The 54,629-nt window shown below is 64.0% G+C and carries 57 protein-coding genes and 1 pseudogene (1 of these 58 running past the window's edge); 20 read left to right on the top strand and 38 right to left on the bottom strand.

Annotated elements, in window-relative coordinates; translation table 11 throughout:
* From ACVJNE_RS14325 to ettA, 3 genes are all read right to left on the bottom strand, one after another.
* Positions 1-44, bottom strand: the start of a protein-coding gene (locus ACVJNE_RS14325) for an MOSC domain-containing protein (RefSeq protein ID WP_499566595.1). Its footprint begins 574 nt before the window's first position; the window shows 44 of its 618 coding nt (coding positions 1-44); it begins with the start codon at positions 42-44; the stop codon falls past the left edge of the window.
* Between the two features lie 94 nt (positions 45-138).
* A complete protein-coding gene (locus ACVJNE_RS14320) occupies positions 139-1,260 on the bottom strand; it encodes a beta-ketoacyl-ACP synthase III (RefSeq protein WP_499566593.1) in 1,122 nt (373 codons plus the stop codon).
* 184 nt (positions 1,261-1,444) lie between these two features.
* Entirely contained in the window at positions 1,445-3,094 is a 1,650-nt protein-coding gene (gene ettA / locus ACVJNE_RS14315) for an energy-dependent translational throttle protein EttA (protein WP_444728175.1), read from the bottom strand.
* Between ettA and ACVJNE_RS14310 the strand changes: the two genes are divergently transcribed.
* From ACVJNE_RS14310 to zigA, 5 genes are all read left to right on the top strand, one after another.
* Complete coding sequence (locus ACVJNE_RS14310; RefSeq protein ID WP_421925904.1) at positions 3,093-3,230, top strand: hypothetical protein; 138 nt, start codon at positions 3,093-3,095, stop codon at positions 3,228-3,230. The two genes, ettA and ACVJNE_RS14310, sit on opposite strands and share 2 nt — an antisense overlap.
* Before the next feature lie 88 nt (positions 3,231-3,318).
* Positions 3,319-3,753, top strand: a complete 435-nt coding sequence (locus ACVJNE_RS14305) for a curlin (protein WP_444728176.1) — start codon at positions 3,319-3,321, stop codon at positions 3,751-3,753.
* A 79-nt stretch (positions 3,754-3,832) separates the two neighbouring features.
* Positions 3,833-4,213: a curli-like amyloid fiber formation chaperone CsgH gene (gene csgH / locus ACVJNE_RS14300; RefSeq protein WP_499566590.1), complete on the top strand. Its 381-nt coding sequence runs from the start codon at positions 3,833-3,835 to the stop codon at positions 4,211-4,213.
* 184 nt (positions 4,214-4,397) lie between these two features.
* Complete coding sequence (locus tag ACVJNE_RS14295; protein ID WP_499566588.1) at positions 4,398-4,817, top strand: curlin; 420 nt, start codon at positions 4,398-4,400, stop codon at positions 4,815-4,817.
* 159 nt (positions 4,818-4,976) lie between these two features.
* Positions 4,977-6,200 (top strand): zinc metallochaperone GTPase ZigA, encoded by a 1,224-nt coding sequence (gene zigA / locus ACVJNE_RS14290; RefSeq protein ID WP_499566586.1) that lies wholly within the window; start codon positions 4,977-4,979, stop codon positions 6,198-6,200.
* A gap of 24 nt (positions 6,201-6,224) precedes the next feature.
* Here the strand turns inward: zigA and ACVJNE_RS14285 are convergent, their stop codons facing one another.
* The 3 genes from ACVJNE_RS14285 to ACVJNE_RS14275 form a co-directional block, all read right to left on the bottom strand.
* Complete coding sequence (locus ACVJNE_RS14285; protein ID WP_499566585.1) at positions 6,225-7,007, bottom strand: ABC transporter permease; 783 nt, start codon at positions 7,005-7,007, stop codon at positions 6,225-6,227.
* Positions 7,004-7,795, bottom strand: coding sequence for an ABC transporter ATP-binding protein (locus ACVJNE_RS14280; RefSeq protein ID WP_499566584.1), 792 nt, complete (start codon positions 7,793-7,795; stop codon positions 7,004-7,006). The genes ACVJNE_RS14285 and ACVJNE_RS14280 overlap by 4 nt, the downstream gene beginning before the upstream one ends.
* 67 nt (positions 7,796-7,862) lie before the next feature.
* Positions 7,863-8,897, bottom strand: coding sequence for an ABC transporter substrate-binding protein (locus ACVJNE_RS14275; RefSeq protein ID WP_499566582.1), 1,035 nt, complete (start codon positions 8,895-8,897; stop codon positions 7,863-7,865).
* A gap of 240 nt (positions 8,898-9,137) precedes the next feature.
* On the opposite strand from ACVJNE_RS14275, the gene ACVJNE_RS14270 reads away from it, so the two are divergent.
* From ACVJNE_RS14270 to ACVJNE_RS14245, 6 genes are all read left to right on the top strand, one after another.
* The gene (locus ACVJNE_RS14270; protein WP_499566580.1) at positions 9,138-10,082 is read left to right on the top strand and encodes an alpha/beta fold hydrolase; all 945 of its coding nucleotides are present in this window, start codon (positions 9,138-9,140) and stop codon (positions 10,080-10,082) included.
* Between the two features lie 135 nt (positions 10,083-10,217).
* Positions 10,218-11,393 carry a CaiB/BaiF CoA transferase family protein gene (locus ACVJNE_RS14265; protein ID WP_499566578.1) on the top strand — a complete coding sequence of 392 codons (1,176 nt, stop codon included), beginning with the start codon at positions 10,218-10,220 and terminating at the stop codon, positions 11,391-11,393.
* Positions 11,390-13,039 (top strand): thiamine pyrophosphate-binding protein, encoded by a 1,650-nt coding sequence (locus ACVJNE_RS14260; RefSeq protein ID WP_499566577.1) that lies wholly within the window; start codon positions 11,390-11,392, stop codon positions 13,037-13,039. Before ACVJNE_RS14265 ends, ACVJNE_RS14260 begins: the two co-directional genes overlap by 4 nt.
* A gap of 408 nt (positions 13,040-13,447) precedes the next feature.
* Positions 13,448-13,897 (top strand): HIT family protein, encoded by a 450-nt coding sequence (locus ACVJNE_RS14255; RefSeq protein WP_499566575.1) that lies wholly within the window; start codon positions 13,448-13,450, stop codon positions 13,895-13,897.
* A 70-nt stretch (positions 13,898-13,967) separates the two neighbouring features.
* Entirely contained in the window at positions 13,968-14,246 is a 279-nt protein-coding gene (locus tag ACVJNE_RS14250; RefSeq protein WP_499566573.1) for a type II toxin-antitoxin system ParD family antitoxin, read from the top strand.
* Positions 14,243-14,455, top strand: a complete 213-nt coding sequence (locus ACVJNE_RS14245; protein WP_499566571.1) for a type II toxin-antitoxin system RelE/ParE family toxin — start codon at positions 14,243-14,245, stop codon at positions 14,453-14,455. Before ACVJNE_RS14250 ends, ACVJNE_RS14245 begins: the two co-directional genes overlap by 4 nt.
* 105 nt (positions 14,456-14,560) lie before the next feature.
* On the opposite strand, the gene paaE is transcribed toward ACVJNE_RS14245, so the two are convergent.
* The 5 genes from paaE to paaA are packed head-to-tail and all read right to left on the bottom strand — an operon-like array spanning position 14,561 to position 18,207.
* On the bottom strand, positions 14,561-15,640 hold the full coding sequence (paaE, locus tag ACVJNE_RS14240) for a 1,2-phenylacetyl-CoA epoxidase subunit PaaE (RefSeq protein WP_499566569.1): 1,080 nt from the start codon (positions 15,638-15,640) through the stop codon (positions 14,561-14,563).
* An 8-nt stretch (positions 15,641-15,648) separates the two neighbouring features.
* Positions 15,649-16,152: a 1,2-phenylacetyl-CoA epoxidase subunit PaaD gene (paaD, locus tag ACVJNE_RS14235; RefSeq protein WP_499566987.1), complete on the bottom strand. Its 504-nt coding sequence runs from the start codon at positions 16,150-16,152 to the stop codon at positions 15,649-15,651.
* A gap of 5 nt (positions 16,153-16,157) precedes the next feature.
* Positions 16,158-16,919, bottom strand: coding sequence for a 1,2-phenylacetyl-CoA epoxidase subunit PaaC (gene paaC / locus ACVJNE_RS14230; protein WP_499566567.1), 762 nt, complete (start codon positions 16,917-16,919; stop codon positions 16,158-16,160).
* Positions 16,919-17,206, bottom strand: a complete 288-nt coding sequence (paaB, locus tag ACVJNE_RS14225) for a 1,2-phenylacetyl-CoA epoxidase subunit PaaB (RefSeq protein WP_499566566.1) — start codon at positions 17,204-17,206, stop codon at positions 16,919-16,921. Before paaB ends, paaC begins: the two co-directional genes overlap by 1 nt.
* Positions 17,207-17,211: 5 nt before the next feature.
* The gene (gene paaA / locus ACVJNE_RS14220; protein ID WP_499566564.1) at positions 17,212-18,207 is read right to left on the bottom strand and encodes a 1,2-phenylacetyl-CoA epoxidase subunit PaaA; all 996 of its coding nucleotides are present in this window, start codon (positions 18,205-18,207) and stop codon (positions 17,212-17,214) included.
* A gap of 102 nt (positions 18,208-18,309) precedes the next feature.
* Here paaA and ACVJNE_RS14215 point away from each other — a divergent pair, with 102 nt between their 5' ends.
* Positions 18,310-18,729, top strand: coding sequence for a PaaI family thioesterase (locus ACVJNE_RS14215; RefSeq protein WP_499566562.1), 420 nt, complete (start codon positions 18,310-18,312; stop codon positions 18,727-18,729).
* Here ACVJNE_RS14215 and ACVJNE_RS14210 read toward each other — a convergent pair.
* From ACVJNE_RS14210 to paaI, 4 genes are all read right to left on the bottom strand, one after another.
* Entirely contained in the window at positions 18,714-19,607 is an 894-nt protein-coding gene (locus tag ACVJNE_RS14210) for a PaaX family transcriptional regulator (protein ID WP_499566560.1), read from the bottom strand. The two genes, ACVJNE_RS14215 and ACVJNE_RS14210, sit on opposite strands and share 16 nt — an antisense overlap.
* Before the next feature lie 39 nt (positions 19,608-19,646).
* A complete protein-coding gene (locus tag ACVJNE_RS14205; RefSeq protein ID WP_499566558.1) occupies positions 19,647-20,246 on the bottom strand; it encodes a TetR/AcrR family transcriptional regulator in 600 nt (199 codons plus the stop codon).
* Positions 20,246-21,556 carry a phenylacetate--CoA ligase PaaK gene (gene paaK / locus ACVJNE_RS14200; protein ID WP_499566556.1) on the bottom strand — a complete coding sequence of 437 codons (1,311 nt, stop codon included), beginning with the start codon at positions 21,554-21,556 and terminating at the stop codon, positions 20,246-20,248. The genes ACVJNE_RS14205 and paaK overlap by 1 nt, the downstream gene beginning before the upstream one ends.
* A gap of 215 nt (positions 21,557-21,771) precedes the next feature.
* Positions 21,772-22,209 (bottom strand): hydroxyphenylacetyl-CoA thioesterase PaaI, encoded by a 438-nt coding sequence (gene paaI / locus ACVJNE_RS14195; RefSeq protein WP_499566555.1) that lies wholly within the window; start codon positions 22,207-22,209, stop codon positions 21,772-21,774.
* Positions 22,210-22,306: 97 nt separating this feature from the next.
* On the opposite strand from paaI, the gene ACVJNE_RS14190 reads away from it, so the two are divergent.
* Both ACVJNE_RS14190 and paaZ read left to right on the top strand, forming a co-directional pair.
* Positions 22,307-23,530 (top strand): cytochrome P450, encoded by a 1,224-nt coding sequence (locus ACVJNE_RS14190; RefSeq protein ID WP_499566553.1) that lies wholly within the window; start codon positions 22,307-22,309, stop codon positions 23,528-23,530.
* Positions 23,531-23,562: 32 nt separating this feature from the next.
* Entirely contained in the window at positions 23,563-25,593 is a 2,031-nt protein-coding gene (gene paaZ / locus ACVJNE_RS14185) for a phenylacetic acid degradation bifunctional protein PaaZ (RefSeq protein WP_499566551.1), read from the top strand.
* Positions 25,594-25,671: 78 nt separating this feature from the next.
* On the opposite strand, the gene ACVJNE_RS14180 is transcribed toward paaZ, so the two are convergent.
* From ACVJNE_RS14180 to pobA, 6 genes are all read right to left on the bottom strand, one after another.
* Positions 25,672-27,639, bottom strand: a complete 1,968-nt coding sequence (locus ACVJNE_RS14180) for a methyl-accepting chemotaxis protein (RefSeq protein WP_499566549.1) — start codon at positions 27,637-27,639, stop codon at positions 25,672-25,674.
* Positions 27,640-27,873: 234 nt separating this feature from the next.
* Positions 27,874-28,944: a 3-carboxy-cis,cis-muconate cycloisomerase gene (locus tag ACVJNE_RS14175; RefSeq protein WP_499566547.1), complete on the bottom strand. Its 1,071-nt coding sequence runs from the start codon at positions 28,942-28,944 to the stop codon at positions 27,874-27,876.
* A gap of 77 nt (positions 28,945-29,021) precedes the next feature.
* Positions 29,022-29,636 carry a protocatechuate 3,4-dioxygenase subunit alpha gene (gene pcaG / locus ACVJNE_RS14170; protein ID WP_499566546.1) on the bottom strand — a complete coding sequence of 205 codons (615 nt, stop codon included), beginning with the start codon at positions 29,634-29,636 and terminating at the stop codon, positions 29,022-29,024.
* Positions 29,637-29,638: 2 nt separating this feature from the next.
* Positions 29,639-30,394 (bottom strand): protocatechuate 3,4-dioxygenase subunit beta, encoded by a 756-nt coding sequence (pcaH, locus tag ACVJNE_RS14165; protein ID WP_499566544.1) that lies wholly within the window; start codon positions 30,392-30,394, stop codon positions 29,639-29,641.
* Positions 30,391-30,786, bottom strand: a complete 396-nt coding sequence (gene pcaC, locus ACVJNE_RS14160; protein WP_368804350.1) for a 4-carboxymuconolactone decarboxylase — start codon at positions 30,784-30,786, stop codon at positions 30,391-30,393. The genes pcaH and pcaC overlap by 4 nt, the downstream gene beginning before the upstream one ends.
* Before the next feature lie 10 nt (positions 30,787-30,796).
* Positions 30,797-31,966 (bottom strand): 4-hydroxybenzoate 3-monooxygenase, encoded by a 1,170-nt coding sequence (gene pobA / locus ACVJNE_RS14155; RefSeq protein ID WP_499566542.1) that lies wholly within the window; start codon positions 31,964-31,966, stop codon positions 30,797-30,799.
* Positions 31,967-32,089: 123 nt separating this feature from the next.
* Here pobA and ACVJNE_RS14150 point away from each other — a divergent pair, with 123 nt between their 5' ends.
* Positions 32,090-32,980, top strand: a complete 891-nt coding sequence (locus ACVJNE_RS14150; protein WP_499566540.1) for a helix-turn-helix domain-containing protein — start codon at positions 32,090-32,092, stop codon at positions 32,978-32,980.
* Between the two features lie 104 nt (positions 32,981-33,084).
* Positions 33,085-33,738 carry a glutathione S-transferase family protein gene (locus ACVJNE_RS14145; RefSeq protein ID WP_499566539.1) on the top strand — a complete coding sequence of 218 codons (654 nt, stop codon included), beginning with the start codon at positions 33,085-33,087 and terminating at the stop codon, positions 33,736-33,738.
* A 36-nt stretch (positions 33,739-33,774) separates the two neighbouring features.
* Here ACVJNE_RS14145 and ACVJNE_RS14140 read toward each other — a convergent pair whose 3' ends face one another.
* From ACVJNE_RS14140 to aptA, 9 genes and pseudogenes are all read right to left on the bottom strand, one after another.
* Complete coding sequence (locus ACVJNE_RS14140; protein WP_499566537.1) at positions 33,775-34,797, bottom strand: LLM class flavin-dependent oxidoreductase; 1,023 nt, start codon at positions 34,795-34,797, stop codon at positions 33,775-33,777.
* Positions 34,798-35,043: 246 nt separating this feature from the next.
* A complete protein-coding gene (locus ACVJNE_RS14135; RefSeq protein ID WP_499566535.1) occupies positions 35,044-36,009 on the bottom strand; it encodes an ABC transporter substrate-binding protein in 966 nt (321 codons plus the stop codon).
* Between the two features lie 22 nt (positions 36,010-36,031).
* Positions 36,032-36,868: pseudogene (locus ACVJNE_RS14130) on the bottom strand (ABC transporter permease); the annotation flags it as partial.
* Positions 36,869-37,011: 143 nt separating this feature from the next.
* The gene (locus ACVJNE_RS14125) at positions 37,012-37,890 is read right to left on the bottom strand and encodes an ABC transporter permease (RefSeq protein WP_499566533.1); all 879 of its coding nucleotides are present in this window, start codon (positions 37,888-37,890) and stop codon (positions 37,012-37,014) included.
* A gap of 178 nt (positions 37,891-38,068) precedes the next feature.
* On the bottom strand, positions 38,069-38,893 hold the full coding sequence (locus ACVJNE_RS14120; RefSeq protein ID WP_499566532.1) for an ABC transporter ATP-binding protein: 825 nt from the start codon (positions 38,891-38,893) through the stop codon (positions 38,069-38,071).
* A 229-nt stretch (positions 38,894-39,122) separates the two neighbouring features.
* Positions 39,123-40,574, bottom strand: coding sequence for a dihydropyrimidinase (gene hydA / locus ACVJNE_RS14115; RefSeq protein ID WP_499566530.1), 1,452 nt, complete (start codon positions 40,572-40,574; stop codon positions 39,123-39,125).
* 48 nt (positions 40,575-40,622) lie between these two features.
* Complete coding sequence (locus tag ACVJNE_RS14110) at positions 40,623-40,997, bottom strand: contact-dependent growth inhibition system immunity protein (protein WP_444727519.1); 375 nt, start codon at positions 40,995-40,997, stop codon at positions 40,623-40,625.
* A gap of 41 nt (positions 40,998-41,038) precedes the next feature.
* Complete coding sequence (locus ACVJNE_RS14105) at positions 41,039-42,289, bottom strand: Zn-dependent hydrolase (RefSeq protein WP_499566528.1); 1,251 nt, start codon at positions 42,287-42,289, stop codon at positions 41,039-41,041.
* A 78-nt stretch (positions 42,290-42,367) separates the two neighbouring features.
* Complete coding sequence (aptA, locus tag ACVJNE_RS14100) at positions 42,368-43,696, bottom strand: omega-aminotransferase AptA (RefSeq protein ID WP_379013068.1); 1,329 nt, start codon at positions 43,694-43,696, stop codon at positions 42,368-42,370.
* A gap of 241 nt (positions 43,697-43,937) precedes the next feature.
* On the opposite strand from aptA, the gene ACVJNE_RS14095 reads away from it, so the two are divergent.
* Entirely contained in the window at positions 43,938-44,570 is a 633-nt protein-coding gene (locus ACVJNE_RS14095) for a TetR family transcriptional regulator C-terminal domain-containing protein (protein WP_499566526.1), read from the top strand.
* 8 nt (positions 44,571-44,578) lie between these two features.
* Here the strand turns inward: ACVJNE_RS14095 and ACVJNE_RS14090 are convergent, their stop codons facing one another.
* The 5 genes from ACVJNE_RS14090 to ACVJNE_RS14070 all read right to left on the bottom strand — a co-directional run bounded on the left by ACVJNE_RS14090 (position 44,579) and on the right by ACVJNE_RS14070 (position 47,508).
* The gene (locus ACVJNE_RS14090; RefSeq protein ID WP_499566524.1) at positions 44,579-44,821 is read right to left on the bottom strand and encodes a hypothetical protein; all 243 of its coding nucleotides are present in this window, start codon (positions 44,819-44,821) and stop codon (positions 44,579-44,581) included.
* A gap of 87 nt (positions 44,822-44,908) precedes the next feature.
* Positions 44,909-45,856 carry a DMT family transporter gene (locus ACVJNE_RS14085; RefSeq protein WP_499566522.1) on the bottom strand — a complete coding sequence of 316 codons (948 nt, stop codon included), beginning with the start codon at positions 45,854-45,856 and terminating at the stop codon, positions 44,909-44,911.
* A 124-nt stretch (positions 45,857-45,980) separates the two neighbouring features.
* On the bottom strand, positions 45,981-46,439 hold the full coding sequence (locus ACVJNE_RS14080) for a carboxymuconolactone decarboxylase family protein (RefSeq protein WP_173192298.1): 459 nt from the start codon (positions 46,437-46,439) through the stop codon (positions 45,981-45,983).
* A complete protein-coding gene (locus ACVJNE_RS14075; RefSeq protein ID WP_499566520.1) occupies positions 46,436-46,969 on the bottom strand; it encodes an RrF2 family transcriptional regulator in 534 nt (177 codons plus the stop codon). The genes ACVJNE_RS14080 and ACVJNE_RS14075 overlap by 4 nt, the downstream gene beginning before the upstream one ends.
* A 95-nt stretch (positions 46,970-47,064) precedes the next feature.
* Entirely contained in the window at positions 47,065-47,508 is a 444-nt protein-coding gene (locus ACVJNE_RS14070) for a MarR family winged helix-turn-helix transcriptional regulator (protein ID WP_499566518.1), read from the bottom strand.
* 116 nt (positions 47,509-47,624) lie between these two features.
* Between ACVJNE_RS14070 and ACVJNE_RS14065 the strand changes: the two genes are divergently transcribed.
* Both ACVJNE_RS14065 and ACVJNE_RS14060 read left to right on the top strand, forming a co-directional pair.
* Positions 47,625-48,548, top strand: coding sequence for a DMT family transporter (locus ACVJNE_RS14065; RefSeq protein WP_499566516.1), 924 nt, complete (start codon positions 47,625-47,627; stop codon positions 48,546-48,548).
* Between the two features lie 58 nt (positions 48,549-48,606).
* The gene (locus ACVJNE_RS14060) at positions 48,607-49,266 is read left to right on the top strand and encodes a glutathione S-transferase family protein (RefSeq protein ID WP_499566514.1); all 660 of its coding nucleotides are present in this window, start codon (positions 48,607-48,609) and stop codon (positions 49,264-49,266) included.
* Between the two features lie 32 nt (positions 49,267-49,298).
* On the opposite strand, the gene ACVJNE_RS14055 is transcribed toward ACVJNE_RS14060, so the two are convergent.
* Positions 49,299-50,609, bottom strand: coding sequence for an aspartate aminotransferase family protein (locus ACVJNE_RS14055; protein WP_499566512.1), 1,311 nt, complete (start codon positions 50,607-50,609; stop codon positions 49,299-49,301).
* A gap of 101 nt (positions 50,610-50,710) precedes the next feature.
* Here ACVJNE_RS14055 and ACVJNE_RS14050 point away from each other — a divergent pair, with 101 nt between their 5' ends.
* A complete protein-coding gene (locus tag ACVJNE_RS14050; RefSeq protein ID WP_499566510.1) occupies positions 50,711-51,607 on the top strand; it encodes a LysR family transcriptional regulator in 897 nt (298 codons plus the stop codon).
* A 12-nt stretch (positions 51,608-51,619) separates the two neighbouring features.
* Here ACVJNE_RS14050 and preA read toward each other — a convergent pair whose 3' ends face one another.
* Together preA and ACVJNE_RS14040 are read right to left on the bottom strand one after the other, a co-directional pair.
* Complete coding sequence (preA, locus tag ACVJNE_RS14045; RefSeq protein ID WP_499566508.1) at positions 51,620-52,933, bottom strand: NAD-dependent dihydropyrimidine dehydrogenase subunit PreA; 1,314 nt, start codon at positions 52,931-52,933, stop codon at positions 51,620-51,622.
* A 2-nt stretch (positions 52,934-52,935) separates the two neighbouring features.
* Positions 52,936-54,303, bottom strand: coding sequence for an NAD(P)-dependent oxidoreductase (locus tag ACVJNE_RS14040; protein ID WP_499566506.1), 1,368 nt, complete (start codon positions 54,301-54,303; stop codon positions 52,936-52,938).
* Positions 54,304-54,629 lie beyond the last annotated feature (326 nt).

Genomic DNA, 54,629 nt, shown 5'->3' with positions numbered 1-54,629 from the left:
CGGATCACGATTTCACCGCTGTCCGCGTCAAACAGGTCGAGCATCGTCGTCGTCCCTCGTTTCGAGCGCGCGAAGTTGCCCGCGCCCGGGACGGCAGTCCAGACAAAATCGATGATGAACCTATTTGAAAACGTGATGCTACATCATGCGCAGCAGCGCGCCCCCGATGGAATAGCCAGCACCGTATGTGCACAGGAGCCCGTAGTCGCCGGCCTGCATGTCCTTGTGGTTCTCATGCAGCGCAACCACCGCACCGGCAGCGGCCGTGTTGCCGAGCCGGTCCAGCACCATCGGCGCGCGGTCGTGGCCGACCTCCTTGCCGAAGGCGAGCTTCAGGATCATCTGGTTCATCCGCGCATTGGCCTGATGCAGCCAGAAGCGCCGTACGGTGTCGGGCGTGCGTCCATGCTCCGCCAGGAAATCGACGATGAAGCGATGGCTGGCGATCGTCACGTCCTTGAAGACCTTGTTGCCCTGCTGCTTGATGAGGTTGCCCTCCATCTGCACGACATCGACACTTTCCTGCGCGGCGCGGTTCAGATAGCCGAAGTTTGAGCGGATGTTGTTGGAGAACTGCGTCCAGTTGCGCGTTTCGATCACCTCGAAGCGGCCCGGCACGACGTCATCGGGACCAGCAGCCTCCACCAGCATGGCGGTTGCCGCATCGCCGAAGATGAAATGCGTCTGCCGGTCGCGGAAGTTGAGATGCGCAGTGATCAGCTCTGGCGTCACCACCAGCGCCCGGCGATGGGCGCCGCTGCGCACCAGGTTGAAGGCAACATGCAGGCCGGCCGCCGCCGACGAACAGCCGAGGCTCAGATCAAAGGCGGCACCGCCGGCGCCGATCTCTTTCTGGATCTCGATGCCGATCGACGGGTAGAGTCGCTGGAGATGCGAGGAAGCGCAGACGATCAAATCGACGTCGGCCGCCTCGACTCTGGCGTCGGCCAACGCATTGCGCGCGGCCGCCGCGCCGAACTCGGCCAGCACCGACAGGGCGTCATCATCGCGCGCCGGAATGCGCGGTGCCATGCGCGAGGTGTCCAGAATGCCGTCACGCGTATGCACGTGCCGGTTGAGGATGCCGGAGGCATGCGCGATGAATGCGGCGCTCGATTTCTGCAGCGGCTCCAGCCCATCTGCCGCGCGGCCCACGTTCTCCAGGTCGACCCAGCCGTTGAAGCTCTCGACCAGTTCTTCGTTGGAGATGGAGGCTTTCGGTATTTCGACGCCGAGGCCGCTGATGATGACACGCTGCATTCTACTTGTCCCGGACATGCGGCCGCACGGCCACATCGCGGCCATTTCAGGTCACGTTATCAGATAGCCCAATCTACAGACGATTGCGTTTAAGCCAACTTAACTTAGCGGCACGGCCAGCAAGGTGCCAATCCAATCCGGTGCAAGCAATGAGGGCAGCCGGTGAAGCTGCCCTCAAGAAGCGTCAGCGCGTCAGCCGCTTGTAGGTCACCCGCTTCGGGTTGACCGAATCCGGACCGAGGCGACGGATCTTGTCCTGCTCGTAATCCTCGAAGTTGCCTTCGAACCACTCGACATGGCTGTCGCCCTCGAATGAGAGGATGTGGGTCGCGAGCCGGTCGAGGAACATGCGATCGTGCGAGATGATAACGGCGCAGCCTGCGAAATTCTCCAGCGCATCCTCTAGTGCGGCGAGCGTCTCGGTGTCGAGGTCGTTGGTCGGTTCGTCGAGCAGGATGACGTTGCCGCCCGACTTCAGCATCTTGGCCAGATGCACGCGGTTGCGCTGGCCGCCGGACAGATTGCCCACCTTCTGCTGCTGGTCGCCGCCCTTGAAGTTGAACGACGAGCAATAGGCGCGGCTGTTCACCTCGTGCTTGCCAAGCTTGATGATGTCGTTGCCGCCGGAGATTTCCTCCCAGACGGTCTTGTTGGCATCGAGGTGGTCGCGGCTCTGGTCGACATAGCCGAGATGCACCGTCTCGCCGACGCGGATTTCGCCTGCATCGGGCTTCTCCACGCCGGTGATCATCTTGAACAGCGTTGACTTGCCCGCACCGTTCGGTCCGATGACGCCGACGATACCGCCGGGCGGCAGCTTGAATTCGAGGTCGTCGATCAGCAGCCGGTCGCCGAAACCCTTGGAAAGGCCGTCGGCTTCGATGACGACCTGACCCAGCCGCTCGCCCACCGGAATGACGATCTGTGCGTCGCCGGGGCGGCGGTCGTTGGCGGCGTCCACCAGCTCGTCATAGGCCCTGATACGTGCCTTCGACTTGGCCTGCCGCGCCTTCGGAGAAGACGAAATCCACTCGCGCTCGCGCGCCAGCGCCTTCTGGCGGGCGCCCTCCTCGCGCTCTTCCTGCGCCATGCGCTTGGCCTTGGCTTCCAGATAGGCCGAATAATTGCCCTCGTAGGGAATGCCACGGCCACGGTCGAGCTCGAGAATCCAGCCGGTGACATTGTCGAGGAAGTAGCGATCGTGGGTGATGATCAGCACGGAGCCCGGATATTCGCGCAGGTGCTTTTCCAGCCACGCGGTGGTCTCGGCGTCGAGATGGTTGGTCGGCTCGTCGAGGAGCAGCAGGTCTGGCTGCTGCAGAAGCAGCTTGCAGAGCGCCACGCGGCGGCGCTCGCCGCCCGACAGCTTGGTCACGTCGGCATCGCCCGGAGGGCAGCGCAGCGCTTCCATCGCCATCTCGACCTGGCTGTCGAGGTCCCAAAGGTTCTGGCTGTCGATGACGTCCTGCAGCTTGGCCGCCTCGTCGGCGGTCTCGTCGCTGTAGTCCATCATCAATTCGTTATAGCGGTCGAGGATCGCCTTCTTCTTCGCAACCCCCTCCATGACGTTGCCCATCACGTCCTTGGATTCGTCGAGCTGCGGCTCCTGCGGCAGGTACCCGCAGGTCGCCCCGTCGGCCAACCACGCCTCACCGGTGAACTCCTTGTCGAGCCCGGCCATGATCTTGAGAATGGTCGACTTACCCGCCCCGTTGGGGCCGAGAATGCCGATCTTGGCGTCGGGATAGAAGGAAAGGTGGATGTTCTCCAGCACCTTCTTGGGGCCGTAGGCCTTGGTGAGGCCCGACATGTGATAGATGAACTGGCGTGCCATGGCGCGCGAAGACTCCGTTGTTCCTGTGCGGGAAGAAATGGTCGGCGCGTATGTAGGCGAAACGGCGCGCAAGGGCAATGACGCAGGCCAGCGCGGCGCATTCTCCGCTCCCCATTTTCCGGTGAACGCCGGCTGAACGCCCGGTTCAGGACCGGTTCTGACTGCCTCGGCGATAGTGGCATCGTTCTCGAAACGAACACCACACAAGACCCGGAGCAAACGCCATGAACACGAAACTCTTCATCACCGCCGCCGTCGCAGCCGTCATCGGTTTCACCTCGGCTCCCGCAATGGCCAACAGCGTCTGGCTGGACCAGTTCGGTCATCGCAATGAGGCAGGCGGCCGCCAGACCGGCTACAACAATGCCATCGGCATCCATCAGGACGGCTCGCGCAACAGCGCCATCGGCAACCAGCGCGGCGGCCGCAACACCATCGCCATCGGCCAGAACGGCTGGCGGAACACCGTTCGCGCAGAACAGCGCGGCCGCTTCAACGAGGCTGGTGCGGCCCAGTTCGGCACCAACCACAATTCGATCATCATCCAGGACGGACGCGGCAACATCGCTGCAGGCGTTCAGGTGGGTAACGGCTGCGATGCGGAAGTCAGGCAGAACGGCAGCGGCAACGTCGCAGCCTTCGTGCAGACCTGCCGCTGAAGCCGATGACCGCCACCGCATGGCCGGGAGGTGCGACGGACGCCCTCCCGGCATTCTTCCCGCAACAAGGAGCACGACCATGACCATCGGACGCAAGCATCTGCCTATCCTCGCCCTCGGCGTGGCGGCAACCATCGGTGCGGGCTTCGCGGCGGCCGGCAACGGCCAGGCCAGCGGCCCCCTTTCCTGCGAGATCGTCGCCACCCCCTCCGGCGGCATGACAGCCATCGAAGGCGTGGCGCACAGCAACGCGGCAGTGACCGGCAACTACCGGCTGCGCGTCAGCGGCCCCGGCACCAATATCAGCCAGGGCGGACCGTTCGACGCCGCCGCGGGCCGCCCGGCCACGCTGGGTTCCGTCATGCTTGGCGGTTCCGGCGGCAGCTACGACGTGCGGCTGGAAGTCGAGGCCGTCGGCGCCAGCGTTTCCTGCTCGGAACGCATCGGTAGCTGGCTCTGAACGACCATGCCACAGCCGACGAACGAAGCTCCGGCCCCGCCGGGGCTTTTTTCTTTGTCGGCCATGCCGGCGCGACTGCCCCAGGCTGTTAACGCCACATGAACGCGCGGTTCCGAACCGGTTCAGGCACCTGGCGGCATGATCGCTCCATAGAATGCAACGCAGCTTCAAGAGGAGAACGACCATGATCCGCACCACCCGCAAGACGCTCGCCGCAACCCTCGCCGCAGCAACCATCGCGACTGCAGCGCTGAGCGCTGTCCCTGCCCATGCCGGCGGCTCGCTCAGCGTCCATCTTCAGCCCCGCAATGCCCAGGAAGAACAGGCAATGCGCGCAGGCTTGACCATCTACTCCATCGCCAACGCGGTTAAGGGCGGTGCCAGCATCAAGCAGCTCGGCAACGGCAATGCCGGCGGCATCGCGCAGAATGGTTGGGGCAATCAGGGCATCGTCCACCAGGAAGGCAACGGTCACAATGGTTCGATCACCCAGAACGGCAACGGTAACGCCTACGGCCTGTTTCAGTTCGGTCGCAACACCAATGGCCATGTCGTGCAGAACGGCAATGGCGGCACCGGCGCGACCTTCCAGTTCGGTTGGTAAGCTCGCACTTTCATCCTCGGTTTCAGCAGGCCCGCCAAGCGCGGGCCTGTCGCTTTTTTTTGAGGACCGCTCCGCCACCCCGAGCAAGCGCGCTTGCCCCAGCCGAGCTATTAATGTAATAACATTACACTCCTTACTCACATAGCGCGAGAGCATCTTATGTCCGCCCAAATCAGCCCGCAGCCACGCCTTCCCGTCACCGTCCTCTCCGGCTTCCTGGGCGCAGGCAAGACCACGCTTCTCAACCACGTGCTCAACAATCGCGAGGGGCGCCGCGTCGCCGTCATCGTCAACGACATGAGCGAAGTGAACATCGATGCGGCACTGGTGCGAGAAGGCGGCGCGAACCTTTCCCGGACGGACGAGCAACTGGTCGAGATGACCAATGGCTGCATCTGCTGCACGCTGCGCGACGACCTGTTGCACGAGGTCCGGCGGTTGTCGCAGGAAGGCCGTTTCGATTACCTGCTCATCGAGGGCACGGGCATCGCAGAGCCCCTGCCCGTTGCGACCACGTTCGATTTCCGCGACGAGAAAGGCGAAAGCCTCTCGGACGTTGCCCGCCTCGACACGATGGTGACGGTGGTCGACGCCGCGAACCTGCTGAAGGATTACGCTTCTTCCGATTTCCTGCGCGACCGCGGCGAGACGGCAGGGGCGGCCGACGACCGCGCGCTGGTCGACCTGTTAGTCGAACAGATCGAGTTCGCCGATGTGATTGTGCTCAACAAGATCTCCGACACGTCCGCGCACGAGCTCGACCTCGCCCGCAAGATCGTTCGCGCGCTCAATCCCGAAGCCGAGCTGATCGAAACGGATTTCGCCCGCGTGCCGCTCACCCGGGTGCTCGATACCGGCCTCTTCGACTTTGAAAAGGCGCAGAGCAACCCGCTCTGGTTCAAGGAGTTGAACGGCTTCCGGGACCACGTTCCCGAGACCGAGGAATACGGCATTCGCTCGTTCGTCTACCGCGAGAGGCGGCCCTTCGACCCTCAAAAGCTGCAGGCCTTCGTCAACCGCTCGTGGCCGGGCGTGGTGCGCGCCAAGGGGTTCTTCTGGCTGGCGACGAGACCGCATCACGTCGGCGAACTCAGCCAGGCCGGCGCGCTGGTGCGCACCGGCAAGCGTGGCCTGTGGTGGGCATCCGTTCCCAAACACCAGTGGCCGGACCATCCCGAATGGCGGGCGGCCATGCGGCCCTACCTCGACCCCATCTGGGGTGACCGCCGTCAGGAACTCGTCTTCATCGGCTGCGACCCCATGGACGAAGACAGGATTCGCGCCGAACTCGACGCATGCCTCGTGCCGGAACGCGATTTCATGCCCGGCCGCTGGCGCGATCTCGCCGACCCCTTCCCCAGCTGGGACCGGCAAGCCGCTTGACGTGAGGCGTCATGCGTCGACGGGTTACACCTGAGCCATCTGGCTGCGATGCGCCCAGCCGGTCATCCGCATCTCCACCCAGGCCATCACCGCGTACATGATGATGCCTTCGATGGCGAGCATGATGAGGCCGGCCCATACCAGCGGCACGTTGAACTGGCTCTGGGCGGCCAGCATCATGTGACCGAGACCGGAATTTGCAGCGACCGTCTCGGCAATCACCGAGCCGACGAAGGCGAGCGTGATCGCGATCTTCAGCGAGCCGAAGAAATAGGGCATCGAGCGCGGAATGCCGACCTTCAGCATGATGTCCATCTTCTTCGCGCCGAGCGCGCGCAGCACATCCTCCATCTCCGGCTCGATCGTCGCGAGCCCGGTTGCGACGTTCACGACGATCGGGAAGAACGCAATCAGAAAGGCCGTCAGTATCGCGGGGATCGTGCCGATGCCGAACCAGATGACGAGGATCGGCACCACCGCCACCTTGGGGATGGCGTTGAAGCCGACCATCAAAGGGTAAAGCCCGGCATAGATGAACCGCGACCAGCCGACGAGGATGCCGAGCGCCAGCCCGCCGACGACAGCCAGTATAAAGCCGACCGTGGTCGTGTAGAGCGTCTGCAGCGAGTTCTTCCAGATCGCCGGCCAGTACTGCCAGATCGCCCCGGCAATGTTGGTTGGCGCGGGCAGCAGATAAGGCGGCAGGTTGAAGACCCGCACAGCCAGTTCCCACACGATGAAGAGCCCGCCCGTGTAGAGCCATGGCGCGGCCTTCACCCAGTCGAACCCCTTCGATTGCGCACTCATGCCGCTTTCCTCGCATCCGCGATGTCGCCGCGCAGCTCGTGCACGATGTCGTTGAAATCGGACTGGTAGAGAATTTCCAGGTCGCGCGGGCGCGCGAACGGGACGGTCTGGTTCTTGATGATGCGGCCCGGCCTCGCGCTCATGACGAAGATGCGGTCGGCAAGGAACACCGCTTCGCGCAGATCATGCGTCACGAGAACGATTGTCACGCCTTGAGCTGCATGCAGGTCGCGGATCACGCACCAGAGTTCCTCGCGGGTGAAGGAATCGAGCGCACCGAACGGCTCGTCGAGCATCAGCAGGTCAGGCTCGTGTATCAGCGCGCGGCACAGATTGGCGCGCTGCTGCATGCCGCCGGAAAGCTGCCAGGGATATTTCTGGCCGAAGCCCTTCAGGCCGACGGTCTCCAGCAGCTTCTCGGCCTTTTCGACATATTCGGCCTTGTGACGACGCAGTCGGTGGCGGTGACGGTCGACCACCTCCAGCGGCAGCAGGATATTGTCGAGCGTGGTCCGCCAGGGCAGCATTGTCGGGTTCTGGAAGGCCATGCCGACGATGTTGACCGGTTTCGTCACCCGCGCGCCGGCAACGGTCACCGCCCCCTTTTGCGGGATGTAGAGCCCGGTGACGAGCTTCATCAATGTCGACTTGCCGCAGCCCGACGGCCCGACAACAGCGGCGAACTCGCCGGTTGCGACTTCAAGTGACAGGCCCTCAACCGCCAGCAGGCCCTGCGGGCCGCCATAACGCATGTCGACGTCCTGAATGGTGACGAGTGGTTCGCTCATCTGCCCTCTGCTGCCCTGGAGATAAACATGCGGGAGCCGACGGCTCCCGCATCAGCGCCTGATCTGGTCAGGGCAGCATCCGCTCTTCCTTGGGCGGCAGGTACGAAGCATCGAACACGTCGCCGGGACCGACGGCTCCTTTGAGCCCCATCGAGACCTTCAGATACTCGATCGACTGGGCGAGCTTGGCCTCATCGATGCCGCCGAAGCCGTTCTCCACCACGTAGGGCGTCTTGATGTTGAGCGCATTGGCCATGTCGAGGCGTTCGCGCTCGATGTCGGCGTTGAGCACTTCGTTGCGCTTCATCACGGCCGCAACACCCGCGTCTGGATCGGCAACCGCGTCGGCGAAGCCCTTGGCGAGCGCCTTGAGGAAGCCCTTGACCGCTTCGGGGTTGGCCTCGGCGAAGTCGGTGTTGATGAGGATCGAATTTCCGTAGAGGTCGAGGCCATTCTCCGCCATCAGGATCATCGAGATGTCATCGGCCGGCACGCCCTGCGCCTTGAGGTTGAGCACCGAGGAGAACGCGAAGCCGAAAATGCCAGCGACCTGCCCCTGCGCCAGCATTGGTTCGCGCACCGGGAAGCCGACGCTCTCGATCGTCACCTTGGATTCGTCGATGCCGGCGGCCTGGACGAAGGCCGCCCATTGCGCAAACGCTCCATCCGGCGGCGGCGCCCCCAGCTTCTTTCCTTCCACGGACTTCGGATCCTCGGTGACCCCGAGCGACTTGCGGCCGATGATGGAGAAAGGCGGGCGCTCGTAGACGACCATCGCGGCACGAATCTTTTGCGACGGGTCCTCGTCGAGGAACTTGATCAGCGAATTGATGTCGCCGAAGCCCATCTGGTAGGCACCGGTCGCAACACGCGGGATCGCCTCGACCGACCCGTTGCCGGAATCGATCGTGACGTTGAGGCCCTCGGCCTCGAAATGCCCGTTGTCGATGGCGAGGAAGAAGCCGGCCGCCGGTCCCTCGAACTTCCAGTCGAGCGTGAACTTGATGTCGGTCTGCGCGGCGGCCGGCGCGGCAATCGCGCCCATGGCGATACCGCCGGCCAACAAGGTCGCGGCCAGCGAAAACGATCTGCGTGTGAACATTGGAACCCCATCCGGATAGACGTTTATTTTTATGCCGGCATGAAACAGCCTGCCGGCACGCTTGGCAAGCCCTTCGCCTAACCGTTAAGCACCATCAGGCGATGCCCATTTCTCGCGCATTTCTGAGCGAAGGATCATGATTTCCGCCGATTTGCCGGCTTCGTCGGCGCGCAGGGATAGCCTGACGATAGACTTCGCGCTACGGCTTGAAAGTCTTTCGCACAAAATACGAATACCGCTATGACCTTCGACACGCAGAGAACCGTGGAATCGCCGACAGGCGCAACGCTCAATCTCTACACCGCCGCCCCAAAGGGGCCGCGCGCAGTGGTGCAGCTCAACCACGGCCTTTCCGAGCATGCCGCCCGCTATGTGAGTTTCGCGGCGTTCCTGAAGGCTCGTGGCGTCGCGCTCTACGCGCACGATCATCGCGGTCATGGCCATACGAAGGCTCCCGATGCGCCCCTCGGCCACTTCGGTAAGGAACCCGCCGCCCATAAGGTGGTCGCCGACGTCGCCGCCGTGCATGACGCCATCGCCCGCGACCATCCCGACGTGCCGGTCATCGTCTTCGGCCATTCGATGGGCTCGCTGATCGCCATGAACTTCATGCTGAAACACGCGGACCGGGCAGCCGGAGCAGCGATCTGGAACTGCAATTTCTCCGCAGGCGCTCTCGGCAGGCTCGCGCAACTCGTGCTCGCATGGGAAACCTTCCGGCTAGGTTCGGACGTGCCCTCGCGCATCCTCCCGAAACTGACGTTCGGGGCATGGGCCAAGGAGGCGAGCGATGGCCGCACGCCTTTCGATTGGCTGTCGCGCGACCAGGCGGAAGTAGACATCTATATCGCCGATCCCCTGTGCGGGTGGGATCCGTCCGTCGGCATGTGGAAGGCCGTATTCGACTTCGTCTTCGCCGGCGCGGACGACCGCAATTTCGCGGACATCCCGAGGAACATGCCATTTCACTTGATTGGCGGTAGCGGTGACCCCGAATCCCGCTTCGGCAAGACCGTCACGCATCTTGCCGAGCGCATGCGGCGGATGGGCTTTTCGAATCTCGTTTCAACGATTTACCCGGAAACCCGCCACGAATCTCTCAACGAGTTGAATCGCGACGTCATCATGGCCGACTTCGGCAGGTGGATCGACGATGCAGTGCTGGGCACCGGCGGGACACGCTAGCCGCCCGTGGAGTGGAGGCTGCAGCGGCGCCACGCGGATCATGCATAAACGGCATTATCCTATTCGGAGTTTTCGGTTAACCGATCCCGGCCGATCTGCTAGGCACGCGGGACTGCAAAGGGAGCCTGCAAAGCCATGGCCGAACCGCCGCTCAAGGGCGTACGCGTGATCGAACTCGCCCGCATCCTCGCCGGGCCTTGGGCGGGTCAGGTGTTGGCCGACCTTGGCGCGGACGTCATCAAGGTGGAAAATCCCGACGGCGGCGACGATACCCGCAAATGGGGGCCGCCCTTCGTCATGGGCCATGACGGCGAGAACCTGTCGGCCGCCTACTACCACTCCACAAATCGCGGCAAGCGCTCCATCGCCATCGATTTCTCGACGCCCGAGGGCGCCGAAACCATCCGCAAGCTCGTCAAGACGGCGGATGTGCTGATCGAGAACTTCAAGATGGGTGGGCTCAGGAAATACGGGCTCGACTACGACAGCCTCAAGGCGATCAACCCGCGCCTCGTCTACTGCTCGATCACCGGCTTTGGACAGGACGGCCCGTATGCCCCGCGCGCGGGCTACGACTTCATCATCCAGGGCATCGGCGGCCTGATGTCGATCACCGGCGAGCCGGGCCGCGAGCCGCAAAAGGTTGGCGTCGCCGTCTCCGACATCTTCACGGGCCTCTATTCGGTGATCGCGATCCAGGCCGCCCTGCGCCATGTGGAGGCCACCGGCGAAGGGCAATACATCGACATGGCGCTGCTCGACACGCAGGTATCGGTGCTGGGCAACCAGAACCTCAACTATCTCGTTTCCGGCAATGCGCCGGTTCAGATGGGCAATGCCCATATGAACATCTCGCCATACGAAGTGCTGCCAGTGAAGGACGGCTTCTTCATTCTCGCCGTCGGCAATGACGGCCAGTTCCAGCGCTTCTGCAAGGTGGTAGGCCTCGACCATCTGACGACCGATCCGGACTTCGCCACCAATCCGGCGCGCGTAGCCAATCGTGCCCGGCTGCGCGAGCAACTCGTCGCTACGCTGGCAGACTGGGAACGCGAGGCGCTGCTGCCGCTGCTGGACAAGGCGGCGGTGCCGGCAAGCCCCATCAACAACATCGCCGAGATGTTTGCCGACCCGCAGGTGATCGCGCGCGGTATGCGCGTGGACCTCGACGACGGCCAGGGCAATACCCTGCCCTCGGTACGCGCGCCGATGGTGATGAGCGGCACACCTCTGAAATACGAGCGCCCCTCCCCGCGACTGGGGCAGCACACGCACGAAATCCTCGCAGAACTGGAGAAACGCGGAAAATGAGAACCGGCGGACAACTCATCGTCGACACGCTCGAGGCCAATGGCGTCGAACGCATCTATTCCGTGCCGGGCGAAAGCTATCTCGCCGTTCTCGACGCGCTGCACGATTCCAGTATCGAGAATATCGTCTGCCGGCAGGAAGGTGGTGCGGCGATGATGGCCGATTGCGAGGGACGGCTGACGGGCAGGCCCGGCATCTGCTTCGTCACCCGCGGCCCCGGCGCTACCAACGCGTCGGCGGGCATCCACATCGCCCAGCAGGATTCCAACCCGCTGATCATCTTCGTCGGCCAGATCGCGCGCGGCATCAAGGAGCGCGAGGCCTTCCAGGAGGTCGACTACAAGGCTTTCTACGGCTCGATGGCCAAGTGGGTGGTGGAGATCGACGACGCCCGCCGCGTTCCCGAACTCGTCACCCGCGCCTTCGCGGTCGCGACCTCTGGAAGGCCCGGTCCGGTGGTGGTCTCGCTGCCGGAGGACATGTTGCGCGACGAGGTCGAGGCGCCCGCGCCCCTGCCCTTCGTGCCGGTGGAAACCCGTCCTGGCGAACCTGAGATGAACCGCCTCGTCGAGCTGCTCAGCGCAGCGGAACGTCCGTTCATGGTGCTTGGCGGCACGCGCTGGACCGAGGAGGCCGTAAAACAGGTGTGCGCCGGCATCAGCAGGTGGAAGCTGCCGGTGGGTTGCTCCTTCCGTCGCCAGACGCTCTGCGACCAGCTCCACGATTGCTATGCCGGAGACATCGGCATCGGCGCCAATCCGAAGCTTGCGCAATACATCAAGGACGCCGATCTCGTTCTGCTGGTGGGTTGCCGCTTCGGCGAGATGCCGTCGGCGGACTATACCCTGCTGAAAAGCCCCTACCCCGACCAGAAGCTTGTGCATGTGTTCCCCGAACCGGAGGAACTGGGCCGCGTCTACCGGCCCGAACTGCCGATCAACGCGTCCAACACCGCCTTCGCAGAGGCGTTCGCGCGCACCGCGCCTGAGACAACGCCGCGCTGGGCAAACCGGACCGAGGAGCTGCACCAGAGCTATCTCGAATGGTCGACGCCGCCGCAGGACGGCGCCGGCGAGGTCAAGATGGGCCGCGTGATGGCGTGGCTGGAAGAGAACCTGCCCGAAGACGTCATCGTCACCAACGGGGCCGGCAACTTCGCAACCTGGATGCACCGTTTTCACCGCTACCGCCGCTTCAACGGGCAGGCTGCCCCCACGTCGGGGTCGATGGGCTACGGCGTGCCGGCCGGCGTTGCTGCCAAGGGCATCTTCCCGGACCGCGAAGTGGTGATCTGGGCTGGCGACGGCGATTTCATGATGCACGGGCAGGAGTTCGCGACCGCCGTGCAACATGGCCGGAACGTCATCGTGGTGATCCTCAACAACGGCATCTATGGCACGATCCGCATGCATCAGGAGCGCGATTATCCTGGCCGCGTTTCGGGCACGACACTGAAGAACCCGGACTTCGCAGCCTATGCCCGCGCCTTCGGCGGCCACGGCGAGACGGTGACGAAAACGGAAGAGTTCGCTCCGGCTTTCGAACGGGCGCGGGCCAGCGGCATGCCGGCGATCATAGAGGTGAAGCTGGACCCGGAAGCGATCACGCCGACACGCACGCTGACGCAGATCCGCGAAGGCAGCTGACAATCAGGCCGGTCCGCAGCATCAGGCAACGAACCGGCATGCGGCGCGTTGACCTCATGCTTCGGGCCGCGTCAACCGGGCGTGGCGGTAAGGCGAACGAAGGGATTTTCCCGGTTTCTTCCTTCGGCCAACGAAACGGCAGACGAGCGCCTGTCCCGCCCGGCCCGAAGCTGCTCTTTCGAGATTAGTCCCCGGCACAGACGGTGAAAACGCTGCACCGCTTGCGCAGCGGCCCGCAGTTGGTATAGCTGCGACCATGAACGCCGACCCGCGCCACGACAAGCGAATGCAGGGCCCCGACCGTCACTTCAACGTGCGGGGCTGCGGGAGCGCGTGCTCTTGAATTGAAACGCTGCTGGCCCCGGCGGACGGTCGGGGTTGCATCGCAGCGTGTTCACGGAGAGAGCCATGAAAACCCTTGCTTCGAACTGCCTGTTCTGCGCTATCGGCAAGCGCGACATCCCATCCAGCATCGTCTGGGAAGATGACGACATCGTCGCCTTCCTCGACATTAGCCCGATCCGTCCCGGCCACATCCAGATCATCCCGCGCGCGCACTATCCGTATTTCGACGACCTGCCGGCGGCACTCGCGTCCCGCATCCTGGAGACCGGGCAGCGCCTCGCGCCGGTTCTGAAGGAGACTTATGCGGTCGAGCGCGTCGCGTTCCTGTTTACCGGCGGCGACATTCCCCACGCCCACGCGCATCTGGTGCCGATGGTTGCCGGCGACGACATCACCTCGCGGCGCTACATCACGGAGGAAATAGTGACCTATCGCGCCACGCCGCGCGTTCCCGATCAGGAATTACGGGAGACGGCCGCGCGCCTGCGTGCCCTCCTCTGGGCGCGAGACTGACGGCGGGAGCGTTGGCGTCTTTCGAAAGCCATGGTATGAATCCTTCATACCATGGCGAAAGGACACGACCATGAACAAGATCGACCGTCGCACCGTGAGCCTGCCTGTCGAGCAGGCCGACTACATCGACAAGCTCGTTGAGTCTGGCGAGTACGGCTCCGCCAGCGAGGTCGTGCGCGCGGGCATCCGCGCATTGCAACAGCACGACCGCGCAATCGAACACTGGCTGCGGACGGAAGTGGCGGAGACGTATGACCGGGTCAAAGCGGGTAAGGAACGCATGATCCCGATCGCAGACGTGATGGCGGAGCTGCGCCGACGTCGGGCTGATCGCGATAGTCAATCATGAAATCGCGAAAGGTGTCATTGTCCGAGAGTGCACAGCAAGACCTTTTCGATATCGAAGTCTGGCTGGAGGCGCGGACAAGCAAGAGCTTCGCGCGCAGCTATACTGATCGTCTTGTCGACTACTGCATGAGGCTGGACATCGCGTCACGACGAGACACCCCTCGCGACGATGTGTTGCCCGGCCTGCGCATCGTCGGCTTCGAGCGGTGACTGACGATCGCATTCGCCGTTCACGACGACCGCGTCGAAATTCTCCGTATCTTTCGGGGCGGCCGCGACTGGGAAGCGGACCTGTCCGAGGACTGACGTCGCCGCTCACGCCGCGTCGAAATCGAGCACCAGTCTTTTCGAGGTCGGGCGCGTCTGGCAGGCGAGCGTGAAGCCGGCCTCGATTTCCCATGGCTGCAGGGAGTAGTTGACCGCCATTTCGGCCTCGCCCTCGGCGACCCGACAGCGACAGGTGCAGCACATGCCGCCGGCGCAGGAATAGGGAATTTCCAGCCCCGCCCGATGCGCCGCGTCGAGCACGGTTGCATCCGTCTCGGCCATCGGGAACGCGCGACGTACGCCGTCGAGCACGACCTCGATCTCGACGCCGGCTTCCGCCGCATCCTGCGCCCTGGCCGAGCGCGGGCGCGGTGCCGGCGCATCGCCAGAGGGCGTGAACCGTTCGAAACGGATGCGATCCCCCTCGACACCCAACCCCTTCAGCGCGGTCGAGACCTCGTCGATCATCTCCCCCGGCCCGCACAGGAAGATGCCGTCGGCCGCGGCCACGTCGGTCAGGCCGCGATTTGCCAGTTCGGTGATGCGGGCGCCGTCGATGCGGCCATTGAAAAGCTCGACATCCTGCGCCTCGCGCGAAAGCAGATGCACGACCGAGAAACGGCGCATGTGCCGGTCCTTCAGGTCATCCAGTTCCTCGCGGAACATGATCGTGTCGGTCGAGCGGTTGCCGTAGATCAGCGTGATCGTGCTGTCGGGCTCGTGGCCGAGAACGGTCTTGGCGATCGACAGCATCGGAGTGATGCCGGACCCCGCCGCGATTAGGATGTAGTCGTGCCGCTCGCCGGCCAGCGAGGTGAAACGGCCCTCCGGCGGCATCACCCGGATCGTGTCGCCCACGGAAAGGCGCTCGTTGACGAAGCTGGAGAACCGACCGTCTGCCACCCGCTTGACGCCGACGCGCAGGGTCGGCTCGCCGGGCGCGGAGCAGATCGAGTAGGAACGCCGGGCCTCCTTTCCGTCGATGTCGGTAGCAAGCGTGAGGTACTGGCCGGGGCGGAAGGCGAAGGTTTCCCTCAGCGCGTCCGGTATCTCGAAGGCGACGGCAACCGCCTCGGGCGTTTCGCGCGCAATCGCAGCAACTTTGAGGTCGTGAAATCTGGGTGCCATGACGGTTCCTAGATGCACTTGAAATAGTCGAACGGTTCCCGGCACGCCGTGCAGCGGTACAACGCCTTGCAGGCCGTGGAGCCGAATTCGGAGACACGCTCGGTGTGCGGTGAGCCGCACTGTGGGCAATCCACCTGCGTCTCGCCGAACAGCGCACGGATCGAGTTGGAAGCCTTCACTGGCGGCGCAATGCCGTAGGCGCGCAGCTTCTGGCGGCCGTCCTCGGTGATCCAGTCGGTCGTCCAGGCGGGCGAGATGACACGCTCGACGCGCGCGTCGAAGCCCGCTTCGCGCAGCGCCGTCTCGACGGCCAGCTCGATCGCCAGCACCGCCGGACAGCCCGAATAGGTCGGCGTCACCCGGGCGACCGCGACGCCGTCAAGGATTTCAACCGAGCGCAGAATACCGAGATCGGCCACCGTGACGCAGGGCACCTCCGGGTCGGGCACGGATGCGGCGGCCGCGTAGGCACGGGCGGCGCCGCCATCCTTACGGGCCGACAGGACAGCCAGTGCGCTCACCAAACCGCCCCCGGATAAGTTCGCTGGATGTGCTGCAATTCGGCAAGCAGGTAGCCCATCGCCTCGCCGTGGCGACCCTGCCGTCCGCCGGTCTGCGGCCAGGCGGTCTCCGGCATGTCAAGAAAGGCTTCGGCGAACACGCGCTGGACCGTAGAGTCGAAGCTCGACCGCAAGGAGGCCGGCGCCGGCGCGATGCCCGCCTGTGAAACGGCTTCGCTTACCGCGTCCGTCTCGAACAGCTCGTCGACATAGGGCGCCAGCGCCTCGACGGCCGCCTTCATGCGGGCGGCGCTTTCCTCGGTGCCGTCGCCCAGCCGGATGACCCACTCCCCGCAATGGCGGATATGATACGCGACTTCCTTGACTGCCTTGGCGGCGATGCCGGCCAGCGTCTCGTCGGTGGAGGCGGACACCTTCTCCCAGAACGGGTACATGAAAGCCGCGAAATAGAACTGGCGCAGCATGGTGTGCGCGAAATCGCCGTTGGGCCGCTCGACCAACAGGCAGTTCAAATAGTCGCGCTCGCGGCGCAGGTAGGCAAGATCGTCCTCGCTGCGCCCCTTGCCCTCGACTTCGCCCGCATACTGGTAGAGCGCCCGTGCCTGGCCGATCAGGTCGAGCGCGATATTGGGCATCGCAAGGTCTTCCTCGAGCATCGGCGCATGGCCGCACCATTCCGACAGGCGATGGCCGAGGATCAGGTGATCGTCGGCGAGCCTGAGCAGGAAGGTGACGAGATGGTCGCGCGAAACGTCCATCACATATGCCCCACATCGTCGGGAATCTTGTAGAAGGTCGGGTGCCGGTAGACTTTCGACAGCGCCGGCTCGAAATTTTCGTCCTTGTGGTCGGGATCGGAAGCGACGATCGCGGCCGAAGGCACGACCCAGATCGAAACGCCCTCGCCGCGCCGCGTATAGACGTCGCGTGCCGCCTGCAGCGCCATCACCTCGTCGGCTGCGTGCACCGAGCCGCAATGCTTGTGCGCAAGCCCGTTGCGCGGCCGGATGAAGACTTCCCACAGCGGGATTTCGTTGCTTGCCATGTCTCTCACTCCGCCGCCATCTTCGCCGCCTCGCGGCGTATCTTGCGCTTCTCTGCATGTGCAAGGGCCGCCTCGCGCACCCAGGCGCCTTCGTCCCAAGCCTTCTGCCGGGCAGCCAGCCGTTCCTTGTTCATCGGACCGCCGCCCTTGACCACGCGCCAGAACTCGTCCCAGTCGATCGCACCGAAATCGTAGTGGCCGCGCTCCTCGTTCCAGTTCAGGTCCGGGTCGGGAAAGGTCAGGCCGAGGAATTCGCCCTGCGGCACGGTGGAATCCACGAATTGCTGGCGCAGCTCGTCATTGGTGAAGCGCTTGATCTTCCAGCGCATCGACTGGTCGCCGTGCTGGCTGTCGGAATCGTGCGGGCCGAACATCATCAGCGACGGCCACCACCAGCGGTTCAGCGCGTCCTGCGCCATCTCCTTCTGTTCCGGCGTGCCGTTCGCCAGCGTCATCATGATCTCGTAGCCCTGGCGCTGGTGGAAGCTCTCTTCCTTGCACACCCGGATCATGGCGCGGGCGTAGGGCCCGTAAGAGCAGCGGCAGAGCGGGATCTGGTTCATGATCGCCGCCCCGTCGACCAGCCAGCCGATGGCGCCGATGTCAGCCCAGGTGAGCGTCGGATAGTTGAAGATGGACGAATACTTCGCCTTGCCCGCCAGCAGCTCCTCGGTCATCCCCTCGCGCGAAACGCCCAGCGTCTCGGCAGCGGAATAGAGGTAGAGCCCATGGCCGCCCTCGTCCTGCACCTTGGCCAGAAGAGCCGCCTTGCGGCGGAGCGAAGGCGCCCGCGTTATCCAGTTGCCCTCCGGCAGCATGCCGACGATCTCCGAGTGAGCGTGCTGGCCGATCTGGCGGACCAGCGTGCGGCGATAGCCCTCCGGCATGGGGTCGTTCGGTTCGATCTTTTCTTCTGCGTCGATGCGCTTCTGGAAAGCGTCGAGAAAGGCCTGGTCCTCAGCCGAATCCGTCTTCGCGCCGATCAATCCCTGGCTATACATGGCAGTTCCTCCATGGTCGGATGATAGCATATCCGTCCGCTATCCATATGTAACGAAATTTTCGATAGATTGCAACAATTCGTAACACGTTAGAGGGGCAGCATGCCGCAATTCGGAATGGAGCAGGCGCAGAAGACACTGGAGACCGTGTTCGCGCCGTGGATCGTCGAGCTGGGATTGAGGCCGGTTTCGTTCGATGAGAGCGGCGGCAGTTTCGTGCTGCCGCATAACGACCGGCTGGTCCATGTCGGCGGTGTGGTCTGCGGTCAGGCGACCGCGTCGGCGGCGGATACGGCCTGCGTGGTGACGCTGGCAGCGCTGAACGGGCGATTCCGCATCTGCACGACCGTGGACCTGACCACCCATTTCATCCGGCCGCTAAAGCCGGGGGACATCGAAATCCGTGTCGAGGTACTGTCGAACGGCAAGCGCATGGCCTACGCGCGCGTCGAGATGAAAGCGAAGGGCGACACGCGCGTCGCCGTCACCGCGACTTCGGCTTTTGCCTATCTGGAGGACTGACGCGGGTCGCGCCAGCGCCGCGCCAGCGCGGACTGATCGACGGGCTCCGGGAGACCGGCCATATCGAGCCACACCTCGCTAGTCTCTGCCAACACTTCGTGGATGTCGCGCGCGATCGAACGCGCCTGCGCCCCCGGCCATGATGGCGGCAGCAGCGCACCCGGCAGGCCGGGATCGCGCAGAACGATCCGCCGCCAGTCGTGGACGAGAAGCGTGCGCGCGGCGATGGCATCGATCGGCACTAGCACGGAGCCGTTCCGCAATGCCTCGTGAAGCGGGCGGAACGCTGCAATGAAGGTATGGTAAGCCTCGGCTATCTCCTGCGAGGGCCATAATTCACGAAACGCCTCGGGGTGTTCCGCGCTTTCACCGTGGATGACGAGCATGCCGGCAAGCGCCTCGGTCGCATCGGGCGCGTCGTCGGTTTCCGGCCGCATATGGACCCCGCCATTGATCCGCACGAAACCGAGTGCCGGCAGTTCGCTGCCTTGCGCGTTCGCGCCCGGCGCAGCTACGGCAACAGTCCACTTGCCCGCCCATCCCGGCGGGCCGGCCGCATAGATGCGCCGTGTGGCGAGGTCAAAGGCGTGGCGACCGTGTTCGTCCAGGCTGAAGAACGAATGCCGCCCACGCCGATCGCGCGTTACCCACTTGTCCCCGGCCAGCCGCGACAGCGCGGTGCGCAGGGCGCCCGGCTCGATGCGCAGCCGCGCCATGATGTCCTGCAGCACGGTGAGCGGCACGCGCCCGCCGCGAGGCACCACAGCATCGCCGAAAATCGTGATGACCAGCGACCAGACGCGTGGACGCCCGCGTTCATGCAGGTTCGCAATCAGGGTTTCGAGGGCGGCAACGGCCGGATCGGCGGACTTTGGCATAAGGCCATCAGATGGCACGACGGCGCGCGTGGTGGCAAGTCAGGAGCGCAGCGCCCTCACCCCACCCACCAGCAGGCGCGCCGCCAGCCGCGCATAGTCCTGCCGCCCGACAGGCCCGCCGTCCCGGAACCACATATACGCCCAGTTGACCATGCCGAAGAGGCTCATGGTCACCGGTTTGAGCAGCGGCGTCCCGTCGAACGTCGCCGGGTCGAGAGCATGGACGGCCCGAGCCACGATCTCCACGAGCCGCCGCTCCAGCGCCTTCAGCTGATCCTGCTCCGGGTTGGGCAGCAGGCGCAGGGCGTCGACCTGCACCTTGTGCTCGGCATCGGCGTCGCGATAGGCCTCCAGCAGCGCGCCAACCAGCGCCTCGAGCCTTGCCTCTGGCGGCAGCGCGGGATCGTCCGCCTCCTGCACCGCTTCAACCAGCGCGCTCAAGTGATTCTGCAATATGTCGAAAAGCAGCGCCTCCTTCGAGGCATAGTAGTGATAGAGCAGCGCCTTGGAGACCCCGCACTCGCTGGCCAACCGCGCCATCGAGGCACGGTCGTAGCCGTCGCGCGCGAAGACGATCGCGGCGCGGTGCAGGATCGCGCCACGCTTCTCGTCATGGTCCTTGGCGCGGCTCCGCGCCATCAGCTCTTCGGCCGGTTGTCGACGATCCGCACCGCCTTGCCCTGGCTGCGCGCCACCTTGTCGGGCTCGGTGACGTTGACCTTGACCGACACGCCGACAACCTCCTTGATGCGCATGACGAGATCGGTTGCGCAGGCCGAGCGCGCCTCGCCGGCGGCATGGCTGGCAATGGCCTCCACATGCACGACCATCTCGTCCATCCGCCCCTCGCGCAGGAGCTCGATCTGGAAGTGCGGTGCGAGGCCCGCCACCTTCAGGATCTGCTCCTCGATCTGCGTCGGGAACACGTTCACCCCGCGCAGGATCATCATGTCGTCGGAGCGGCCGGTGATCTTCTCCATGCGCCGCATGGTCCGCGCGGTGCCGGGAAGCAGCCGCGTCAGGTCGCGGGTGCGATAGCGGATGATCGGGAACGCTTCCTTGCTGAGCGATGTGAAGACCAGTTCGCCCTGTGCGCCATCCGGCAGCACCTCGCCGGTCTGCGGATCGATCACCTCCGGATAGAAGTGATCCTCCCAGATGTGCAGTCCATCCTTGGTTTCCACGCATTCGTTGGCGACACCTGGCCCCATCACCTCGGACAGGCCATAGATGTCCACGGCATGCATGTCGAACGCATCCTCGATCTCGGTGCGCATGGCGTTTGTCCACGGCTCGGCGCCGAAGATGCCCACCTGCAGCGGGCTCTTGCGCGGGTCGAGCCCCTGGGCGCGATATTCGTCGAGGATGGAGAGCATGTAGGACGGCGTGACCATGATGGTCGAAGCCTGGAAGTCCTCGATCAGCGTGACCTGTCTCTGCGTCATCCCGCCCGATACCGGCACCACGGTGCAGCCGAGCTTCTCCGCGCCGTAATGCGCACCGAGACCGCCGGTGAACAAGCCGTAGCCATAGGCGATATGGACGATGTCCCCCGGCCGCGTGCCCGAGGCCCGCATCGAACGGGCGACGCATTCGGCCCAGACGTCGATGTCGTTCTTCGTGTAACCGACGACGGTAGGCTTGCCCGTCGTGCCTGACGAGGCATGGATGCGCGCCACCTTCTCGCGCGGAACGGCGAACATGCCGAAGGGGTAGTTGGCCCGCAGGTCGGCCTTCACGGTGAAGGGAAACTTGCCGAGGTCCGATAGCGTCGTGAGGTCGTCGGGATGAACGCCGGCCTCGTCGAAGCTTTTCCGGTAATGCGGCACGTTATCGTAGGCATGACGCAGCGACCACTTCAGCCGATGAAGCTGCAGGGCTGCAATCTCGTCGCGCGAGGAAATCTCGATCGGATCGAGATCTTCCTTTCGTGGCGTCAAATCCTTCATCGTCTCCTCCCGGCGCAACTCATCGCCTGCCTTGCATCGCGCTGCCAACAAAGTGCGTCCTTCGAGGCTCGCTGCGCTCGCACCTCAGGATGAGGACTGTTATGCATCGAGCCCACCGCGAGCGGGTTCGATCAACCCACCTCCCTCATCCTGAGGTGCGAGCAAAGCGAGCCTCGAAGGACGCACCAATTCCTGAAAACGCACGATCCTAAAGGTCATGCCTCTTCCTCGAAATGCCTGCCGTCGATCACGCGCGACGCCCCACGAAATTCGGCGATCACCTTGCCGGCTGCATCGCTCACCGTCACGTCGTAGAGCCCCGAGCGGCCGGCCCGCGTCACTTCCCGCGCAACCGCGGTCAGCCGCTCCCCCAGCTTGCCTGGCCGCAGGAAACTGATCGTGTTGTGCTGTGCCACCGCGAGCTGATTGTAGGAATTGCAGGCGAACGCAAAGGCGCTGTCGGCCAGCGTGAAGATGTAGCCGCCGTGGCAAATGTCGTGGCCGTTGGTATGGTGCTTCTCGACGGTGAACGAGGCGGTCGCCGTGCCCGGCCCGACCGCATCGAGGCTCATGCCAAGCCATTTCGACGCATCGTCCCGCGCCCACATGGCCTGCGCGCTGCGTTGCGCGATTTCCTCTGCCGAAAGCCCCATGCGATCCTCCCTTCGCAGACTGGCGAGGAGACTTGCATAAACCGACCGGCCGGTCAATAATACTAGGGATTGCATCGCGGAGGAGAATTCGGTGCAGATGGACGCAGCAACATCCGACGCCGCGCTGGCGGCGCGTTTCGACATCAACGCTCTGCCACTAGGCTTCGCGGACGACCCCTTCCCTACCTATCGCGCGCTGCTCGAGCACGCGCCGGTCAAGCGTTTCGCCGACGGCTCTGTGATGCTCTCACGCTACGCCGATCTCGACCGCGTCTATCGCGACACCAAGGCGTTCTCGTCCGACAAGAAGGTCGAGTTCCTGCCGAAATTCGGCCAGACACCGCTCTACGAGCATCACACCACCAGCCTGGTCTTCAACGACCCGCCGCTGCATACGCGCGTGCGCAAGATCATGATGGGGGCGCTGACACCGCGCGCCATCTCGGCGATGGAACCGGGCCTGATCGCGCTGGTCGACGGCCTGCTCGACCGCATGGCCCGGAAGAACGACGTCGACCTGATCGAGGATTTCGCCGCAGCCATTCCGATCGAGGTGATCGGCAATCTGTTCGTGATGCCGCACGAGGAGCGTGGGCCTCTGCGCGATTGGTCGCTGGCGATCCTGGGCGCGCTTGAACCCACCTTGACGCCGCAGCAGCAGGAAGCGGGCAATCGCGCCGTCACCGACTTCAAGGCCTATCTGGCCGACCTTGCCGCACGCCGCAGGAAGGAGCCCGGCGATCCGGCGACCGATGTGCTGACCAGGCTCATCAACGGCAATGAAGGCGAGCAGCTTTCCGATGTCGAGCTTCTGCAGAACTGCATCTTCATCCTCAATGCCGGCCACGAGACGACCACGAATCTGATCGGCAACGCGCTGTTCGAGCTGTTGGAATGGCCGGGCGAAAGGCGCCGTCTCGAGGCCGATCCCGGCCTGATCGACACCGCCGTGGACGAGTTCCTGCGCTTCCAGTCGCCGAACCAGCTCGGCAACCGGATGACCACGGAGCCCGTCGAGTTCCACGGCGAGGAGATTGCTGCCGGCACCCGCATCCATCTGTGCATCGGTGCTGCCAATCGCGACCCACGCCAGTATGACGAGCCGGACCGCCTCGACCTCACTCGCAAGCCGAACCGGCACCTTGCCTTCGCGCAGGGGCCGCACCTTTGCGCGGGCTTCTCGCTGGCGCGGATGGAGGGCCGCATCGCAATCTCGCGCTTCCTGCAACGGTTCCCGAACTACAGGCTGGCCGGCAGCCCACAGCGCACCGGCCGCGTCCGCTTCAGGGGCTTTTCGCACCTGCCGGCAGAGGTTGTGTGAATGGAAAGCCGCGTCTCGACAAGGAGTGACAGATGACCATCATCCCCCTTCACAGCTATGCCACGGGCCGCTGGATCGGGCCGGCCGGCAACATCTTGACGCTGCGGAGCGCCGTCACGGGCGAGGCGGTGGCTGAGATCGGTAGCGGCGGGCTCGACTATGCCGGCATGGCCGAACATGCCCGGCGGACAGGCGGCCCCGCCCTGCGGGCCATGACCTTCCACCAGCGCGCAGCGATGCTGAAGGCGCTCGCGCAATATCTGAACGAGCGCCGCGACCCGCTCTACGAGCTCTCCTACGAGACGGGCGCGACCAAGGCAGACTCGATGATCGACATCGACGGCGGCATCGGCACGCTGTTCGTCTATGCCTCCAAGGGCAAGCGCGAGCTGCCGGACGACACGATCTATGTCGATGGCGCGCTTGAGCAGCTTTCGCGCGGCGGCAACTTCCTCGGCCAGCATGTCGCAACCTCGCTGCAGGGCGTCGCCGTCCACATCAACGCCTTCAATTTTCCCGTCTGGGGCATGCTGGAAAAACTGGCGCCCACCCTGCTTGCTGGTGTGCCGGCCATCGTCAAGCCAGCCTCGGCCACTGCCTGGCTCACCGAGGCAGCGTTCCGCATGATGATCGAATCCGCCCTACTGCCGGAAGGTGCCGTGCAACTCATTGCCGGCCCGACCGGCGACCTGCTCGACCGGCTCGGCTGCCAGGACGTGGTGTCCTTCACCGGCTCGGCGGCAACAGCCGGCATGCTGCGCGCCAATCCTCATCTGATCCGAAATTCCGTGCGCTTCATCGCCGAGCAGGATTCGTTGAACGCCTCAATCCTTGGGCCCGATGCGTCCCCCGGCACGCCGGAATTCGACGCCTTCGTCAAGGAAGTGCATCGCGAGATGACGGCCAAGGCCGGCCAGAAATGCACGGCCATGCGCCGGCTTATCGTGCCGGACGAGCACCGCGACGCTGTGATCGAGGCGGTCGCCGACAGGCTGGCGAAAACCGTGATCGGTAACCCGCGCGACGAGGCAACGCGCATGGGCGCATTGGCAAGCCTCGCCCAGCGCGCCGATGTCCGCGAAAAGGTCGAAGCAATCGCCCGCGAGGCGCGCCTCGTGCATGGCGATCCGCGAAAGGTCGACGTCAGCGGAGCCGACGCCGAGAAAGGCGCTTTCATCTCGCCGTTGCTGTTTGCCTGCGACGACCCGGACGGTGCCGAGGGCATCCATGCCGTTGAGGCGTTCGGCCCGGTCTCGATCGTGATGGGCTATCGCGACATCGCTCACGCGGCAGCACTTGCCAATCGCGGCGGCGGCTCGCTTGTGGCCTCGGTGTTCACGCGCGATCCAGCGGTCGCGCGGCAGGTCGTGGAAGTCGCCGGGGCGTTCCACGGCCGGCTCTATTTCGCAAACCGCGACACCGGCAAGGAGGCGACCGGCCACGGCTCCCCCCTGCCCCACATGGTTCATGGCGGGCCGGGACGCGCGGGCGGCGGCGAGGAGATGGGCGGCATTCGTGGCGTCATGCACTACATGCAGCGCACCGCGATCCAGGCGAGTCCTGACCTGATGACCGGCATCACCGGGGGATGGGTGGCAGGCGCGCAGACGCTGGAGAAGGATCGCCATCCGTTCCGGATGCGTTTTCCGGAGCTGGAAATCGGCCATACGCTGTGGACAAAGGGCCGGCAGGTCACGCTTGAGGACATCGAGCATTTTGCCGAGTTCACCGGCGACACCTTCTACGCCCATATGGACGAGGAAGCGGCGAAGGCCAATCCGTTCTTCCCCGGCCGCGTCGCGCACGGCTACCTGATCCTGTCCTTCGCCGCCGGGCTTTTCGTCGATCCCGCGCCCGGACCTGTGCTGGCCAACTACGGCCTAGACAATTTGCGCTTCATGAAGCCGGTTTCGCCCGGCGACAGCCTCAAGGTACGGCTGACGGCGAAGACGAAAACGCGGCGCAACGATGAATATGGCGAAGTGCGCTGGGACGTTACGGTGGTCAATCAGGACGGAGAACAGGTCGCCGGCTACGAACTCCTGACCATGAACGCGATGTAGCCGCACCACGACGAGCAACGTCAATGAAAAAGGGCGGCCCTGGAGCCGCCCTCATTCTTCCCGTATATGCCGTGACCGCTATTCCGCAGCCACCACGCCGCCGAACGCGCCCGCGACGCGCTGGCCGAGCACTCTGGCAGGCGAAGGGACGGAAGCGCTGTAATCGTCCGCCTCGCGCACGCTGGCCCCTCCCTCGACCTTGAAGTGCGAAATGAGCTGGGTAAGGCTGGCGGACTCGCTCGACAGGCGATGCGTTGCCGCCGTCGTCTCTTCCACCATCGCCGCATTGCGCTGGGTGACCTGATCCATCTGGTTCATGGCGGTGTTGATTTCGGAGAGCCCCGTCGACTGCTCGCCGGCGGCGCTCGCAATCGAATGGACATGCTCGTTGATATGCACGACATGCGCCTGGATCGTGTCGAGCGCTTCGCCGGTAGCCGTGACCAGCCGCACGCCGGTGGAGACTTCTTCACCGGACTTGGTGATGAGGTCCTTGATGTCCTTGGCGGCCGTTGCCGAACGCTGGGCGAGCTCACGCACTTCCTGCGCCACCACGGCAAAGCCCCTGCCCGCCTCGCCGGCCCGCGCCGCCTCGACACCCGCATTGAGAGCCAGAAGATTGGTCTGGAAGGCAATCTCATCAATCAGGCTGATGATCTGCCCAATCTCGCCCGATGCCTGCTCAATGCGGCTCATCGCGCTGACGGCCTCGGCCACCACCTTCGTGGACTGCTCGGTAGAGCGACGGGCCTCGTCGACCATCCGGCTTGCCTCCTGCGCACGATCGGTCGACTCGCGCACCGTTGCGGTGATCTCGTCGAGCGCGGCGGAGGTCTCCTCCAGGGAAGCCGCTTGCTGTTCGGTGCGCCGCGACAAGTCGTCGGCAGCCGAGCGCAACTCGACGGTATTGGAACCGATCGTGTCCGAGGTGATCCGAACGTCGCGCAACACACTACGCAGCGTCTGCATGGTGGAATTGACGTTGTGCTGCAGTTCCTCGAACGCGCCCTGGAAATTGCCGGTCATGCTCTGGGTCAGGTCGCCCTCGGCAAGGCTGGCCACCACGCGGCGAACCTCGGCGATGCCCGTGTCGACGCTGGTCACCAGTTCGTTGACGCTTGCAGCGAAACGGTTGAGGTCCGCGTCCTGATAGTCCTTCGTGATGCGTCGATCGAAATTGCCCTGCACGGCGCTGGCAACCACTTCCGCAATGCTGGTCTGCAGGTCGGCGCTCTTGGCCTGAAGGGCTGCTTCCTGGGCATTCAGCTCGCGCACCTTGAGCGCGTTTTGCTTGAATACCTCGACCGCCTTGGCCATCTCGCCGATCTCGTCCTTGCGACCGGCAAACGGAATATCCGCTTCGAGATTGCCTTCGGCGAGCATTTTCATGGTTCCCGTCAGGCCGCGGATCGGGCGGCTGAGCTGTGCGGTGCCGATATAGGCCGCAGCACCCGCGCCGGCGGCAAGCCCCACCAGAACAACGGACCCGATGAGGATCGCCATGCGCGTCTGGAACGAAGCCAGGTCGACCTTCATGTCCGCCAGGATCTGCTGGTCGCGATTGACGACCGCGTCGATTTCGGCCTGAAACGCCTTGCGGTTCGCCCTGTTCTGCTCGTTGTTGCCCTGAATGTTGGCTTCCGCCGGACTCACCTCGGTGCCGAGGCGTGCGGTTTCGGCCCGGAAGGCGCGAAACTCGGCTGAGCGATCCACGACCGCGTTGAAATCCGCAAGCCCTTCGGCGTCGACCAGCGGCCGCCACTGCGCCAGCAGCGCATCCATCTGGTCAAGCCAGCGATGGATGCCCTTGCCGAACTGCTCCGCCTGCTCCGTTGTCTGCGATGCATAGATGCCTCGCGCATCCATCACCACGGCGGTGACCGTGCGGTTGAGGCGTTCGCCGAGATAGGCGCGCTCCGACACGTTTTCCAGCGCGGCCAGGCGCGCATTGTATTCGTTGAGCGTGTAGACGGCCATGCCGCCAATCGCCACCGCGACCAGGCCCATCAGGCCGACGATCGCATAAATCTTGCTACCAATCTTCATGGCAGAACCCCCAATTTCCGGGTCCGTATGGACCCCTGTCGCCCTACCCCGTCATCTGACAGGGAGACACGCATACCCGAGGCCGCGCCATCGGCAAGCGCGCCGACGGCGAGCCGATTTGCCCGTCCGCGCACCACTAATGAGCGCTTTGGTTAAGCTTGATTTAAATTGGAGGAGCCACGCGTGGATTATGCGGCAAAAGCCTGATGACGCTGCGGAATCCCCTTGCAGGGTCTAGCCTCGGGCGCCGGTTTCGCGGAACGCCATGGACATGGCCAGCGCTTCTGCCTTGCGCAGTGCAGAAGCTGTCGCCACCACCATTTGCGGCAGCGTCAGCCACTCCAGCGTCCAGGCCGCACCCGAGCGCTCGTTTTCATGCACCATCGCATGGTGCATGCCGGCAACCAGCGTTGCATTGAACCGGGCGAGCGCCACCAGCGTCTCTGCATCGACAGGATTGACCTTGTGCGGCATGGCGGACGAGCCGCCGCCGGAGGAAAGCTTGACCTCGCCCACCTCCGATTGCGCCATCAGAGCCACATCCTGTCCCATCTTGCCGAGGCTTCCGGTCACGAGCGAAAGCCAGGAGGCAAATGCAACGATCCCGTCGCGTTCACTGTGGCGCGCGCGGGACAGTGCCCGCAGCCCGAGCTTTTCGGCCAGCCGTCGGGTGACGGCTGGTGCCGCGTCGCCAAGCTTCTCCAACGTCCCCGCCGCGCCACCGAAATGCAGGACGCAGACATCGTCGCGAACCGCCGCGAGCCTTTCGCGATGCCGTTCCAGCGGCTCGCGCCAGCTTGCGATCTTGCGCGAGGCGGGCACGGGAATGGCCGACTGCATGCGGGTATGCGCCATCGTCTCGATGGCGCCGTCCCGCGCTTCCAGCCGCATGAGCTGATCGACCACCGCTGCCAGCCGCGCATCGATAATGTCTATCGCATCCTTGAGTCTTATGGCCAGGCTGGTGTCGATAACGTCCTGGCTCGTAGCCCCGAAGTGAATCCGGCTGGCATGGGGCTCCCCCACCACCGCGCGAAGCTGGCGCACCAGTTCCGGCACCACCACGCCATCGCGCGCCACCCCTGCCCGCAGCCCGTCCATTTCGGGTTCGAATGTGTCGAGGGTCGCTGCAATTACGGCTGCCGCATCGCTGTCTATCAGCCCTTCTTCTACCTCGGCTGCAGCAAGTGCCGTCTCGAATGCCAGCATCGCCGCGACATCGGCCTCGACAGAAAAGCATGAGCCGACCTCCTCGTCACCGAGCAGCCCCGAAAGGAATGGATGGTCGAAAGGCGAAACGGTCACGGGTTCTTACCAGCTGGAATGAGATGAATGGGAATGACGGTGCCCCGGCCGGTGTCAACCAACGGCGCTCGAAGCCATCAGATGTCGAAGAAGACGGTTTCCTTGTCGCCCTGCAGATGGATGTCGAAGCGATAGCCGCCTTCGACAGGCTCGGCCACCAGCGTCGGCACCCGCACGCGGTGCTCGATGCGTGCGAGGACCGGGTCCTCGGCATTGGCCGCATCCTCGTCGCCGAAATACATGCGCGTGTGCAGGCCGATATTGATGCCCCGCGCGACGATCCAGAAGGTGACGTGTGGGGCCATCAGCCTGCCATCGGTGAAGGGCACGCGGCCGGGCTTGACCGTCTCGAAACGGAATTCGCCCGACACCATGTCGGTAGCGCAGCGCCCCCAGCCGGTGAAGTTGGGATCCGCCGTACCACGCATCTCCGAGGGCGAGTTGTGGAGCCCTTCGGCGTCGGCCTGCCAGATCTCGACGAGCGCATCCCTCAGCGGGGTCGCGGTGCCGTCGAGCACGCGCCCGGTGATGGCAATGCGTTTCCCGCGCGTCTTGTCGTTGACCATGCTGGAGCCGAGGTCGTGCGGATAGACACCGCTGATTTCGGAAAAGTTCGGCGTCAGCCCGATATGAACGTAGGGACCGGCGGTCTGCGACGCGCTTTCCTTGAAGCGATTGAGCGGCTGGGCCATGGTCAGTTCCCCTCCAGGCGATTTTCGAAGAGCGTGGAGCGGCGACCGCGCAGGACGATGTCGAACTTGTAGGCGCGGCTGTCCATCGGCGTCGTCGCGCTCATGTCGAGTGCTGCCGTCAGATCGGAGATCGCCGCGGGATCGTTGATCGTCTTGACGATCGGGCACAGCGGGATCATCGGGTCGCCCTCGAAATACATCTGGGTGATGAGCCGCTGCGCGAACCCATGCCCGAAGATCGAGAAGTGGATATGCGCCGGGCGCCAGTCGTTGGGACCATTCGGCCATGGATATGGCCCCGGCTGCACGGTCCGCAGGACATAGCCGCCGTCCTCGTCGGTGATCGTGCGTCCGCAGCCGCCGAAATTCGGATCGAGCGGCGCGATATAGCCCTCCTTCTTGTGGCGATAGCGCCCGCCGGCATTGGCCTGCCAGAATTCCAGCAGCGCGCCTGGCACGCCCCTGCCCCGCTCGTCGAGAACGCGGCCATAGACGATGATGCGCGGACCGATGGCGCTCTCACCGGGCTTCGCGAAATTATGGATGAGGTCGTTGTCGAGCGCACCGAGGATATTGTGGCCGAAGACCGGACCCGTGATTTCCGACAGCGTGTTGTCGAGCGACAGCAGCGCCTTCTGCGGCGAACGCAGCACGGAGGTCTTGTACCAGGGCGTATAGGCTTGCGGATGCCACTCGCGGTCGCGCTGGAAGAATGCGCCCGTTTCCGGCTTGCGGTTCGAGAGCATGCCCTCGCTCATTTGCCCTTCTCCTTGTCCATCTCGTCCAGCACGTGCTTGACGACCTTGATCGCGTGGTTGGCGCGCGGCACGCCGGCATAGATCGCAACGTGCAGCATGACTTCCAGGATGTCGTCACGCGTGGCGCCGGTGTTGGCCGTGGCGCGCGTGTGCAGCGCCAGTTCCTCGAAATTGCCGAGGCCGGCCAGAAGCGCCAGCGTCATCATCGAGCGCTCGCGCCGGGTGATCGTGTCGCGCGACCACACATGCCCCCACGCGGCCTCGGTGATGAGTTCCTGGAACGGCGCATCAAACGCCGTCTTTGCGGCCTCTGCGCGGTCGACGTGGGCGTCGCCCAGCACCGCCCGGCGTGTCGCCATGCCCTGTTCGTGCCGTTTCGATTTTTCGTTCATTGGTTGATCCTCAATAAGGCAGGCCGACATAGTTCTCGGCAAGCGACGTGGACGCGGCGCGCGAACCTGTCAGATATTCCAGTTCGGCCTCCTGTATGCGCTGCCCAAACGCCCCCATATCCGGAAAGCGGTGGAGCGTGTTCGTCATCCACCAGGAAAAGCGCTCAGCTTTCCAGACCCTCGCCAGCGCCCGGGCCGAATATCCATCGATCCCGGCGGCGGACTGCTCTGCATAGTACTCCTGCAATGCGTCGAACAGGTAGCGCACGTCGCTTGCGGCGAGGTTGAGCCCCTTGGCGCCCGTCGGCGGCACGATATGCCCGGCATCGCCGACCAGGAACAGGCGCCCGAACCGCAGCGGCTCAGCTACGAAGGAGCGCAACGGCGCGATGGATTTCTCGATCGACGGGCCGGTCGTCATCGCTTCGGCGGTCTCCGCCGGCAGCCGCGAACGGATTTCGTCCCAGAAGCGGTCGTCGGACCAAGCCTCGACCCTGTCGTCCAGCGCACACTGGACGTAATAGCGGCTGCGCGTGGCCGAGCGCATTGAGCACAGCGCGAAGCCACGCCGGTGGTTGGAATAGATCAACTCGTGGCTGACGGGCGGCACATCGGCCACGATGCCCAGCCAGCCGAACGGATAGACACGCTCGAACGTCTCCAGCCCCTCGCCTTCAACCGCCTTGCGGGAAGGGCCGTGATAGCCGTCGCAGCCCGCGATGAAATCGCAGCCGAGCCGGTGCTCGACGCCATCCTTGCTGTACGTGACATAGGGCCGTTCGCCATCGAAATCGTGCGGCTGCACATCGGCCGCCTCATAGATGCTGATGCCGCCAGCCGCCGCGCGCCTGTCCATCAGGTCGCGCGTCACCTCGGTCTGGCCGTAGACGATAACGTGCTTGCCGGTCAGTCCGTGCAGGTCGATCCGGTGATGCTTCCCGGAAAATGTGAGATCGAAACCGTCATGCGGCAGGCCTTCGCGACGCATCCGCTCACCCGCGCCTGCCTCGTCGAGCAGGCCGGCCATGCCTTCTTCCAGCACGCCGGCCCGGATACGGCCGAGAACGTAGTCCTTACTCACCCGCTCCAGAATGACGTTGTCGATACCTGCATTGGTGAGAAGCTGCCCGAGCAACAGCCCGGCCGGGCCGGAGCCGATGATGACAACCTGCGTGCGCATGCTGGCGTTCCTCCCCGGCTGGCTCCGCTTGCAGCCTGTATACTGCCCGACCGCCGGACCTCCCAACAATGGACAATTCGGGCAATCGATTGCACTATCCGAACATCACTGCCGGAGCGAGATATGACCAACGCGGTCCCCTCATATCGCCTTTATCGTGAGAAATCAGGAGAATCGGGAGACTTCTGGATTCACAGCGAAACGATCCCTGAGCGTACGCACCTGCACAATTGGGAGATTTCCCGGCATCGGCACGACTCCTTCTTCCAGATATTCCTGCTGACGGCCGGCAGCGGCGAGATCGTGGGTGCAAATGACCTGCGGCATTTCGAGGCTCCCTGCGTTTTGTTCATCCCCGCGGGGGCGGTGCACGGTTTCCGCTTTTCCCGCGAGATCGACGGGCTGGTCCTGACCGCGCTCGGCGACCGGCTCGCCTCCCTTGCCGCGGCGGACCGGCGGATCGCGGCGTTCGCGACGACGAGCCAGGTGGTTTCGCTGCGACCTAAGGACGACAACGCCGGCCTGCTGATCGAAAGCGTGCGCCGGCTTCACGCCGAGCTTCACGGACGCGCAGCCGGGCGGCTCCTGCTTCTCGAGCCGCTCATGACGACGGCGATCGTCGCGCTGGTTCGCGCCGGTACGCTATCGACGGTACAGGGTGACGCTTCCGCTACCGAAGACCGGATCGAGACGCTGACAACGCTGATCGCCGCGCACTGCCGCGAGCACCGGCCTGTGACGTTCTATGCGCAATCCATCGGCGTCTCGGCAGCCCATCTCAACCGGCTTGCGCGCGCCGCCACCGGGCTTTCGGTGCAGGAACTGGCGGCTCGCCAGTTGATGGAAGCGGCCCGGCGCGACCTGATCTTCACGCCGACCCCAGTGCAGGCAATTGCCTATTCGCTCGGCTTTGCAGACCCCGCCTATTTCAATCGCTTCTTTCGACGTCACGCAGGCCAAACCCCGGGAGCGTTTCGCGAGGTTGAGAGACGAAAGCTCCTCGTCGCGGCGTGATCGCCGACGACTTGGAATGTAGATGGAAAAATCGCCGACGATGTCGGATGACGAACCTCGTCTGCGTCCTTCGGTCTCAAGATGCAAAGAGCTGGAGATTAACGATGAAGCCCATCATCACTGCATTCGAGCGGTCGCCAGATCGCGGCAAGGGTCTGGCGCGCGACATGCGCGTTCGCTGGGCGCTGGAAGAGGTCGGCCAGCCCTATGACGTCCGCCTCGTGTCGTTCGCGGAGATGAAGCAACCCGCGCATCTCGCGCTTCATCCTTTCGGGCAGATTCCAACCTACGAGCAGGGCGAGCTTGCCCTGTTCGAGTCGGGAGCGATCGTATTCCATATAGCGGAGCAACACGCTGGTCTGCTGCCGAGAGACCCCGACGCCCGGGCGCGCGCGGTTACCTGGATGTTCGCCGCGCTCAATACGGTGGAGCCGCCGATCTTTGACCGCAGCCTCGCAATGATCCTCGAACGCGACGAACCCTGGTACGAGCAGCGCCTGCGCTCTCTGGATAGCGGTATCCGCAAGCGTTTGGATGGGCTTTCCGCACGCCTTGGCGATTCCGACTGGCTCGACGGTGCGTTCAGCGCCGGCGACCTGCTGATGGTGACGGTGCTGCTGAGGCTGAAGGCATCGTCGGATATGCTGGACGACTATCCCAACCTTGCCGCCTATGTCGTGCGCGGCGAAGCCAGGCCTGCCTACAAACGCGCTTTCGCCGACCAGCTTGCCGTCTTCACCGCCGCGTCGGCCGGCTGACCTTCAAGCCGGCCGGCGACGCGACGGATCGCTTGGCTAGCGCCAGCCAAGGCCCGGCGCGACGTGCTTGACGATCGCTTCGATCACATGCGCGTTGTAGTCGACGCCGAGCTGGTTCGGCACCGTCAGCAGCAGCGTGTCAGCCTCGGCGATCGCGTCGTCCTCACGCAACTGCTCGATGAGCACATCGGGCTCTGCCGCATAGGTACGCCCGAAGACGGCGCGCTTCTCCGGCTCGATGTAGCCGAAATGATCGGTGCTCTCGCCGCCACGGCCGAAATAGGCCCGGTCCATGTCGTTGACCAGCGCAAAGATCGAGCGGCTGACGGAAACGCGCGGCGTGCGCTCGTGTCCCGCCGCCTTCCATGCCTCGCGATAGGCGCGGATCTGCTTGGCCTGCTGCACATGAAGCGGCTCGCCGGTCTCGTCGAACTTGAGCGTCGAGCTTTGCAGGTTCATGCCGAGCTTGGCCGCCCACACCGCCGTGGCATCTGTCGCTGCGCCCCACCAGATGCGGTCGCGCAAGCCTTCCGAATGCGGCTCGAGCCGCAAGAGGCCGGGCGGGTTCGGGAACATCGGCGACGGGTTCGGCTGCGCGAAACCCTTGCCCTTCAAAAGCTCGAAGAACATCTCCGCATTGGCGCGCGCCATATCCGCATCGGTCTCGCCATCGCGCGGGGCGTAGCCGAAATAGCGCCAGCCATCGATCACCTGCTCGGGCGAACCCCGGCTGATGCCGAGCTGAAGCCGTCCGCCGGCGATCAGGTCCGCCGCGCCTGCATCCTCCGCCATGTAGAGCGGGTTCTCGTAGCGCATGTCGATGACGGCGGTGCCGATCTCGATCCGGCTGGTCTTTGCGCCGACGGCGGCCAGAAGCGGGAACGGCGAGCCGAGCTGACGCGCGAAATGATGCACGCGGAAATAGGAGCCATCCGCGCCCAGTTCCTCCGCAGCCACCGCGAGGTCGATCGATTGAAGCAACGCATCAGACGCACTCCGCGTGCCGGACTGCGGCGACGGCGACCAGTGGCCGAACGAGAGAAAGCCGATGTTTTTCATGGGAGCATCCCGAAAGCTGGAAGGATTGGGTTGCCGCACAGGTAGGTCCTTTGCGCCGGGCGCTCAAGCCGCCCCGCGGGGCGTGTGATGCACACAATGTCTTCGCAGCGGTGACAATGGCGGAAGGGCTGGCCTCCACCGGAGCACGGCATCGAAGCGCACGCTAGCCAGCCGTGCGTCCGCCATGCGCAGCAATGAGAAAGGGGCGGTCGCCCGCCCCTTCCCATGTTTCATGTCCCGTCCCGATCACATCGCGTCGGTGATCTCCGTCGTGTAGGCGCCTTCCGGCTCCTTCTCGATGATCTTCTGGTCGAGCAGCGCCTTGGCGGTGCGCTCGTAGGCTTCCGGGATCAGCTTCGCGTCCGGCGTGTCGATCAGCTTGGCGACCTCGCTCATCATCCGCACCTGGTGGTTCTCGTCCTGCCCGCCATTGTCCATGACGATGCCGCCAGCCTCTTCCGGATTGGCGATCGCGTATTCCCAGCCCTTCATCGAGGCGCGTACGAAGCGGACCATCTTGTCCTTGAACGCCTCGTCGGCGAGCTTGTCCTCGAGCACGTAGAGCCCGTCCTCGAGCAGGTCGTTGCCCATCTCGGTATAGTTGAAGACGGTCAGGTCCTCGGGCTTGTAGCCGGCGTCGATGAGCTGCCAGTACTCGTTGTAGGTCATCACCGAGATGCAGTCGGCCTGCTTCTGGATCAGCGGCTGCACATCGAAGGACTGCTTGAGCACGGTGACGCCGCCCTCCCCGCCTTCGGTCGAATAGCCGAGCTTGTTCATCCAGGCATAGAACGGATATTCGTTGCCGAAGAACCAGACGCCGAGCGTGTGGCCGGGGAAGTCCGCTTCCGTCTTGATCGGGCCGTCGGCCGGGCAGACGAGCTGCATGCCCGCCTTCTTGTAGGGCTGGGCGATGTTGACCAGCGGCACGCCCTTCTCGCGGGCTGAAAGTGCAGCCGCCATCCAGGTGACGATCACGTCAGCGCCGCCGCCGGCGATCACCTGCTCCGGCGCGATGTCCGGCCCGCCCGGCTTGATGGTGACGTCGAGGTCTTCTTCTTCGTAGAAGCCCTTGTCCAGCGCCACGAAATAGCCGGCGAACTGGGCCTGCGCGACCCACTTGAGCTGCAGCGTCACCGCGTCTGCGGCCCAGGCCTGCGCGGCGGCCAGCGACATCGCGCCGGCCATCATCGATACGAGATATTTCTTCATCTTTTTTACCCTCTGGATTGGCCTACCCACCACGGATAGACGGATGCCAAAACGTGACGGCTCTTTCTGCGAGAGCGATCACGCCATAAAAGACGGAACCCGCGAGCGCCGCAACCGCGATTTCCGCCCAGACCATGTCGACATTCATGCGGCCCACCTCGGTCGAAATGCGGAACCCCATGCCCACGACAGGCGTGCCGAAGAACTCGGCAACGATGGCGCCGATCAGCGCCAGCGTCGAATTGATCTTGAGAGCATTGAAAATGAACGGCATGGCCGCGGGCAGCCGCAGCTTGAACAGCGTCTGCCAATAGCTCGACGCATAGGTGCGCATCAGATCGCGCTCCATGTGGCCGGCAGCCGTGAGCCCTGCAACCGTGTTCACCAGCATCGGGAAGAAGGTCATCACCACGACGACGGCGGCCTTGGACTGCCAGTCGAAGCCGAACCACATCACCATGATCGGTGCGATGCCGATGATCGGCAGCGCCGAGACCATGTTGCCGATGGGCAGCAGGCCGCGCCGCAGGAACAGGAACCGGTCCGCGAGGATCGCGACAACGAAGCCCGCTGCACAGCCCATCGCATAGCCCGCGAAAACCGCCTTGAAGATCGTCTGGTTGACGTCTGCTGCCAGCACCGGCAGCGAATTGACGAGGCGCACGCCAATGGCCGATGGCGGCGGCAGGAGCACGAAGGGAACGTTGAAGGCGCGCACCAGCACTTCCCATAGGAAGAGCAGCACCACGCCGAACGACAGCGCCACGAAGCCGTTACGCAGCAGGCTGAGCGTACGATCCTGCAACGAAAGCGCCGAAAGCCGCGAATTGACCCACCATGCCAGAAGCCAGACCGCAATGGCCGCACCCAGAATGGCTGGGCGGTAGTCGACCGCGTATTTGGGGACGCCGAGGGCGTTGAGAACAAAGGCGGCCAGCGCCAGTGCGACCGTGAGACCGGCCAATGCGGGCCAGAGCGACGGATTACGGGCAGCAGCGGTACTCATGCCGGACGCCCTCCCATCGCGCGCTCGGTGAGCCGGCCGGCAAGCCCGACCAGGCTGACGAGAATGACGGCTACCACGGAGCCGGCAAGAAGTGCGGAGAACATGTCGATCGTCTGGCTGTAATAGGAGCCGTTGAGCAGCTTGGCGCCGATGCCCGCGACCGCGCCGGTCGGCAGTTCGCCGACGATGGCGCCGACGAGGCTGGCCGCAACCGCGACCTTCATGGATGCGAAGAGATAAGGCACTGAGGCCGGAACCCTGAGCTTCCAGAAGACCTGTGTGCTGCTGGCGTTATAGGTGCGCATCAGGTCGAGATGCAGCATGTCGGGCGAGCGCAGCCCCTTCACCATGCCCACGGCCACGGGAAAGAACGACAGATAGGTCGAGATCAGCGCCTTGGGGATCAGCCCTGTAACACCGATCGCCGCGAGCACCACGATGATCATCGGTGCGAGCGCCAGGATCGGGATCGTCTGCGAGGCAATGATCCACGGCATCAGAGAGCGGTCGAGCGTCGCCACATGCACGATGCCGACGGCGATCGCGATGCCCAGCGCCGTGCCGAGCGCGAAGCCCGCCAGCGTCGACGAAAGCGTCACCCATGCATGATAGACGAGGCTGCGCGCCGACGTGACCTTGCGCAGGAACGTATTCTCGAAAAAGTTGACCGCCACCTGATGCGGCGCCGGCAGTGTCGGCTTCGGCTGGGTCATCGTCTTGACGACGAATTCCGAAAACGTCGGCGTCTCGCCTCCCCGCCGGTCCAGATCCCGCTGGAACGGCGCGTTCATGAGATACGCCCCGACATACCAGATCGCCACGATACCAAGCAGGATCGCGGTGACGGGAACGATCTTGTCGCGCAGGCGGTCCATTCAGTTGCCCCCCGGCACAAGCGCCCTTCCTAGCCCCCATGGAATGGGGGAGAGGTGGCTTGCGAAGCAAGCCGGAGAGGGGGAGCAACGGAAAACGGAGCCCCCCTCTCCGCCTCGCGTTGCTCGGCACCTCTCCCCCACTTCGCGGGGGCGAGGAACCAGGGCGGCAATACCTCGCCTAATCCTCATAGGAATGCCCTGCCCTCAGACCGTCGCGCACGCGGGCGGCGATTGCCAGGAATTCCGGCGTCTCGCGGATGTCGAGCGGGCGCTCGCGCGGCAGCGTCGAGTCGATCACGTCGGTTACGCGACCCGGCCGCGGCGACATCACCACGATCTTGGTCGACAGATAGACCGCCTCGGGGATCGAATGCGTGACGAAGCAGATCGTCTTGTTCGTGCGGTCCCACAGTTGCAGGAGCTGCTCGTTGAGATGGTCACGCACGATTTCGTCCAGCGCGCCGAACGGTTCGTCCATCAAGAGCAGGTCGGCATCGAAGGCCAGCGCGCGGGCGATCGAGGCGCGCTGCTGCATGCCGCCGGAAAGCTGCCACGGAAACTTCTTCTCGAAGCCGGTGAGATTGACGAGATCGAGCGTGCGCGCGATGCGTTGCGCGACCTCGGCCTTGGGGTAGCCCATGATCTCCAGCGGCAGCGCCACGTTGCGCTCGATGGTGCGCCAAGGAAACAGGCCCGCGGCCTGAAAGACATAGCCGTAGGCGCGCTGCCGCCGCGCCTCCTCCGGACTCATGCCGTTGACGGTGATGCGCCCCGCTGTCGGCTGCTCCAGGTCGGCAATCACACGGAGGAACGTGGTCTTGCCGCAGCCCGACGGCCCGATAAAGGACACGAACTCGCCCTTGCCGATGGCGAGTTCGACATTCGACAGGGCATGGACCGGCCCGTCGCCGGTTTCGAAGGTTAGCCCCAGGCCGGTCGCCTCGATAACGGGGGCAGTTACGGTTGCGGTGGCTTGCTGTGTCGGGGTGGCGAGTGCGTTCATCGGGGGTCCGTTTCCGCGCCGCGTCCCGGCACGCCCCCCTCTGTCCTGCCGGACATCTCCCCCACAGGTGGGGAGATCAATCGGCCGCGAAGATTTCGCCATTCATCAGCGTTCCAGAAGAAGCGACGAGCTTGAGCCTGCCGATCTCCCCCCTTGTGGGGGAGATGTCCGGCAGGACAGAGGGGGGCAACGTAGGGCGCCCAACCAATCACGATCTGCATGGACCCGCTCAAACGCCGCTCGCCGGAATGCCGGTCCGCTCGATCTTGCGGGGCGCAACGACTTCCTTCCACGTCGACAGCGCCTTATTGACAGCCATGTGGGGCTCGCGGGCAACGAACTGGCCGTGCCCGGGCTTGGCCTCGACCTTGCCGTCGTTCACGGCAAGGTCACCGCGCGTGAAGACGAAGCGCGGCAGACCCTTCACCTCGATGCCCTCGAACACGTTGTAGTCGATCACCGACTGCTGCGCCTCGGACGAGATCGTCTTGGTCTTCTCCGGGTCCCACACGATGATGTCGGCGTCCGCCCCTTCAAGGATCGCGCCCTTCTGCGGGTACATGTTGAGGATCTTGGCGATATTGGTCGAAGTCACCGCAACGAACTCGTTGGGCGTAAGCCGGCCGGTGTTGACACCCTTGGTCCACAGCACGGGCAGCCGGTCCTCCAAACCGCCCGTGCCGTTGGGGATCTTGGTGAAATCGCCGACACCGAAGCGCTTCTGCTCGCTTGTAAACGCGCAGTGGTCGGTCGCCACCACCTGCAGCGAACCGGCAGAGAGCCCCGCCCACAGCGAATCCTGATGTTGCTTGTTGCGGAAAGGCGGGCTCATCACGCGGCGCGCGGCATGGTCCCAGTCCTTGTCGAAATACTCCGTCTCGTCGAGCACGAGATGCTGGATCAGCGGCTCGCCAAAGACGCGCATGCCTTTCTGGCGCGCGCGGCGGATGGCCTCGTGGCTCTGCTCGCAGGAGGTGTGCACGACATAGAGCGGCACGCCGGCCATATCGGCGATCATAATGGCGCGGTTGGTAGCCTCGCCCTCGACCTCGGGCGGGCGCGAATAGGCGTGGCCTTCCGGCCCGTTATTGCCCTCGGCCAGCAGCTTCTGCGAAAGCTGCGCCACCACGTCGCCGTTCTCGGCGTGGACGAGCGGCAGCGCGCCGAGCTCGGCGCAGCGCTGGAACGACGAGAACATCTCGTCGTCGTCGACCATCAGCGCGCCCTTGTAGGCCATGAAGTGCTTGAAAGAGGTAATGCCGCGCTTCACCACCTCCGGCATCTCGTTGAACACCTGCTCGCCCCACCAGGTGATCGCCATGTGGAAAGAATAGTCGCAGGCAGCGCGCGTCGACTTGTTGTCCCACATCTGGATCGCTTCCAGCAGCGACTGGCCGGGCGACGGCAGGCAGAAATCCACCACCATGGTGGTGCCGCCCGAAAGCGCCGCGCGCGTGCCGCTCTCGAAATCGTCGGCGGAGTAAGTGCCCATGAAGGGCATCTCGAGATGGGTGTGCGGATCGATGCCGCCCGGCATCACGTAGCAGCCGGTGGCGTCGAATTCATGGTCGCCATGCAGGTCGTTGCCGATAGCGACGATCTTGCCGTCTTTCACCAGCACATCGGCCTTCCAGGTCCGGTCGGCGGTGACAATGGTTCCGTTTCTGATGACTTTTGTCATTCTGTCGTTCCCCTATTCCTAGCGCCACGAATGGCGATATCTGTCAGTTCATAGCTTAGCACCGAACGGATTGTTCGCCATGAACCCGGCACGTTCCTTGTTCACCTGATCGACCTTTTGGTCGAAGTCGCGGAGGATCGAATCCAGCCGCACCCAGTGGTCAGGATGTTCTCTCCAATACGATGCGGGCAGGCGCTGACACGATGCCAGCAGGTCTCCCTCATACAAATCCCCGCTAGCCAGGATATCCAGCTCAAGGATATCCAGTGCACGGGGTAACAGCATGTCTATGGCTATACCCTGTCCAAGCAAGAGCCTCATCGTCTCGACAGTCTGATCTTTAAGCGGAAGAGCCAACGCAGCTTCGCACCTTTCGATCAGCGGCGTTTTGAAAGGCGGCGCCGCATCGGTCCAACCTATCACCTGCTTCAAGGGACGTTCCCCTTCGAACGTCAAGCCTGCGCTCACTCCACGATCTCCGCCGTCTCGACCACCGCATGGAACAGAACGTCGGCACCGGCCGCTGCCCATTCCTTGCTGATTTCCTCGGCCTCGTTGTGCGAAAGCCCGTCAACACACGGGCACATCACCATGGCCGTCGGCGCCACGCGGTTGATCCAGCAGGCGTCGTGGCCGGCGCCGGAGACGATGTCGCGATGGGAATAGCCGAGACGTTCGGCGGCATCGCGAATGGCTTTTACGCAGCCTTCATCGAAGGTGACGGGATCGAAGTGGCCGACGGCCTCGACCTCGAAGCCGATATCCAGCGCCTCGGCGATGGTAGCGATGCCGTCCTCGATGCGCGCGCGCATCTCGTTCAGCACATTCTCGTGCGGCGTGCGGATGTCGATGGTGAAGACCACCTTGCCGGGTATCACGTTGCGCGAATTGGGATAGACCTCGACATGGCCGATCGCGCCGACGGCGTCCGGCTGGTAGTCCATCGCCACCTCGTGCACCAGCTCGGTGACGCGCGCCATGCCGAGGCCCGCATTGCGGCGCTTGGGCATCGGCGTCGAGCCGGTGTGCGCGTCCTTGCCGGTCAGCGTCACCTGCAGCCACCAGAGCCCCTGCCCGTGGGTGACGACGCCGATGTCGATATCCTCGTCCTCGAGGATCGGCCCCTGCTCGATATGCAGCTCGAAGAATGCCTTCATCGGGCGGCCACCGACGTCTTCGTCACCCTTCCAGCCGATGCGCTCCAGCTCGTCGCCGAAGCGCAGGCCCTTGGCGTCCTTGCGATCGTATGCCCATTCGAGATCGTGCTCGCCGGCAAAGACGCCCGACGCCAGCATGGCCGGCGCGAAGCGCGTGCCCTCCTCGTTGGTCCAGTTGGTGACGACGATCGGGTGCCTCGTCTTGATGCCGAGATCGTTGAGCGTGCGGATCACTTCCAGCCCGCCGAGCACGCCCAGCACGCCGTCATACTTTCCACCGGTGGGCTGGGTGTCGAGATGCGAGCCGACATAGACCGGCGGCAGGTCCGGATCCGTTCCCTCGCGGCGGGCGAACATGGTGCCCATCTTGTCGACGCCGGTCGTCAGGCCGGCAGCGTCGCACCACTTCTTGAAGAGATGGCGGCCTTCGCCGTCCTCGTCGGTCAGCGTCTGCCTGTTGTTGCCGCCGGCAACCCCGGGCCCGATCTTCGCCATCTCCATCAGCGAATCCCACAGGCGGTCGGGGTTGATGCGCAGATTCTCGCCGGGTGCGGCCATCGGCAGTATTCCTCTCATTCGTCTTCATGTCACCGAGAGCCGCCGGTTCCCGTCGCCGGCCCTCGAATCTGGTCGCGGTCAGTCGACCATGGTCAGGACTTCGCGCACATGATCGATCAGTTCGTCGATCTGGCCCTTGGTGATGATAAGCGGCGGCGACAGCGCGATGATGTCGCCGGTCGTGCGGATCAGCGCACCGCGCTCGAAGGCCTTCACGAAGGCCTGGAAGGCGCGCTTGGTGGGCTGCCCGGCAATCGGCTGCAGCTCGATCGCGCCGACGAGGCCAATATTGCGGATGTCGATGACATGCGGTGCATCCTTCAGCGAATGCAGCGCCTCCTCCCAGTAGGGAGCGAGCTCCGCGCCACGCGTCAGAAGCCCCTCTTCCTTGTAGGTGTCCAGCGTCGCGATGGCCGCTGCCGAGGCGATCGGGTTTCCAGAATAGGTATAACCGTGGAAGAACTCGATCAGATGCTCCGGTCCGTTCATGAACGCGTCGTGGATTTCCTTCTTCACGAACACCGCGCCCATCGGGATCACGCCGTTGGAAACGCCCTTCGCGGTGGTGATGATGTCGGGGATGACGCCGAAATAGTCGGCCGCAAACGGCGTTCCGAGGCGGCCGAAACCAGTGATGACCTCATCGAAGATCAAGAGGATGCCGTGCTTGGTGCAGATGTCGCGCAGGCGCTGGAGATAGCCCTTCGGCGGGATGAGCACGCCGGTGGAGCCGGCGACCGGCTCGACGATGACGGCCGCGATGGTCGAGGCGTCGTGCAACGTGACGATCCGCTCCAGCTCGTCGGCAAGGTCCGCGCCATGCTCCGGCTCGCCCTTGGTGAATGCGTTCTTGCCCGGCAGGTGCGTATGCGGCAGGTGGTCGACGCCCGTCAGCAGCGTGCCGAACATCTTGCGGTTCGTGACGATGCCGCCGACCGAAATGCCGCCAAAATTGACGCCGTGATAGCCGCGCTCGCGGCCGATCAAGCGCGTTCGGCTGCCCTCGCCCTTCACCCGCTGGTAGGCCAGCGCGATCTTGAGAGCGGTATCGACGGATTCGGAGCCCGAATTGGTGAAGAAGACATGATCCATGCCCTCGGGCGCGACGTCCACCAGCCGGTTGGCCAGTTCGAAGACGATCGGATGCCCCATCTGGAAGGCTGGCGCATAGTCTAGCTCGGCTGCCTGGCGCTGGATCGCCTCGGTGATCTTCGGCCGGCAGTGGCCGGCGTTCACGCACCACAGGCCGGCGGTGCCGTCGAGGATTTTGCGCCCGTCGGAGGCGGTGTAGTGCATGTCCTTCGCCGACACCAACATGCGCGGCGACTGCTTGAATTGGCGATTTGCCGTAAACGGCATCCAGAATGCGCTGAGGTCGTTCGGCGCGACGTTGAGCCTGTTGGACATAACCAAGCCTTTCTTTCCTTTGAGCCCCTCGTTGTTCGGCCAACGCTTGGTTCTTCGGGCGCAGATATGCTACGCAAATTTTGACCGATTGGACAAACGTTAGCACCGCCACATAGGCGGTCAAGGGATTACTAGCGCAAAGGCCGGCGCTTCCGCGCGCTCCACAGCTTCGGCGCAAGCTGGTCCAGACGATTGGTCCAGAAATCTGGCGCACTGCGCGCCGCGAGGGGAACGAAGGCCCATGGAGGCGGTAAAGCCGAAACGCAGGACGCGCATCCAGACCGAGAAGCGCGAGATCATCCTTGAGGCGGCGCTGGAGGTATTTGCCCAGCACGGCTTTCGCGGCGCCACCATCGACCAGATCGCCGAAGCCGCCGGCATGTCGAAGCCGAACCTCCTCTACTATTTCCGCTCCAAGGAAGACATCCATGTGACGCTGATGCAGCGCCTGCTCGAAACCTGGCTGGCGCCGCTGCGGGAGCTCGACGACATCGGCGACCCGATCACCGAGTTGCGCAGCTACATTCGCCGCAAGCTGGAGATGGCACGCGACTACCCGCGCGAAAGCCGGCTGTTCGCCAATGAGATCCTGCAGGGCGCACCGCGCGTTATGCCGATGCTGGAAGGCGAATTGAAGGGGCTGGTCGACGAGAAGGCGCAGATCATCCGCGGCTGGATGCGCGACGGCCGGATCGTGCGCACCGATCCCTGGCATCTGATCTTCGCGATATGGGCGACCACGCAGCATTATGCTGATTTCGACGTCCAGGTGCGCGCCGTGCTCGGACCCGACCGCGGCGCCGAAGGCCGCTTCGAGGATGCCGCGCGCTTCCTCGAACAACTCTTCATCGAGGGACTGAAGCCGAAAGGTTGAGGCCCTGCCTAAGCCAGGTCGTATTGGCCCCGCGGCTCCACCTCGACTTGGCGCAGTTCGAGAATGGCCGCCTGCGTCCCCGGCGCGATCGAGGCTCCGGGCAAGGTACTGACCGAAGGCCTGCGCCGTCTGCGCGGCATAGCTGGCTGGATTTCCTCAGGCGCGACGTCGACCTCATCCGCCGAAAGATCGGCAGCCAGCCTGCGCAGCGCCTTTACATCCGTCGAGCCGCTTGCCTTGATGACGATCATCTCTCGCCGTCGTTCCCGTTTACCGAACCTTGCGTGAAGCTTGCCGATTCCGGTTAACGGACGGTTTACGACCCAGGCTGGCGCGCGCTAGCTGTCGCGCGACGCGGCCATGACGACAAGCCCCAGCACGGTCACCAGCGCGCCGAGCGCGACGCCGGGGCTGACCCAGCCATGGCCAAGCAAGCCCTCGAACAGGATGATGTAGCAGGGCGAAAGATAGGTATAGGCAAGAACCTTGGCGGCCGGCAGCCGCATCGCCGCATACTGGACGAGGAAGGTGGTGCCCGCCGTCGTGAAGATGGCGAGGTAGACTATCGCCACCCAGACGATCGCCGGCAGCGATTGCCAGTCGGTCTGCACGATTTCGCTGACCCCGTAGAGCGCGATGCACAGGCCCGTGGCGACCAGCGTCCACAAGGTGAAGGCCGCGAGCGGCTCGCGGCCGTCGTTGAGCTTGCGCACCAGCGGCGCATAGGCCGCGTGGCAGACGACGCCAATGAAGAAGATCATCTCGCCACGGCCGAGGTCGAAAGCCAGAAGCGCATCGAGGTTGCCGCCGAAAATCACCCAGATCGAGCCGAGCCCGGCAAACACCAGGCTGGCGATGACGATGCCGCGCGGGACTTGCCCGAGAAAGAGATAGCCGAAGACCGCCGACATCAGCGGCATCAGCGTAAAGACCGCGCCCGTCGAAACCGGATCGGTCAACCGCAGCGCCATGAACATAGTGATGAAGAACACCGCCATCAGCGCACCGAGCACCAGATAGCGCCACGGCGCCCGAGGTGCCGGGATGCGGCCGCGTGTCAGCACAGCCACGGCTGCTGCCATCACCACCACGCCGAACGCGAACCGCATGGCGTTGATTGCGGCCGGCCCGATATGCGACGCGGCCATCCCGCCAAGCGAATAGGAGCCCGATACCAACGCGGTAAACAGCAGCATCGCGAGATGCCCCAGCAGTTTCTGCCTGCCGGTGGCGTGCGTCGTCGCACGCGGTTTCGCTTCGAGGACTGTGTCTACGGATTGGCTCAAATCGGTGTTCCGGGCTGTATACAGGGGGACTAGCCGAGAGCGCTGACTGACGAAAGTAAAATCGAGAGGGCCAGAGGCAGCGGCGAGCAGCGGTTCGCCGTTGCTCCTGGCGCCTCAAGCACGCTCAGGCGGCCTTGGCCGTTTCCACCGCATGCACGGCGCGGAAGCCAGTGCAGAGGCGGTTCCACACATTGATCATGCCGATGGCCACGCTGAGCTTCACCATCTCCTCTTCGCTGAAATGCGCCCGGACTGCATCATAGCTTTCGTCCTCGACGTGGTGACCGGCAAGCGCCGTCAGCGTCTCGGTCCATTCCAGCGCCGCACGCTCGCGATCGGAGTAAAGCGGGGACTCGCGCCATGCCGAGACAAGATAGACGCGCTGCTCGGTCTCGCCGTCGCGCCGCGCCTCGCGCGTGTGCATGTCGACGCAATAGGAACAACCGTTGATCTGAGAGGCCCGCAGCTTGATGAGATGCAGCAGCGAATGCTCCAGCCCGCAATTGTTGGCCGCTTCGTTCAGCGCCATCACCTGTTTCATGATGTCTGGCGCAACGTTGAAAAACTGCAGTCTGGGCTTCATGCCTTTTCTCCTTTGGCTTGGGTGTTTTTGTAGCGCCCCCGCGGGCGTTTGTTCTGCTCGGCGAAGGCGCAAGCGGCCACCACCGCGCGCGGGTCGGCCTCGGCGTTGAAATCGGCCGCGATGTCGGCAATCGATGTCTCGGCAAGCGCGGCGCGGTAGGCGCGCTCGGCCTTCAGCATCGCCGCGTTGATCTGGCAGGGTTTTGCATAGACCTCCGCGGGCAGTCTCACGGGTCCGCGCTGGCGTATCTCCGTACAACGGAAAGCCGGTTGCCGCCCCTCGATGGCGAGCACGATATCGAGCAGCGTGATCTTCTCTGCCGCCCGCGCAAGCCGGTAACCGCCCTGCGGGCCGGAGACCGATTCAAGCAGCCCGTCGGTGACCAGAACCTTGAGGTGCTTCAGCAAATAGCTTGCCGAGATATCGTAGGCGTCCGCGAAGGCCGCGGCAGGCATCGTTTCGCCCGGCCCAAGCGAGGCTAGGATCGTGACGCTATGGATCGCCGCCTCGACACCTTCAGAAAGTTTCATCGTCTGCCCTCAATTCTGGACTCTCAATATCCTGGATATTCTATATCCACAATAGGATTGTGAATATTCTCCTGACAGGGCCTGTCAGCGACTGTTCAGTCGTTGTTGGCAATTCTTGCGAGAAGGCGCGCCAGCGAGACGGCCTCGTCGCGGCTCAGCCGGGCGCCGACGGCAGCCTCGATCGCCGGGGCGTAGACGCTCCAGATCTTCGCCCGGATAGCCAGCCCCTCGCCGGTGATGGCGAGCACATGCCCGCGACGGTCATCGGCACAAGGCCGCCGCTCGACCACACCGGCCTTCACGAGGCGGTCGACCAGCCGCGACAGGTTGTACTGTTCGAACAGGAGCGCATGTTCCAGTTCAAACGGGCGCAGACCGCCCTCGCCCGCCTTTTCGAGTTCCCACAGCGCATCGTACCAGGCCAGCGGCGGCAGATCCGCCTCCTTGAGCCGCGTCTCGACCTTCTGCATGGCGACGCGATACGCCCGCGCTAGCGCAATCCACGCCGCGACCGTTGCCCTGTCGGGTTTTTTTTCCATGGGATCGACCATAACCGATTTGATGCACATGCATCAACATTGACGTCAGAAAACGGTTAGCATATTTGAATGCAATTGCATCTATAATCGAACTGATATCCACCTGCGAGCTCGTTATGCAATCCATCTTCGTTTCCCTATCCCTGGCTGCCGGCGGGCTTCTGGCTGTTCAGGGCGGTGCCAACGCCCAGCTTTCGAAGGCGCTCAACAGCACCTCGATCGCGACGACGCTGCAACTCGCGATCGGCGCACTTCTGCTCCTTGTCGTCTCAGCCGCCACCGGATCGCTTGGCGCCGCCGAAAGGTTGCTCACCGCACCCTGGTGGCATGCAACTGGCGGCTTGGCGAGCGCAGTTTACGTCGCCTCCGTCATCCTGCTGTTTCCGCGATTGGGCGCAACGCCATCGGTGGGGCTATTCATTGCAGGCCAGATGATCGCGTCCTTGGCACTCGACACATTCGGATTGCTTGGCGTGTCGCAGCAGCGGCTTGATATCTCGGCCGCACTCGGTGCGCTTGGGGTTTTCGCGGGAGCGGCAGCGATCGTGGCTGGCGAAAATGGCGTCTCTAAAGCGCTCTCGCTGACGAAGATCGAATGGATTTCACTCGCGCTGTTTGCCGGCTCGGTGCTTCCCGTACAGGGCGCGCTCAACGGCCTTTTGCGCGCCGATATCGGTGAGCCCTTCTTGGTCGCCACCACAAGCTTCACCGTTGCCGCACTCGGAATGCTGGTTGTGACGCTCCCGACGCTGCTCTTGCACACGGCATCGAAGCCAGGCGCGGCATCAATCAAATCCATGCCGTGGTGGGGCTGGCTTGGAGCACTGTGCGGCGCGATCTATGTGACCACCGTTTTCACCGCAATGCCGGTGATCGGCGCCGCTGCGACGGTCGGCTTCACCGTCGCAGGCCAGCAGATCGCTTCGCTTCTCGTCGACCGCAACGGATGGTTCCGGTTGCCGCGGCGGCAGGTCTCGCCGCTGCGCTATGCCGGCGTAGCCACCCTGCTGGCTGGCGTCGCACTCATCCAGCTCTCGTGATCCGAAGAACTACGCCCCATCCAAGTTTCAACAGAAAACCCAGACACGGAGACCTTCCATGCTCACCCTCGTTTCCTTCGACCTCTGCCCTTATGTTCAACGCGCTGCGATTGTGCTTGCCGAAAAGGGCGTCTCGTTCGAACTCATCGACGTCGACCTCGCGAACAAGCCGGACTGGTTCAGGGTGATCTCACCACTCGGCAAGGTTCCGCTGCTGAAGGTCGGCGACGATGTCCTGTTCGAGAGCGCCGCGATCGTCGAATATCTCGATGAGACCGAGCAGCCTCGGCTCCATCCCGAAGATGCGTTGACCCGGGCGCGTCACCGCGCGTGGATGGAATTCGGCTCGGCAGCGCTCGGCGACATTTGGACCATGGAAACCACGACCGGCCAGTCCACCTTCGATGACGCGGTCGCCCGGCTTCGCCAGAAGATGGAGCGGCTGGAAACCGAAATCGGCGCAGGCCCCTATTTCGCGGGCGAAGCGTTCTCGATCGTCGACGCGGTCTTCGCGCCTGCATTTCGCTATTTCGACGTGTTCGACACGATTGCCGATTTCGGCGTCTTCACCGGTCTCGGCAAGGTCGGTGCGTGGCGGCAGGCCCTCGCGCGGCGCCCTTCGGTGAAGAACGCCGTGGTGGCCGACTACAACGACCGTCTGCGCCGTTTCCTGGCCATGAAGAACGGCGTCATCGTCAACCGGTCGGCCGCCGCCTGACGGCGGCCCAACGCCGCCAAGCACCGCCGCGTTCAGGCTGAGGCGATCGAAGCCTCGATCGCCCCGGTCATGATCTCGATGCCGCGGTCGATCTCTTCATCCGAGACCGTCAGCGGCGGTGCGATGCGGAACACGCCGCCCATGCCGGGCAGCTTGACGATGTTCATGCTGAGCCCACGCTGCATCGCCTCTTCCATGATCCTGGCGCCCAGTTCGAAACCGGGCGCCTTGGTCTGCCGGTCCTTGACGACCTCCAACCCGAGAAGCAGCCCACGCCCGCGCACGTCGCCGACGCACTCGTATTTCTGCTGCAGCGAAAGCAGGCCGGCGCGCAACCTTTGACCGCTGCGGGCCGCCCGCTCCACCAGCCCGTCACGCGCGACCACGTCGAGCACCGTTACGCCCACCGCTGCGGTAAGCGGGTCCGAGACGTGGGTGGTGTAGAACAGGAAGCCGCGCTCGAATGCCTTCTGCTCGATTTCCTCCGTCGTCATGACCGCGGCCAGCGGCAGCCCCGCGCCAAGGGTCTTCGAAAGCGTCAGGATGTCGGGCGTCACGCCGTCCCGCTGGAATGCGAACATGTGCCCGGTGCGACCGACGCCCGTCTGTGCCTCGTCGAGGATCAGCAGCATGCCGCGCTCGTGGCACTTCTGCTTCAAGGCGGCGAGATAGCCCTGCGGAAGTTCGAGAATGCCCCCGCTCGACAGGATCGGCTCGGCAATGAAGGCAGCGAGATTGCCGGTCGACTGCCGGTCGATCAGCTCGAAGGCATCGTCAAGCTCGGTCTGCCAGTCATTGGAACCATCCGCATGGGTGAAACGCGGTCGATAGGCATTCGGAGCCGGAATGACAAGCGAACCGGCCGTTGCAGGGCCATAGCCGCGCCTGCCCGCGCTGTAGGTTGCGGAAGCGGCCGCACCTGTCATGCCGTGCCAGCTCTGCGCGAAGGCAACGACCTCGTGCCCGCCGGTCACCAGCTTGGCCATGCGGATCGCAGCCTCGTTCGATTCCGCTCCAGTGGTCAGCAGTTGAACACGGTCGAGCCCCGGCGCAAGCGCCGCCAGCCGCGACGCGAGTTCGACCACCGGTCGGGACAGCATGCCGCTGAAGAGATGCGCGACAGACCTCATCTGCCGGTCGACCGTCGCCACTATGTCGGGATGCGTATGGCCGAGCACGGCGCTCATCTGGCCCGAGGTGAAGTCGAGGATCGCGCGCCCGTCGGCATCGTAAACGAAGCTGCCCTCAGCGCGCTCGATGATGACACTTTCGAAGCTTGGTCCGTAGCGGATGAGATGCTTGCGCGCGGCAGCCCAGAATGCGGGATCGTCGTTCAGGGACATGAAATCTCTCCGAATGGCTCGCCCAATCGCTAGCGCTGCTTGAGCCTTCGCGCAAATTGATATTACCGTACTCCGGTATCAATCGGACTGATGACACACCTATGCTCGACCTCGCGCTCTTAAGGAACTTCGCTGCGGTCGCGCGAACCGGTTCCATCAGCCTTGCCTCCAGCCAGGTCGGCCGAACGCAATCCGCGCTCAGCATGCAGATGCAGCGCCTGGAGGATATGGTTGGCCAATCGCTTTTGCACCGCAGCGGATCGGGCGTGCGCCTCACCGCAGCCGGCGAGCGCTTTTTGTCTCACGCAGAATCGTTGCTTGCGAAGCATGACGAAATCCTTGCCGACATGGCCGGCGGCGCGCTCAAGGGTCCGGTCAGCTTTGGGTGCCCTGAAGACTATTCGATCGCCTTCATCCCCGAATTGCTCAGAGACTTCTTTGCGCTGCATCCCGAAGTCGAGTTGCGCATGGTCTGCGCGCCAACTACCGAACTACGTCCCCTGCTGCATCGCCGCCAGATAGACATGGCGCTCGTCTCTCTGTCCGACGCCGCTAACCGCGATGTCATACGCAAGGAACGATTTGTGTGGGTGGCGAACGAACCGAAGCCGGCCATACTCGATCTCGACACCATTCCGCTGGCTTTGTCGGCGCCCACGACGCTCGACTATCGAGCTGCCTGCGACGCGATGGAGGCGGTCAATCGCCGCTACAGGGTTGCATTCGCCAGCGACAGCTTGGCCGGGCTTATCGCAATCGCGCGTTCGGGGCATGCGATCAGCGTTCTGACGCAGACAGCCGTGCCGGCCGATCTCCATATCGTCTCTGGTGGCTTGCCGCCTTTGCCGACGCTCGGCATCGCGCTCGAATTTGCCGAGCAGCGTCCATCCTCCGCAGCCACGGCCTTGGGCGACCATATTCGAACGGTGCTACCGAGCCTATCGGCCGACGCAGCGGCATCGTATCCCGTCGCCGCCGTGGCGCGGCGACGACGTTGAAAGCGCCCTGCTCTACTCGGCGGCCTGGCGCGCCATCGGATTGTTGGGATGCGTCGTCCAGTTGGCATAGACAGGCTCGACGACCTTGCCGGTGCGCTTGTCGAGACTGCCCGCCGCCAGCGGCTCCAGGGTAATGCAGCCTTCCACCGGGCAGACATTGACGCAGAGGTTGCACCCGACGCACTCCTCCTCGATCACCTCGAAATGGCGCACGCCATCGACCATCTGTGTGATGGCCTGGTGCGAGGTGTCCTCGCAGGCGATGTGGCAACGGCCGCATTTGATGCAGGCATCCTGGTCGATATGCGCCTTGGCCACATAATTGAGGTTGAGGTACTGCCAGTCGGTTACGTTGGGCGTCGCGCGGCCGACGATGGCGTCGAGATCGGCATGCCCTTTCTCGTCCATCCAGTTCTTCAGCCCCTCGATCATCTCCTCGACGATCTTGAAGCCGTAGGTCATAGCCGCCGTGCAGACCTGCACGTTGCCTGCCCCCAGCGCCATGAACTCGGCGGCATCGCGCCAGGTTGTGATGCCGCCGATGCCGGAGATCGGCAGGCCACGCGTTTCGGGGTCCCGGGCTATCTCGGCCACCATGTTCATGGCGATCGGCTTAACCGCAGGGCCGCAATAGCCGCCATGCGTGCCCTTGCCGTCAATCATTGGCTCCGGCGAGAAACTGTCCAGATTGACGCCGGTGATCGAATTGATGGTATTGATCAGCGACACCGCATCGGTTCCGCCCGCCTTGGCCGCGCGCGCCGGCTTGCGGATGTCGGTGATGTTAGGCGTCAGCTTGGTGATGACGGGCATGCGCGTGTACTGCTTGCACCAGCGCACTACCATTTCGATATATTCCGGAACCTGGCCGACGGCGGCGCCCATGCCGCGTTCGCTCATGCCGTGCGGGCAGCCGAAATTCAGCTCGATGCCATCGGCTCCAGTCTCCTCGACCAGCGGCAGGATCGCCTTCCAGCTTTGCTCCTCGCACGGAACCATGATCGAGGCGACCAGCGCCCGGTCCGGCCATTCCATCTTCACCTGCTTCATCTCGCGCAGGTTAGTCTGCAGGTCACGGTCGGTGATGAGCTCGATATTGTTGAGACCGAGCAGACGCCGGTCCGCACCCCAGATCGCGCCGTAGCGCGGCCCGTTGACGTTGACGACCGGCGGGCCTTCCTCGCCAAGCGTCTTCCACACGACGCCGCCCCACCCCGCCTTGAAGGCGCGGACGACATTGTAGGCCTTGTCCGTCGGCGGCGCCGAGGCGAGCCAGAACGGGTTCGGCGACTTGATTCCGACGAAGTTCGAACGAATGTCTGCCATGCTCATGCCCTCCCGTTAGAGGTGAGTGCCCGGTGGATGCTTTCAGCCGCGTCGCGCCCGGCGGCTACCGCCGCGACGGTCAGGTCTTCGCGCGCGTCGACGACGCAGTCGCCACCCGCCCAGACCTTGGCCATGGAGGTACGCCCTTCGGTATCGACCTTGATGCGCCCGCCTTCCATGGCGATCGAATTGCCGGAGCCGTTGAGTGGCGACGCGTCGAACGACTGGCCGATCGCCTTGAACACCTGGTCGGCGTCGATCAGCATCGTCTCGCCCGTGCCGACCAGCTTGCCATCGCGCAGGGTCGTGTATTCGAGCTCGATACCGGCAACACGACCGCCCGCGTCGATGACGCTTTTGGGCTGCAGCCAGTGGCGGATGGTTACGCCTTTGGAGGCTGCCAGATCCTGCTCGAACTCCGAGGCGTTCATGTGTTCCTTGCCGCGGCGGTAGCAGATCGTCACCTCCTCGGCCCCCAGCAACTTGGACTGGATCGCCGCGTCGATCGCCGTCATGCCGCCGCCGATGACAACGACGCGCCGACCGACCGGAAGCTGTGCAAGGTCGCCTGCCTGGCGCAGCTCGGCGATGAAATCGACCGCGTCCTGTACACCCTCGGCACCCTCGCCCTCGGCCCGCAGGGCGTTGACGCCGGCTAGCCCCATGCCGAGGAACACGGCGTCATGGGAAGACGCGAGTTCTGCCAGGGACATATCGCGGCCAAGCGCCTTGTCGTGCTGAACATCGATGCCGCCGACGGCGGTGATGTAATCGACTTCGGCCTGCGCGAAGCCGTCGACGGATTTGTAGGCCGCGATGCCGTATTCGTTGAGGCCGCCGGCCTTCGGCTTGGCTTCGTAGATCGTCACCTCGTGCCCGTTGACGGCCAGCCGATGCGCGCAGGCGAGCCCCGCCGGCCCGGCGCCGACGACGGCGATCCTTTTGCCGGTCGGCGCGGCGCGCTCGTAGAACTGCTTGTGCTGCGCCATCGCGGTATCCGTCGCGTAGCGCTGCAGGCGACCGATCTGCACCGGCTTGCCCTCGGCCACCTCGCGCACGCAGACCTCCTCGCACAGCGTCTCTGTCGGGCAGACGCGAGCACACATGCCGCCGAGAATATTCTGGTCGAAGATGGTCTTGGCCGCGCCAACAGGATTACCCGTCGAGATCTGCCGGATGAACATCGGAATATCGATCGTGGTCGGGCACGCCTGCATGCACGGTGCATCGTAGCAGAAGTAGCAGCGATCCGCCTCGACCAGCGCCTCGTGGCGGTCGAACGGGGGATGAAGATCGGAAAAGTTGTCCGCATATTCCGGCGGCGCGAGCCGGCCGGCTGCGATGCCCTGCTTGAACTGGCCTTCAGCCATCGTCGATGTTCCCCATTATTGGTTTTGGGGAAATGCTAGCACGAATAATTTTTTTATCAATCGGTCAAATTTTTGACGACGGCGCTAAGTCGCGGTAATTACTTGATAATTATAGTCATGTTTTGCGCGCGGCCGCATTTACTCCAGGACAGCCCGCGCCGGAAACGTCCTAAGTACCGGCTCACAATATGCCGTACCGAGTGCCGCTTGCCGGAACCTGATCGAGATGAGTGAATAGCCCCGAGTTTCGTGGACACCCTCGGGTTACATTTCCTGCTGCCGTTCGAACTCAACGGGTGACAGCATCCCGTTCCTGACGTGCTTGC

This window comes from Mesorhizobium sp. DxT (assembly GCF_058448885.1).
Note: the sequence above shows the minus strand (reverse complement) of the source record. Positions and strands in the feature narration are given on the sequence as shown.

What these genes read in the sequence shown, in the direction of transcription:
- ACVJNE_RS14320 (WP_499566593.1), bottom strand. Translation starts at nt 1,260, where the DNA reads ATGCAGCGTGTCATCATCAGCGGCCTCGGCGTCGAAATACCGAAAGCC.
- ACVJNE_RS14310 (WP_421925904.1), top strand. Translation starts at nt 3,093, where the DNA reads ATGGCGCGCGAAGACTCCGTTGTTCCTGTGCGGGAAGAAATGGTCGGC.
- ettA (WP_444728175.1), bottom strand. Translation starts at nt 3,094, where the DNA reads ATGGCACGCCAGTTCATCTATCACATGTCGGGCCTCACCAAGGCCTAC.
- ACVJNE_RS14305 (WP_444728176.1), top strand. Translation starts at nt 3,319, where the DNA reads ATGAACACGAAACTCTTCATCACCGCCGCCGTCGCAGCCGTCATCGGT.
- csgH (WP_499566590.1), top strand. Translation starts at nt 3,833, where the DNA reads ATGACCATCGGACGCAAGCATCTGCCTATCCTCGCCCTCGGCGTGGCG.
- ACVJNE_RS14295 (WP_499566588.1), top strand. Translation starts at nt 4,398, where the DNA reads ATGATCCGCACCACCCGCAAGACGCTCGCCGCAACCCTCGCCGCAGCA.
- zigA (WP_499566586.1), top strand. Translation starts at nt 4,977, where the DNA reads ATGTCCGCCCAAATCAGCCCGCAGCCACGCCTTCCCGTCACCGTCCTC.
- ACVJNE_RS14285 (WP_499566585.1), bottom strand. Translation starts at nt 7,007, where the DNA reads ATGAGTGCGCAATCGAAGGGGTTCGACTGGGTGAAGGCCGCGCCATGG.
- ACVJNE_RS14280 (WP_499566584.1), bottom strand. Translation starts at nt 7,795, where the DNA reads ATGAGCGAACCACTCGTCACCATTCAGGACGTCGACATGCGTTATGGC.
- ACVJNE_RS14275 (WP_499566582.1), bottom strand. Translation starts at nt 8,897, where the DNA reads ATGTTCACACGCAGATCGTTTTCGCTGGCCGCGACCTTGTTGGCCGGC.
- ACVJNE_RS14270 (WP_499566580.1), top strand. Translation starts at nt 9,138, where the DNA reads ATGACCTTCGACACGCAGAGAACCGTGGAATCGCCGACAGGCGCAACG.
- ACVJNE_RS14265 (WP_499566578.1), top strand. Translation starts at nt 10,218, where the DNA reads ATGGCCGAACCGCCGCTCAAGGGCGTACGCGTGATCGAACTCGCCCGC.
- ACVJNE_RS14260 (WP_499566577.1), top strand. Translation starts at nt 11,390, where the DNA reads ATGAGAACCGGCGGACAACTCATCGTCGACACGCTCGAGGCCAATGGC.
- ACVJNE_RS14255 (WP_499566575.1), top strand. Translation starts at nt 13,448, where the DNA reads ATGAAAACCCTTGCTTCGAACTGCCTGTTCTGCGCTATCGGCAAGCGC.
- ACVJNE_RS14250 (WP_499566573.1), top strand. Translation starts at nt 13,968, where the DNA reads ATGAACAAGATCGACCGTCGCACCGTGAGCCTGCCTGTCGAGCAGGCC.
- ACVJNE_RS14245 (WP_499566571.1), top strand. Translation starts at nt 14,243, where the DNA reads ATGAAATCGCGAAAGGTGTCATTGTCCGAGAGTGCACAGCAAGACCTT.
- paaE (WP_499566569.1), bottom strand. Translation starts at nt 15,640, where the DNA reads ATGGCACCCAGATTTCACGACCTCAAAGTTGCTGCGATTGCGCGCGAA.
- paaC (WP_499566567.1), bottom strand. Translation starts at nt 16,919, where the DNA reads ATGGACGTTTCGCGCGACCATCTCGTCACCTTCCTGCTCAGGCTCGCC.
- paaB (WP_499566566.1), bottom strand. Translation starts at nt 17,206, where the DNA reads ATGGCAAGCAACGAAATCCCGCTGTGGGAAGTCTTCATCCGGCCGCGC.
- paaA (WP_499566564.1), bottom strand. Translation starts at nt 18,207, where the DNA reads ATGTATAGCCAGGGATTGATCGGCGCGAAGACGGATTCGGCTGAGGAC.
- ACVJNE_RS14215 (WP_499566562.1), top strand. Translation starts at nt 18,310, where the DNA reads ATGCCGCAATTCGGAATGGAGCAGGCGCAGAAGACACTGGAGACCGTG.
- ACVJNE_RS14210 (WP_499566560.1), bottom strand. Translation starts at nt 19,607, where the DNA reads ATGCCAAAGTCCGCCGATCCGGCCGTTGCCGCCCTCGAAACCCTGATT.
- ACVJNE_RS14205 (WP_499566558.1), bottom strand. Translation starts at nt 20,246, where the DNA reads ATGGCGCGGAGCCGCGCCAAGGACCATGACGAGAAGCGTGGCGCGATC.
- paaK (WP_499566556.1), bottom strand. Translation starts at nt 21,556, where the DNA reads ATGAAGGATTTGACGCCACGAAAGGAAGATCTCGATCCGATCGAGATT.
- paaI (WP_499566555.1), bottom strand. Translation starts at nt 22,209, where the DNA reads ATGGGGCTTTCGGCAGAGGAAATCGCGCAACGCAGCGCGCAGGCCATG.
- ACVJNE_RS14190 (WP_499566553.1), top strand. Translation starts at nt 22,307, where the DNA reads ATGGACGCAGCAACATCCGACGCCGCGCTGGCGGCGCGTTTCGACATC.
- paaZ (WP_499566551.1), top strand. Translation starts at nt 23,563, where the DNA reads ATGACCATCATCCCCCTTCACAGCTATGCCACGGGCCGCTGGATCGGG.
- ACVJNE_RS14180 (WP_499566549.1), bottom strand. Translation starts at nt 27,639, where the DNA reads ATGAAGATTGGTAGCAAGATTTATGCGATCGTCGGCCTGATGGGCCTG.
- pcaG (WP_499566546.1), bottom strand. Translation starts at nt 29,636, where the DNA reads ATGGCCCAGCCGCTCAATCGCTTCAAGGAAAGCGCGTCGCAGACCGCC.
- pcaH (WP_499566544.1), bottom strand. Translation starts at nt 30,394, where the DNA reads ATGAGCGAGGGCATGCTCTCGAACCGCAAGCCGGAAACGGGCGCATTC.
- pcaC (WP_368804350.1), bottom strand. Translation starts at nt 30,786, where the DNA reads ATGAACGAAAAATCGAAACGGCACGAACAGGGCATGGCGACACGCCGG.
- pobA (WP_499566542.1), bottom strand. Translation starts at nt 31,966, where the DNA reads ATGCGCACGCAGGTTGTCATCATCGGCTCCGGCCCGGCCGGGCTGTTG.
- ACVJNE_RS14150 (WP_499566540.1), top strand. Translation starts at nt 32,090, where the DNA reads ATGACCAACGCGGTCCCCTCATATCGCCTTTATCGTGAGAAATCAGGA.
- ACVJNE_RS14145 (WP_499566539.1), top strand. Translation starts at nt 33,085, where the DNA reads ATGAAGCCCATCATCACTGCATTCGAGCGGTCGCCAGATCGCGGCAAG.
- ACVJNE_RS14140 (WP_499566537.1), bottom strand. Translation starts at nt 34,797, where the DNA reads ATGAAAAACATCGGCTTTCTCTCGTTCGGCCACTGGTCGCCGTCGCCG.
- ACVJNE_RS14135 (WP_499566535.1), bottom strand. Translation starts at nt 36,009, where the DNA reads ATGAAGAAATATCTCGTATCGATGATGGCCGGCGCGATGTCGCTGGCC.
- ACVJNE_RS14125 (WP_499566533.1), bottom strand. Translation starts at nt 37,890, where the DNA reads ATGGACCGCCTGCGCGACAAGATCGTTCCCGTCACCGCGATCCTGCTT.
- ACVJNE_RS14120 (WP_499566532.1), bottom strand. Translation starts at nt 38,893, where the DNA reads ATGAACGCACTCGCCACCCCGACACAGCAAGCCACCGCAACCGTAACT.
- hydA (WP_499566530.1), bottom strand. Translation starts at nt 40,574, where the DNA reads ATGACAAAAGTCATCAGAAACGGAACCATTGTCACCGCCGACCGGACC.
- ACVJNE_RS14105 (WP_499566528.1), bottom strand. Translation starts at nt 42,289, where the DNA reads ATGGCCGCACCCGGCGAGAATCTGCGCATCAACCCCGACCGCCTGTGG.
- aptA (WP_379013068.1), bottom strand. Translation starts at nt 43,696, where the DNA reads ATGTCCAACAGGCTCAACGTCGCGCCGAACGACCTCAGCGCATTCTGG.
- ACVJNE_RS14095 (WP_499566526.1), top strand. Translation starts at nt 43,938, where the DNA reads ATGGAGGCGGTAAAGCCGAAACGCAGGACGCGCATCCAGACCGAGAAG.
- ACVJNE_RS14090 (WP_499566524.1), bottom strand. Translation starts at nt 44,821, where the DNA reads ATGATCGTCATCAAGGCAAGCGGCTCGACGGATGTAAAGGCGCTGCGC.
- ACVJNE_RS14080 (WP_173192298.1), bottom strand. Translation starts at nt 46,439, where the DNA reads ATGAAGCCCAGACTGCAGTTTTTCAACGTTGCGCCAGACATCATGAAA.
- ACVJNE_RS14075 (WP_499566520.1), bottom strand. Translation starts at nt 46,969, where the DNA reads ATGAAACTTTCTGAAGGTGTCGAGGCGGCGATCCATAGCGTCACGATC.
- ACVJNE_RS14070 (WP_499566518.1), bottom strand. Translation starts at nt 47,508, where the DNA reads ATGGAAAAAAAACCCGACAGGGCAACGGTCGCGGCGTGGATTGCGCTA.
- ACVJNE_RS14065 (WP_499566516.1), top strand. Translation starts at nt 47,625, where the DNA reads ATGCAATCCATCTTCGTTTCCCTATCCCTGGCTGCCGGCGGGCTTCTG.
- ACVJNE_RS14060 (WP_499566514.1), top strand. Translation starts at nt 48,607, where the DNA reads ATGCTCACCCTCGTTTCCTTCGACCTCTGCCCTTATGTTCAACGCGCT.
- ACVJNE_RS14055 (WP_499566512.1), bottom strand. Translation starts at nt 50,609, where the DNA reads ATGTCCCTGAACGACGATCCCGCATTCTGGGCTGCCGCGCGCAAGCAT.
- ACVJNE_RS14050 (WP_499566510.1), top strand. Translation starts at nt 50,711, where the DNA reads ATGCTCGACCTCGCGCTCTTAAGGAACTTCGCTGCGGTCGCGCGAACC.
- preA (WP_499566508.1), bottom strand. Translation starts at nt 52,933, where the DNA reads ATGGCAGACATTCGTTCGAACTTCGTCGGAATCAAGTCGCCGAACCCG.
- ACVJNE_RS14040 (WP_499566506.1), bottom strand. Translation starts at nt 54,303, where the DNA reads ATGGCTGAAGGCCAGTTCAAGCAGGGCATCGCAGCCGGCCGGCTCGCG.